The following is a 57,671-nucleotide window of genomic DNA, read 5'->3' on the forward strand; positions in this document are numbered from 1 at the left end:
AAGCAATTAGACTGCTAACCCCACCTTATATTAATAACTGTGTCATCATGCTGAAAGAGTCAGCCATCGTATCCATTGTTACCGTGCCGGATTTAATGCTTGGCGCACAACGAGCTTATAACAGTACATACAGTGTCATGGAGACGCTGGGTGTGGCAGGAGTAATCTACTTAACCATGACCAGTTCGATCATGTTGCTGCAATTCTTCATCGAAAAGAAGCTGCGTATTGCGAAAAGGTAGGAGGCATGAGATATGATTCATATTCGTGGACTAAATAAACAATTTCATGAGAAAAAGGTACTGGATCAAATCAATCTCGAAATTCGAGAGGGTGAGGTTGTCTCGATTATTGGACCGAGCGGTGCGGGGAAAAGCACATTGCTACGCTGTATGAACCTGCTGGAGGTACCGACCTCAGGGGAGATTTACGTGGATACGCGTAAAGCCGAATATAAGACGAACGCTCGCGGACGCTTAACGCTGCAATCGTACATGAAATTGACCTGGCTTCGATCGGAGGTCAGCATGGTCTTTCAGCAATTTAATCTATGGCCGAATAAAACCGTACTGGATAACGTAACCGAGGGACCGCGTATTGTGAAAAAGGTTCCACGTAAAGAAGCAGAAGCCAAAGCGATTAAGCTGCTTGAAAAGGTTGGCTTACAAGAGAAAATAAATGAGTATCCCGCTAATTTATCGGGTGGTCAACAACAGCGTGTGGCGATAGCAAGAGCTTTGGCCATGGAACCGAAGGTTATTTTGTTCGACGAGCCGACGTCCGCACTTGACCCTGAATTAGTCCATGAAGTGCTCGATATCATGGTCAAGCTTGCGAAAGAGGGCATGACGATGGTCGTCGTGACACATGAGATGAATTTTGCTCGCAACGTATCTGATCGCGTTCTTTTTATGGAGGATGGTCAAATTACGATGAGCGGGAAGCCAGATGAAGTCTTTCATATGAAAAATGCAAGGATGAACCAATTCATGCGCAAGATCACCCATGAGGTCGAACTGAGAGGAGTTAACTAAGATGAAGATTGCCAGCAGCCAGTTTCGGGCCAAGAAGCTAAGATCAATGAAAGACTTTGAGGATCATGTTCGTTGGCACGTTGAATCAGCCGTAGCACAAGGGGCGGAGCTGCTCTTATTGCCTGAGTTTTTCGCGATTGAGCTGCTCACGCTGCACCATTTTGACATCAAGAGTACGGAGGATGTCACGAAAATCTTCGAGTGGTTTGGCAAGGAATACACAGCAGCGATCAAGCAATTATGTGCCAATTTGGCCAAAGAGTATCAAATCACACTCGCTGCGGGGACACATTTCGCCTATCAGCCGGATCGTAAATGCTATTACAATACAGCGTATGTCTTCACAGCTAGCGGCGCTGTCTTTGAACAGAACAAGATTCATCCTTCCTATGAAATGGTGTATAACAAAGAATTGACCACACCTGGCGATAAGCTGGATGTTTTCGAAATAAATGGTGTGACCTATGGTATCTCCATCTGCTACGATAACTCGTTTCCCGAAGTGGCGCGTATCCTTAGTCAAATGGGGGCTGATATTATCCTCGCACCGACTTGTTGTCTCGATGAGTGGGGGCAAAGCCGCAATATTCTATTCGCTCAGGCAAGAGCTTCGGAGAATCAGGTGTATGTGGTGAATAGTCATATGATCGGATCGATTCCGTTCCCAACGCATATTCCTTATGGATTTACATTCACGGGTAAAAGCGGCATATACTCACCGATTCAACCGATGATTGGCACACCGAATGCGATTGTCAGCCAAGGGGAAGCGAATGTGGAGATGGTTGTCGTCGGAGATATTAATCTAGATTACTTGAAATACATTCGAGAAAATGGACATAATCGGAATCGTACTGATATGCGGCCTTCTTTCTATCAACAATATGCCTTTCAAACAACCTGAATGAGAAAGTAGTTGGCGAATGTGGACATTCTATTAACCATGCTTCTGATGGGGATGATCTTAGGCTTTGCAGGGACGGGGGGCTCTGGCTTTATTATTGGGATTCTTCTAGCCGTGTTCCATGTCCCTGTTCATACAGCGCTTGGTACTTCAATTGCAGCGATGGTTTTTACAACTTTATCGGGTTCAATCAGTCATTTCCGAGAAGGGAATGCTAGGCTTCGCTCAGGCCTCATTATCGGGGCCTTCGGAGCGGGTGGTGCGTATGCCGGAACCTTTGTGGCTCGCATGATTGCAGCCGATCAGCTGATCTGGCTAACGAGTGGTATGTTGTTCGTCTCTGGACTTCTTATTTGGCTTCGAACAAGTAAGATATTTTCTGCCAAAGAGCGGATGCTTGCTGAGGAATCTGTTGAAGTAAAGCAAGTAAAGTTCTGGGTATTAGCGGCGTTGACGGGTATAGTAACGGGTTCACTCTCTGGGGTTTTTGGGATTGGATCTACACCATTCATCCAGCTGGCACTGCTTATTTTATTCGGGTTTCCACTCCGACAAGCGGTGGGGACGACAATGGTCGTTATTCTACCCATCGCTTTGTTCGGGTCGATTGGTTTTTTCCAAGCTGGATTCTTGGACTTTGTATTGCTCGCACAAGTTGTTGCGGGGACGATGATCGGTTCTTATATTGGGGCAAAATTTACGAAGAGAGCTCCGAAGCTGCTGCTTCGCTCGGCGATGATTATGACGCCGATAGCGGGGGCGTTATTGATGCTGGTGAAAACATAGGATGCATGAGGATTTCACTCGTTTGAAACTGTCATATTGGCTAGGAGGGACCACACTTGATCTTAGGAGATTTCCACAAGTGGTCAGAGGATAAATGGTTATTCTCTGAGCGGCTTGCGCAGAAGCTGGACTACCTGTCTACGTGTTCATTCGATGAAATCGAGGATGGGGTATATCCTGTGGGAGAAGACGGTACTTATCTGGTCGTGAAAACGACAGCAACGATCCCCTTCTCAGAGGCATTGCCAGAGCGACATCAACGATATATGGATATTCACTATATCCTTGCCGGATCAGAGACCATTGGCTTTGCTCGGGATTGCGAGGAGAATCACCCGGTTGAGGTGAGTCCAGCCATTGACGATCATACCTTTTTCCATGGTGCGGAAAATGAGATGGAGTTGACGCTATGTCCAGGGCAGTTCGCCATTTTTATGCCATCAGATATTCACAGGCCTTGGTGCAAGGGGACTAAGTCCGAATATGTTAGAAAGGCCTTGTTGAAGGTGATAGTCCATAATTAATGCTATAGTACCGGAAAAGTTCATAACGAAGCCCAGTAAATTAGATTGTTAATTTACTGGGCTTTTTTGTGCGATACAACGGAATGAAGTGAATAGCTAAATCATTACGATGACAGCAAAGAATGATTACTTGAAGGTTACACATCCGCTAAACGCCCGTCATGTAAGGGTTTTCAAGGTTGAGAAAAAGAAGTTAAATGAGTACGATAGCCTGATATTCATTTCATAACTTATGATACGAGGGAAGCCAAACACATACCAGTCAGGAGGAAGTCGAGTGCCGCAACCCTTGGAAGCACAAATGCAAAGAGCTCGATTAAGCTCATTTAAACGATCACAGCTAGTGCGAGATCTCATAAGAGATCGATGGATGTATCTACTATTGTTTCCCGGGATCTTATATTTTGTCGTATTCAAATATGTTCCGATGCTTGGTCTGGTCATGGCGTTTCAGGACTACAAGCCTTTTACCGGATTTATAAACAGTCCATGGGTTGGCTTTAAACATTTTGAACGATTTTTTATGGAGCCCCAATTCTGGTCACTGTTTCGAAATACTTTGTTGTTAGCCATCTATAATTTAGTCTTCTTTTTTCCGCTTCCGATCCTATTAGCTCTTATGATTAATGAAGCGCGAAGAGAGATGTTCAAACGAATCGTCCAAACATTGCTCTATTTGCCGCATTTCATTTCTTGGGTAGTTGCTGTAGGTATATTTTATGTGTTATTTACGACTGAAGGTGGCGTCGTTAATGAATTGCTAGCACAATTCGGGTTTGAGAAAATCCCATTTATGCTAAGTGAAGAATGGTTTAGACCCATGATTATTGCGCAATCGATTTGGAAAGAAGCTGGTTGGGGGACGATTATCTTCTTAGCTGCTTTGTCTGGCGTCGACTTGCAATTGTATGAGGCTGCTCGGATGGATGGGGCTGGTCGCTGGCGCCAACTCTGGCATATAACGATACCTGCGATCCGAAGTACGATTGTGATTCTGTTTATTCTAAGATTGGGCAGCTTCTTGGATACGGGCTTTGAGCATATCTTCCTTATGCTGAACTCGATGAACCGTGAAGTAGGCGAAGTGTTCGATACCTATGTGTATATGAAGGGTTTGACACAGGCGCAATATAGTTACAGTGCCGCAGTTGGTTTGTTCAAATCAGTAGTGGGGTTGGTACTTGTACTTGGGGCGAACAAACTTGCGAAGAAATTTGGCGAAGAAGGCGTTTACTAGGAGGTGGAGATATACAATGCCAACGAATGATAAGACATTAAGCAATAAAGTATTCGATTGGGTTAACTATGCGTTATTAACACTTGTTTCCTTGATCACGATTATACCGTTTGTCTATATTGTTTCGGTATCTTTTGCAGCTCCTTCAGAGGTTGTCAAAGGTGGATTGCTTTTGATACCTACTAAATTTACGCTTAGTGCGTATAAATACATTTTTTCAACGGACACCATGATTAGAAGCATCGGAGTATCGATTTATGTAACCGTTTTAGGAACATTGATCAATCTTATACTCACTTCGTTTACAGCCTATCCATTGGCTCGAGCCACGTTGCGTGGGCGTAAAACCTTCATGTTACTAATCCTGATTACGATGCTTTTCAGTGGCGGTATGATCCCGACCTACTTCGTCGTCAAATCGGTTGGCCTGATTAGTTCGTATTGGTCTCTTATGATTCCAACAGCCATTAGTGCATTTAACTTAATCGTTCTAAAAAACTTTTTTCAGCAAATTCCAGATGGATTGGAAGATGCTGCGAGAATTGATGGCTGCAATGATATCGGGACTTTATTCAGAATCGTGCTACCCTTGTCCATGCCAGCTATGGCGACTTTCGGACTGTTTTACGCAGTGGGACATTGGAATACGTTCTTCCATGCTGTTATTTATATCAACGATTCTGAGAAATGGCCCGTACAGGTTGTGCTTAGGCAAATTGTGCTCATGTCTCAAGATAAAATTGGCGATTCGACCTCGCAGTCCGATCCGACAGATTATTTGCCACAAACGATTCGGATGGCTTCAATTGTGGTCGCGACAATACCCATTGTTCTCGTCTACCCATTCTTACAGAAGCATTTTGCGAAAGGCGTTTTATTAGGTTCGGTAAAGGGATAACCTATTATGGTTCATCTTTGCATATGTACCATATTATTCATAATCATGGAGGGGTAAGAATGATGAAAAAAAGGTATATGGCTTTACTTTGCTCCATCGCGTTGACAACAGGTACACTTGCAGGTTGTGGAAACAGCACAGATCCGAAGAAAGAAGAAAAAACGGTGGATAACACACCACTAGAGGTAACCATTGCTACGCCGCAGGTAGGGGAAGCGCCTAAAAAGGGCAGCGATATCGAGCTGGCGATAGAGAAATATACGAATGCCAAAATCGATATTCAATGGATTCCAGATGCTGCTTTTGAAGACAAGAAGAACATCATGATTGCTTCTAGCGAAATGCCGAAAGCTTTTAAAGTGAAAGCTAACGCTTCGACCCTAAATGCCATCCAGTCCGGCTTGTTCTGGGAAATTGGCCCTTTATTAAAGGATTACAAAAATTTATCGGAGCTTAGTCCGATGTATTACGACAACATTAAAGTGGATGGCAAGCTATACGGGCTGCCGTTATACCGTGACATAGGACGTGCAGGTATCATCTACCGTAAAGACTGGTTTAGTGGGCTCGGCTTAAAGCCTCCAGTTACACTAGACGATTGGTACAACATGGCCAAAACAGTGGCAGAAAAAGATCCTGATAAGAATGGCCAAGCGGATACGTACGGCTTCTTCTTGGATAAAAACTATAACGATCCAGTTCTTAGCAGCAGCTTTTTAACTCGTCTATCTGTTCCGAATGGGGCGCCTAATAAATGGGGGGTTGAAAATGGTAAAATCGTAGCTGAATTTATGACGAAGCCGTATATGGACTCTTTGAAGTTATTGAAACGTTTGTATACTGAGAAATTAATTAACCAGGATTTCTCCATCGTGCAAACAGCGGATTCCGATAATAAATGGAATGCTGGTAAAGTTGGTATTCGTGTTAACACGGTAGCAACAGCTGCTGCACTTTCTTTTGATAATGTTTCGAAATCAACGCCAAGCGCTGTAGTAGATGTCGTACCATTTGAAGGTCCATCTGGACTTAAAGTTCCGGCAGAGTCTGGAAACAACGGTTTCTTCCTTTTTCCTAAATCGAGCGTGAAGACGGAAGCGGAACTGAAACGCCTGTTAGGCTTCTTCGATAAGCTGCTAGATGCTGAAATGTCAACGCTTCTGACAAGAGGGGTTGAAGGCAAGCACTTTACCAAAACCGAGGATGGCAAAGGACAAATTAAAGATTTGACATTGTTCAACCTTGAAGTTAAACCGTACCGTGATAGCTTGCCGTCATTCGAAACAGCAGGAAAAGGACTTCCGTTGAAGCAAAACGAGTTACAAGCAAAAGGTTCGAAGATCGCTCAGGATAATCTGAAAAGTGTCGTTCCGAATGTGGCCCTGACATTTAATTCGAAGACCTACGCTGAAAAAGGCGTTGAGCTCGATAACATGATTCGTGACGCTCAAACCAAATACATTATGGGTAAAATCGATGACGCTGGCTGGCAGGCTGAACTTGATAAATGGATGAAAGCAGGCGGCGAGAAGGTCATTGCTGAGTACACGGCAGAATACGCTAAGCAGAAAAAATAGAGTGATCCATAAATATAGAGTCTGAGAGACGGAGTGAGTACATGCTTACAAATGTAAATGTCATCGATAAAACCGCTTATATCAATGGCTGCTGGGTAGAACCCGGCAGCCGCCCTTCTAAAGATCATTTCAGTCCCCTGAATGCTGAGTTGTTAGTTGGACGCAGCCTTCAATTGAGTAAGGAAGATGTTGACCAAGCGGTTCAAGGCGCTAAAGAAGCACTACCGAATTGGTCCAGCTTGTCAGGAACGCAACGAGCTAATTTTTTATTTAAAGCAGCTCAGAAGCTAGAAGATCATCTAGAAGAGTTGGCACAACTTCTCACAGTAGAGATGGGTAAACCGATCGGCGAGGCAAGAGGTGAAGTTAACCGCGCTGTCGTGCTGTTCCGCTATTACGCAGGTGAAGGTCTCCGCAGCATTGGCGAGGTATTGCCTTCCACAGACGGGGGATCACACTTATATACGACTCGGGTACCACTTGGGGTCGTTGGTCTTATTACACCTTGGAATTTTCCTGTCGCTATTCCAGTTTGGAAGATGGCGCCAGCTCTAATATTTGGTAATACAGTCGTATGGAAGCCTGCAGAGCATTCGACGATTACAGCTTCAAAGCTCATGCAGCTATTGGAAGAGAGCGGCCTGCCGAAAGGCGTCGTCCAGCTTGTAAGCGGCTCAGGATCCGTTGTCGGACAGAGCATTCTGGATCATCCTGATGTGACAGGAATTTCATTCACGGGCTCGGATAGCGTAGGCAAGCAAGTTTCGCAAGCCGCATCGTCCCGTCATGCGAAGTATCAATTGGAAATGGGCGGGAAAAACGCGACAATTGTACTTGCGGATGCCGATTTGGAAAGAGCGGCAGATGTCATCATTAGCGCTGCTATGCGATCTGCGGGTCAGAAGTGTACGGCTACTAGCCGCGTGATTGTTGAGAAGTCGGTGAAGGAACAATTGACCTCATTGTTAATTGAGCGGGCGAACCGTATTAAGTTGTCTAATCCGCTGAAAAACGATTGTTATCTTGGACCTGTAGTATCTAAGCGTCAATATGAGTCGATTCTTAACTTTATCCAAATCGGTATCCGGGAAGGAGCTCAAGTTCTTGCTGGTGGTAAAGCGAAGACGGAAGGCGAATTTGCCAATGGGTACTATATTGAGCCTACGATTCTAGATCATGTCGACCCGCAATCCACGCTCGCACAAGAGGAAATTTTTGGGCCAGTCTTAGTGATTAACGAGGCCGATCATCTCGATCATGCAATCGATTTAGCTAATAGCGTACGTTATGGTTTGGCTGCGGCAGTTTTCACACAAAATCAAAAGCATATTCATCACTTTGTGAATCGAATTGAGGCTGGCTTGATTAAGGTGAACGGTGAAACCGCTGGTGTGGAACCGCAGGCTCCTTTTGGTGGTATGAAGCTTTCAAGTTCGTATTCTCGAGAACAAGGAAGAGCGGCAATCGAGTTTTTCACACAGGTCAAAACGGTAGTGATTACACCATAGTAGTTGGAGTGAAACGAAAGGAAGAGAACCCAGATGGATTATGCTGCATTCAGTAAAAGGCTGGAAACGATTTCGGCTATTAACATTACACCTTTTGATGAAGAGACGCGCCGCATTGACTGGGAAGGACTGGAAGCGAATATTGAGTTCTTACTGGCGAATGGTACTGAAGTGATTGTGCCTTGCGGAAACACGGGCGAATTCTATGCGTTAACGCTGGAAGAAGCGAAGGAAGTAACCAAACGGGTCGTAGAAATCGTAAATCATCGTGCCATTGTTATGGCTGGTATCGGATATTCCGTTGAAACCGCCGTAGAGCTTGGTAAGCATGCTCAGCAGGTTGGTGCAGATTGTGTGATGATCCATCAACCCATTCATCCTTACATCACGACGCCAGGTGCGGTGTCCTATTACCGTAATGTGATTGAAAGCTTGGATATTCCGTCCATCCTTTATTTGAAAGATGCTCATGTTTCGGACGATATCTTGTTTAGCTTAGCACCGTTGGATAAATGCGTGGGTGTGAAGTATGCGATCAACGATCTTCCGCGTTTTACCGAAACGGTGCGCAAGATCAGCGCAGACTACAACATCGCTTGGATCTGCGGGACAGCTGAAAAGTGGGCACCTTACTTCTACAATGCAGGCGCAAAAGGATTTACATCGGGCTTAATCAATGTAAATCCCAGTATCTCGCAAGGGATGCTGCAAGCGTTACGAGATCAAGATTGGCCTACTGTATGGAGACTGTGGGAAGATGTTCTGCCTTTTGAGAACTTGCGTGCCAAATATAATGCCGGTAACAATGTGGTTGCTGTAAAGGAAGCGATGGAACAGTTGGGACTTCGTGCCGGCGTCACGCGCGAACCTGTAGAACCTTTGAATGAAGCGGATAAGAAGGAAGTAACGAATTTACTAAACGCATGGGGGCTGCTAACAACATGAAAATTTCAGATCTTAGACTTACGGTTATCGCAATGCCGCGTAATACAGGGTTTGTCTGCAAGCATGTCATCGTGGAGATTGATGCGGATAACGGATTAACAGGTATTGGTGAAATGTCGGACTTCTCTCATCTTCCTCATTATTCATTAGACATTCAGGACATGGCTGTGGTGCTCAAGTCCATCCTATTAGGCCAGAGCCCATTTGATATTTCACTGCTCAATAAGGAGCTGCTCAGCAATTTTCCAGAAACGATGTTTTATTACGAGAAGGGTAATTTTATCCGTAATGGGATTGATGCAGCTTTACACGATCTTTGTGCGAAATCGCTAGGTATTTCCGTAGCTGAATTTATTGGCGGAAGAATCAAAGAGAAAATTAAAGTCTGTTACCCAATTTTCAGACATCGCTTCATGGAAGAGGTAGAAGAAAATTTGGCGATTGTTCGCGAGAGACTTAGTAAAGGGTTTGATACATTCCGACTCTATGTTGGAAAAAACTTAGATGCCGATGAAGCATTTTTGGCTGGCGTAAAGCAGGAATTTGGATCGAAAGTGACGATTAAATCGCTGGACTTCAGCCATTTATTGGACTGGAAATCGGCGTTGAAGGCCACGAAGCGATTGTCGCAATATGATTTCCAGATGGTGGAGAGCCCAGCTGTTCAGAATGATTTCGAGGGACTTCATCATTACCGAATGAACACGGAGTACCCAGTAAGCGAGCATGTATGGAGCTTCCGTCAGCAGTCCGAAATGATTAAGCACGATTCTATCGATATTTTTAATATTTCGCCTATTTTTATCGGTGGAATTACTGCTGCTAGGAAAGCAGCAGCAGCAGCGGAAGTCGCCGGGAAATCGTGCTTGATTGGTACAACGCAGGAGCTGTCTGTAGGAACAGCTGCTATGGCACATCTGGGAAGCTCGCTTGTGAATTTGAACTATACATCAGATCCGACTGGACCTGAATTGTATATTGGCGATATTGTTAAAAGTCCAGTTCAATACGAGAACGGATATCTTCTTGTTCCGGGACGTGACTTGCCTGGTCTAGGTATGGAGCTAGACTGGGATCAAATCAACAAATACCGCGTGGATGACCTAAGCTGGGGGAACGTATCCGTTCATCAACTTCAGGATCGTACCTCGCAAACCAAGAAGTAAACATGCAAGCAGCCGTCCGCACATTCACACCGGACGGCTGGTTTTGATATAATAAGGGTCATTGAAACGAAAGTAAACAGAAGTGAGGAATAACATTGCCCACCTATTTATATCGCATGATCCTATTCGCTATGCTGCTGGTTGCCATTCCAGTCACGACAATCGGAATGATTTCTTATCATATTTCCTCCCAAGATATAGAGAAAAAGGTTAAAGAAAGCAATTCCCAAATTTTGCTGCAGAACGAGATGAGAATTGAGCAAGTATTGAAAAATGTAGAAATGGGTGCCGTGCAATATTTAAATTCACCGCTTGTAACAGACAACCTCTACAATGCGTTGACACAGGATGATTTCCAAACGATTACAAGCCTTGCCAAGGGTTTATATAACTTGCACTCTTTATCGGGCGTAGCTGACACCCACCTCATTAACCTGGAAAAGGACTGGATGATCAGCAATTTAGGATTCACCCATACGGCGGATTATTCCGATAAAAACCTTTTGCAAGATTACGCAAAAAATCCCAAAAATTTATTCTGGTTAGCAGACGAATATGGGATTCGGATGATTGTAAAGCTCCCCATGATTGCTCCGTCAGCAGCTCCGAAAGCATTACTGATCATAGAAATGTCGAAGACGGAATTGGAAAAAGGGTTAGCCCAAACGAAGCAGTTGGGAGACATCTACGTACTGAACCGCGAGCACATCCCATTCTTAAGTAACGCGGGAGCAGATTACATTTCCGATTCGATCCTGGAGCCTTTGAAAAAAGTGACAGATGCTAACGGCTATTATGAAGGCAAAAATACAGCTGTGAATTACAGAGTATCGTCCAATAGTTGGATTTATGCTTCCGTCGTTTCCATTGATCAAGTGACGATGGAATCCAAGAAGATTGCACTCGTTACAATTAATGTCTGCTTGATCGTCTTCCTTGTGATTGCATCTGCCGCATTCTACGTGAGTAGACGGATGTATTCTCCGATCCGACGTTTATTTCAGACGATGGAACAGTTCGGCGGCGAAACGACAGAGTCTCGCAGGAAAGATGAGTTTGCTTATATCGAGGATAGATTTAATGCGTTATTCCGGACACGGAAGCAGTTTCAACAGCAGCTTCAAGGTCAAACGGGACAGATGAAAGAGTTCTTCCTGTTGAAACTGTTCATGGGACAGGTGACGGAGAGCGAATTTGCTTTCAAGTGTGAAACCTATGGCTTCGCGGAAAAAGGGAAGCCCATGGGTGTGATTGCGCTGCAGATCGATTCTCTTCAGGATACAAGATACATGGAAAGCGATAAGGAATTGCTGTTATTTGCTATTCATAACATCGTCAGTGAGCTTTTGCCAGCTAATCGTTTGCTTGGTTCCTTATTGCTGGATCAGTCTCAGGTATCCCTGCTTACTGGGGATGTTGAAGATCTGCAGGAACTGCAAGTGAGTTTTCACCAAGCGGCGGAGGAAATTAAAGATAAGGTGCACGAGCTGCTTCAGCTGAAAGTGAGCATCGGTATCAGTCGCGTATTTTCCCGATACACGGATGCCATGAATGCACATGCAGAGGCTTTGGAAGCGCTGAAGCGAAGGATTCGTCTGGGGAGTGACATCATCATTCATTATGATGATATTGAAACGGTTCATGAGAACAGCAAACATCTCGCAGCATCGCTGAATTATTTGGAAGATTATCTCGTAAACGCATTAAAAACAGGTGATTCAACATCTACGTTTGAACATTTTGATAAATACGTTGCGTTGATCATGGAAAGAGAGATCCGGTTTAACGATTTTCAATTTGTGATGATTGAACTGATTACTGAGATTCATGGCTTAGTCCAGCAGCAAGGCGGTAAATTGGAAGGCTTAATTGATACGAAATCCGTGCTCCATTCTTTTATGAAGTTGAACACTGTACAAGATATTACGTCCTGGTTTAAGACCGATTTGCTGCCACCAGCACTCGCCTTCTTCAAAGGACGGGCAGATTCGCAATATATCAACCTCGCGCATCAAATGCTTACAATGATTCATGAAGGATTCGAGCAGGATATTTCACTTGAATCGTGTGCCGCGAAGCTTAAATATCATCCTGTTTATGTAAGTCGTGTTTTTAAGAAGGAGACAGGCGTTACTTTTATTGATTATTTAACCAACTATCGGGTAAACATGGCGAAGAAATGGCTGAAAGAGACAGATATGAAGATTTCGGAAATAGCCGAGCGACTTAATTATGCTAATTCCACTGGCTTTATCCGGACATTTCGAAAGCTTACAGGGATGACACCTGGTCAATATCGTGACACCTAAGTTAACCATGTTAACCATTTGGGAGATGAAACGTATGACGTATCAAATGATGGATCAACTAAGAGATCACTATATGGAAAGTGAAGAAACTTGGTTTTCTTTGAGATGGCATTATATTGAGAGCTGCATTCTCAAATCCTATTTAGACAGCTACAAGCAATCGGGTAAAGAAGACTATTACCTGTTCGTCAAAAGTTTCATTGATCGTCTATATGATGAAAATGGTAGAATCCCGGCCATTGATGTGTGTTATTATAGTATTGATCAAATCAGACCAGCGACTATTCTTTTTGACTTCTACAAAAGAGAGAATGATCCCAAATATAAGCATGTGCTTGATTTGATCTATGAGCAGCTGAAAACCTATCCAAGAACAGCGTCAGGAAGCTTCTGGCATAAAGAAAATTATCCAAACCAAATTTGGTTGGATGGACTTTACATGGGACAACCATTTTTGGTTCGTTACATCAAGGAATTTGAGGAAAAGAAGGACTATTCCGATACCATAAATCAATTTTTAAACGTGAAAAAGTTTATTTTTAATGAAGAAAATCGTCTATACTACCATGCTTATGACGAGAGTAGAGAGATGTTTTGGTGTGATAAAACGACGGGAATGTCTCCAAATGTCTGGGGACGCGCTGTGGGCTGGTTGGTGATGGCCTTGGTGGACGTGCTTGAACTTCTGGAAGATGAACAGGTGGACAGCGAGCCTCTGAAAATGATGTTGCAGGAAACGCTAGACGGTATGTTACCTTACCAGCATAGCGGGGGTATGTGGTATCAGATTGTTGATATGGGAGATCGACCAGGGAATTATTTGGAATCTAGCGGGACCTTGATGCTGGCTTATGCGATGTTGAAAGGTTCGCGTCTTGGCTATCTTACTAGCGAATACGCTGAGCGCGGGAAGTCTGCCTTTGACGGTACTATCCGGCAATATCTCCATGAGGAGAATGGAGAAGTGCTGCTTGGTGGAATCTGTAGAAGTGCAGGACTTGGCACAAATCCTGATACGGGCAAGGTTCGTGATGGGACCTTTAAGTACTATACCGAAAACGAAATCATCGTGAGTAATAATGGACATGGCGTAGCACCGCTGTTTATGGCGTATACCGAGGTTAAGCTTTCAGAGCTTTAAAGTCATGTTAGGAGAGAAGCCAATGCTGAATAAATTAAACAAGAGCCTGGAGAAATGGCTTCCGCTGATTACTCCTACGAGTGTTATTCTAGGAATTATTTTGACAGTATGGTTAAAGTCTTTTACTTACTTAGTACCATGGATCTTCGGCTTTATGACGTTTACAGGCAGTTTAAGTATGAACTTTAAAGATTTAAAAAGGGTATTAATTCAGCCTTTCCCGATTTTCGTCTCGCTGCTTGCTCTGCATGTGTTGATGCCTGCTATGGCATGGATCATCGGTAATGTGTTTTTTCATGATGATGTGTATCTGAGAACTGGTCTAATTCTAATGGTCGTCATTCCTACTGGTGTCGTAAGTTTCATGTGGGTTTCCATCTTTAAGGGGAATATTGCGCTAACGTTGTCGGTTATTTTGATTGATACCCTATTATCGCCGTTTCTCGTGCCTTTTACGATGGATGCGTTTCTCGGCGTACAAGTGAAGATGGATGTGTTTGGTATGATGAAAGGCCTTTTCTTTATGATCGTCCTTCCTTCCTTATTGGGTATGCTGCTAAATCAACTTTCGCAAGGAAAGGTGAAGGAGAAATGGGGGCGCCCCTTATCGCCATTCTCCAAAATAGGGTTGGCCTTCACCATTGCGATTAACAGCGCTGTGGTGGCACCATATTTCACAAAAATTGACAGTAAATTGGTCCTGACAGCTTGTGTGATTGTCGTCATGGCTTCATCTGGCTATCTGATTGGTTGGCTGATCGCCAGATGGCTAAAGTGGGACCGCGATATCATGGTTACCATGGTGTTTAATACCGGGATGAGAAATAATAGCGCTGGTGCTGTGCTGGCCATTTCGTTTTTTCCGCCACCTGTCGCCATGCCTGTTATTATGTGTATGCTTTTTCAACAACTGCTCGCTTCCTTGTTCGGGCAATTATTATGTAAAACCCCCGATGCGATAAAATTGAAGCCTGTAACACAAAAAACGGTATAAGGGGAAGCCAGGTGTTCGCATTAACGAACCAAGATCTTTGGGTTTTCGGTGAAAAAGCACTCTTTCTGGAACTGAATCGTACGATTTAACCTGCACATCTCGTGCAGGTTTTTTTGGATTCAGGAGGTCACATCACGACTCCCGTTTGCGATACACTCTCTCAGGGCGACCCACGACGCCATAAGTCAGATCGGCGAAAACTTCGCCCGAGGAGACTAGATGCTCCAAATACCGGCGTCCAGTCGAACGACTGACGCCTATTTCTTTGGCGATTTGATCCGCAGTCATCCCGTCTGCCGCGGTAGAAATCGCCTGAACGATTTTGACTAGCGTTAATTTGTCGATGCCTTTAGGGAGATAAGAAATCTCAGCGCGGGAATCCTTTTTACTCGTTCCCAAAATGAGGCGATCGACATCGCTTTGATTAATAGAGCCAGTATGATTTAGCCGATTCAACTCGCTATGGAAGTCTAGATAACGCAGGAGCGTTTCCTGCAGCCGATTGAAAATAAGTGGTTTCATAATATAATCAAACGCTCCGCTGCGAACGGCTTCCCGTATAGCCTCGACTTCTTTGGCAGCCGTGATCATAATGACGTCGGTATCTCGGAAATGTTGACGAATATAGGAGAGCAACTCCAAGCCATTGGAACCAGGAATGTAAATATCCAACAGAACTAAATTTGGCCGTAAAATGTCTAGCTGTTCCTTGGCTTGAACATCGTCTGTAGCGATACCGACAACGTGAAAGCCGTCTACTTTTTCAATAAACCTTCGGTTAATTTCGGCGATCTTCACATCATCTTCGATGATCAAAACTTCAATGTTCGGTTGTTGGTGTTCCATCATCAGAGGTTGAACTCCTTTCTGTGGACATCGGATGTTTCGGTATAGCGACGGTGAAGAGTGTGCCGCATTCCGGGTTTTTATGGAAAGTGATATACCCGTTAAGCTTATGGACAGCGTGCTGGACTAAGGCTAAACCGATACCGCGATGTTCACCTGCTTTAGTTGAGAATCCTTTCTCAAATACGGCATTACCTAACTCATCGGGAATGCCGACGCCGCAGTCCTCGCATTCGATAATCAAATCCTCGCCCAGATCGGTTAAAAATAATTTTACATAGGGCGTTTGTTGTACCTCAACTGCCAGAACTGCTTCCATGGCATTGTCAATCAAGTTGCCGATGATGGTGACGAGTAAATTTCGGTCGATTTCCGGAGGAATATCTCGAAATGAGCTTTCACGGTCAATTTCAAAAGTTAGCTTCAACTCCTGTGCATGATTGAATTTGCCAATCAACAGCCCCCCGATCATAGGATCTGGAATTTCGGTCATGATGAACTGCACCCAATTCTGGTGCACGTCCGATTCCTTGGAGATGAGATCGACAGCTTCTTGATACGATTCCAATTGGATGAGTCCAGAGATGACATACAGCTTATTGGAGAATTCATGCGTCTGAGCGCGCAGTGCTTCAGCGAAGCGTTTCACTTGAGACAGCTCCTCGGCCAACCGGTAGAGTTCGGATTTACTTCGAAAGCTTGAAACGGCACCAGTAACACCGTGTTTTCGGCTCACAATCGGCACACGATTGACGATGACATCATGATCGCCGATCAGCATTTCATGGTCAAATTCGGCTTCGCCCGTACGTACCACTTCATGCAATCGCGTGTTCGGGATCACATCTTCAATGTGTCTGCCTGTGATTTTCGCACTGAGGGGCAGCTGCATAAGCTGCAAAGCATAACGGTTTGCCATTGTGATGATGCCATCTCGGTTTACCGCGATAATTCCCTCACGAATCGTTTGCAGAATGGCTTGTTTCTCGGTATACAGCTCACCGATTTCCTTAGGCTCAAGTCCATGTATGGAGCTTCGAACATTACGTGCGATAAGGACGGAGCCGATCAGGCCAACGACTAGGACGATGAGAGAAATGAGCTCGATTCGTGACTGATAAGTATAGGTAATCGAATTGATATCTTTCGTAAGAAATCCAACGGATACAATGCCGATGACATTGCCATGATCATCAAACAGAGGTGCTTTACCGCGAAGTGAAGGGCCAAGTGAGCCGATGGCCTTGGAGATGATCGATTGTCCTGCAAGAACAGGACCGTTGTCCCCGCCGACCATTTCTTGCCCAATTCGTTCAGGGAGCGGGTGTGAGTAGCGAATGCCTTCGCGATTCCCGACAACGATATACTCGGCATCGATTTGATCTCTTACCTTTTCGACGAGAGGCTGGATGATCTTGGAAGGGTCCGAAGTTTGGAAAGCCATACGAATATCAGACATATTAGCAACGGTTTCAGCCACCTTTAAGGCACGAGTCCCGATTTGATCCTCTAGTGCTGTGGTCATCATGTAATAAAATATACTGCCCAAACTGATGATGACGATGGAAAGGAATGAACAAATAATGAGGATAAGCTTGGTATGAAGCCTCATTTTCCACGCAGGCCTCCCATTTTTGGTTAATTTAGAAGAATGTATGTGTTTGGTATTGTAACATAAAGCGTTCTCATTTTGATGATTATAGGGTCTCCAGATCCGTGAACAATATGAACAAAATGGTCAAAACGCCGTTATTACAACTAATCGCCATAAACTTCCCAATAGGCACAGGGGGTGTTATTCTGAAAGCGCTTCAAAGAAAGCGGATACATGATAAATTAAAACCAAATATGGAGGGGTTTCATTTGATAAAACAACTTTTTTCAGCATCTTGGAAAGTATCAGCTATTAGCTTGCTTGCAGTTAGTTTGGCCGCTTGCGGGAGCAATTCAGCGAAACCATCATCGTCATCATCGTCATCAGCTCCAGCAGCTGCGAAATCCAATTATCCAGAAAAAGCACTTAGCATTATCGCTCCATCTGGTGCTGGCGGCGGTTGGGATATGACTGCACGTACCATCGCTAAAGTATTAACGGAAACAAAAGCAGTCGATAAGCCCGTTTCAGTTGAAAATAAACCAGGCGGCGGCGGTACTGTATTCATGGCGGAATACGCGACTAAAGATATCAAAGATAACTACAAGCTGTTCGTGAGTTCGCCTCCAATCCTCATTAATCATTTGAAAAAAGAAGGAAACACACCTTACGGCTACAATGATACGACGCCGTTAGCACAACTGACCAAAGATTACGGCGCTGTCGCGGTAGCAGCCAATTCGAAATACAAAGATCTGAAGTCCTTGCTAGCTGATATGAAAGCAGATCCTACGAAGCTAACGGTTGCGGGCGGTTCGGCACCTGGTTCCATGGATCACTTGGTATCGATTCTACCAGCCTTCAAATATGGGATTGACCCGAAAAAAGTGAAATACGTGTCCTATGACGGTGGCGGTGAAGCCGTAACTGCCTTGCTTGGCGGTAATGCTGATGTCTTAGGTACAGATGCTTCTTCCTTAGATCAATACGTAAAAGCTGGAAAAATCCGCATACTTGCTGTTGCAGCACCTGCCCGTCTTGGAGGCAGCCTGAAAGATGTTCCGACTATGAAGGAACAAGGCGTTGATGCAGAATTCCTGATTTGGCGCGGTTTCTTCGGACCGAAGGACATGTCAGCAGATGCAAAAAAATACTGGGAAGATACGATTAAGAAAATGGTAGATTCCGATGCTTGGAAAAAAGAAATGCAAGCGAACAGCTGGGAGTCGGATTATAAGAAAGCAGATGATTTCAAAGCTTTCTTGGGCCAGCAAGAAATACAATTGAAAGATATGCTGACAGCGCTTGGTATGCAGAAATAAAACCTAACGAGACAAGGGAGAAGATGACCTCTTCTCCCTTGCCCTTAGGGTAGGAGGCAGAGAAATGAATACAACGTTTGATCGTTATGCAGGCATCGCCTTTTTCGCGATTGGTCTTGCCTTTGTGATTGGTTCCTTAGGTATTTCAACTAGTGCTTATGGTAGTAATGTAGGTGCTAATATCTTTCCGATGATTTTGGGCTCGTTCTTGTCTTTGATGAGTTTGCGTCTTATTTATGAGACGTTCCGTAAGCAGCGTGCTGAGAAGGGCAAAGAAAATTTGGATTACAAACGATTTCTCATTATTTTCATCTCGGCTGTCTTATATGCCTATTTCCTTGAAGATATCGGGTTCGTGATCTCCACGTTCCTGTTCCTTATGATTGGTTTTCAAACGATGCAAAAGGGGAGAGTATGGGTTTCCTTGCTGATTGCAGCTTGCTTCTCTTATGGTGTGTATTACTTATATGTGAATCTGCTGGATGGTTCGCTTCCCGGATTTCCAACATGGTTAGGGGGGGCATAAGATGAGCACTTTGGATTATGTGTTGCACGGTTTGGGCACAGCGATGCAGTGGCATAATGTTATTTTTGTATTTTTAGGCGTATTGATTGGCACGGTGGTTGGCGTTCTACCTGGAATTGGCCCGATGAGCGGTGTAGCTCTCTTGATTCCGATCACGGCAACAATGACAGCTGGCTTAGGCCCAGAAGAGGCCGCTACGAGTTCCATCATTTTGCTGGCAGGCGTGTATTATGGGGCGATGTATGGAGGTTCGACGACGTCGATTCTATTAAACACACCTGGAGAATCGTCTTCTGTCGTCACAACACTTGACGGTTATCAAATGGCCAAACAGGGTAGAGCAGGAGCCGCGCTCGCGATTTCAGCAATCGGTTCCTTCGCTGCGGGCATTATTTCACTGATCGGTCTTATCTTCTTGGCTCGTCCTTTGTCGGCAGTCGCAATCAAGTTCGGACCTGCTGAATATTTCTCCTTGATGGTGCTCGGCTTGCTCGCGATCAGCGGACTGGCTGGGAAATCGATGGTGAAGGCGCTTATGATGACGGCATTTGGTCTGTTGTTAGCGACGATCGGTATCGATAACGTGTCGGGCGTGGAACGATTCACATTCGGCATTCCTGAGCTATATCAAGGCTTGGAATTCCTGACTGTGGCCGTGGGGACATTTGCTGTCGGCGAAGTATTCAAAACCATTCTTCAGCGCGAAGGAAACGATGGCGAGATTGCTAAGATCAATCGCATTCTGCCGACAAAACAAGATATGAAAGACAGCGCGGCACCGATTGCGCGCGGTTCTGTGCTTGGCTTTTTCATCGGCTTACTTCCTGGCGCTGGTGCTATTCTTGCTTCTTTCTTCGCTTATATCGTGGAGAAAAAGATTAGCAAAAATCCAGAGAAATTCGGTAAGGGTGCCATTGAAGGGGTGGCTTCACCAGAGGCTGCGAATAACGCTGCATCGGGTGGCGCGATGATTCCGCTTCTGACATTGGGGATCCCATCCTCAGGAACGACGGCTATTCTGATGGGTGCTTTCATTATGTACAACGTTCAGCCAGGTCCATTGCTATTCCAAGATCACCCACAGTTAGCATGGGGTGTTATTGCAAGTATGTTCGTCGGCAATCTCATGCTGCTGATTCTTAATATGCCGTTGGTCAAAGTGTTTGCCAAAGTCATCGAAACACCTGCTAAGTATTTAATTCCATTAATTATCGTCTTTTCCGTATTCGGGGTTTATGCCGTACAGTATTCGACGTTTGATTTAATGCTCATTATGGGCTGTGGTCTTGTGGGATACTTCTTGTCTAAGAACGACTATCCGCTAGCACCACTCGTGCTTGGTCTTATTCTGGGGCCAATGATGGAAAACAACATGCGCAGAGCACTTACCATTTCCAATGGTGATTTCATGATCTTCCTGCAAAAACCGGTTTCGCTTGTATTTCTCATCATCGGTCTGATCTGGATTACCATTCCGCTGATCATGAAACTTAGAGGTAAAAATGTACTTGTGAATGAGGAAGGGTAACTAATATGAAAAATACGATGGCTGGCAAAAGTATTATTTTGCGTCTGGAATTGTTAACAGAGCAAATCCATTTCGGTCAATTAATTACGGTAATTACCGAAAATGGCGGGGATGTTATCGCGATTGACGTTATTCAAACCGGTGCGAATTGGACGGTTCGAGACATTACCGTATCCGCTTCCGAACAGTCCCAGCTGGACAGTATTGTCGCTAGGATGAAGGATCTCGCTGGTGTACGACTTGTTCACGTGTCGGATCGCACATTCCTGCTTCATCTCGGTGGCAAAATTGAAATGAAGCCCAAATCACCAATTCAGAACAGGGATGATCTTTCCCGCGTGTACACGCCGGATGTAGCCAGGGTCTGTATGGCTATCCATGAAGATGAGACTAACGCCTATAAGCTGACAATCAAGCGAAATACGGTCGCTGTTGTTTCCGACGGCAGTGCCGTGCTCGGACTTGGAAACATCGGACCCTATGCGGCGATGCCTGTCATGGAAGGCAAGGCGATGTTGTTTAAACAGTTTGCTGATGTCGATGCTTTTCCAATTTGTTTAAGCACGCAAAGTACCGAAGAAATCATCGCGACCATCAAGCATTTGGCACCAGGTTTCGGCGGTATTAATCTGGAGGATATTTCTTCTCCACGATGCTTTGAGATTGAAGCGAGGCTGCGTGAGGAACTGGACATCCCTGTGTTTCACGATGATCAGCATGGTACGGCTGTTGTATTGTATGCAGGGCTCATTAATGCATTGAAAGTAGTTGGCAAGCAGATTAATGAAGCTAAAGTTGTCGTCTGCGGTATTGGCGCAGCGGGAATGGCTTGCTCCAACATTTTGCTTGCGGCAGGCGTGAAGGAACTGATCGGGGTTGACCGGGAAGGTGCGTTGGTACGTACGAAAGAGTACGCAAACCCGCATTGGACGGAATACGCGGAGCGGACGAACCCTAACCTGCGGACGGGCTCCCTGCATGACGTCATCGAAGGAGCAGACGTGTTCATCGGCCTCTCCGCAGGAGGCTTGCTGAAGCGGGGGGATGTTGAGCGAATGGCGGCTAAACCCGTGGTGTTCGTGATGGCGAACCCAACGCCAGAAATTCATCCCGATGAAATCGAAGATATCGTGGGTGTCGTTGCTACGGGGCGTTCGGATTTCCCGAATCAGATTAACAATGTGCTGTGCTTCCCAGGTATATTCCGTGCGGCCTTGGACTGCCAAGCCTCTACGATTAACGAAGAAATGAAGCTGGCCGCTTCCGCCGCGATTGCGTCGGTTGTCACACAGCAGGAATTGAACAAGTTATATATCATTCCAAGTGTATTTAATCAAGAAGTAGTTAGACGGATTCGTGAAGCCGTCATCCGTGCGGCTATTCAAACAGGGACAGCGCGACGGATACCGCGTGAGTTTCGACAGGTCGATTAATCTGACTGTAGCGGAGTCATCGGAGGAACAATAATGGAGGGATTTGTATGGGTGGTTTAGAAACAAAAGCCATTGTAGAAATCAATCAAGCGGCGAATCAGTTTCAATCCAGTATTGTCATTCAGGTGGGCACGAGGTTTATTGATGTGAAAAGCATTCTGGGTTTGAGCGTTACGCTCTTCAACAATCAAGCGTACAAGCTTGATATTCATGGACCTGATGAAAAGGAAGCCATTGAGGTCATGAAGAGGATTTTTAACAAACATGGTCTTAATTTAAATTTTAAATGAAGACAGAAAGAAGCGAAGGGCCAATTGCCTTTCGTTTCTTTTTTATTTCTTAAAGTAAGCGTACCTTATCTATGGAATTGACAATCGTGACGTTAAAAAAGTTTAATCTATGAAACTAGCCCTCGCATCTATGAATCATGGGAATATCATATATTAACTCAATTGAAAGGAGTTGATATATGATGCTTTTGGTCAACCAGTTTTATGGCATAGTTTATAGAAATGCTAATGGAACAACCACCGTTTTTAATGCGCGCGTCGTGGCAAGAGGGTTAAATAGAATAAGAATTAAATTCATGAACGCGAGAGGTTTTATCGTTTTTAGATTTCTTTTCATTCGCCAAATTCTTAGATTTGTCTTAATTTAATAGCAATAGTAAAACACTCCAATTCCATGTTTACATGGATTGGAGTGTTTTACTTTACTTACGTCGCAGACGTAAGTACCGTCCGTTTGCTCGCGCGTAATGCAGAGCTTTGAAGAACATCTTTTTATCATGTAATTGGTTGAAAATATAGGGATCCGGTGATGTATTAACTTCTAGTACCCATGGTTTCAATTTTTTATCGATGCCAATGTCGATACCAATCTCTTTGAATCCCGGATAACTCGTCTGATAATGTTTAGCAATTCGATACCCTAATTTTCGCAGGCTATGGATATAATCCTTTTTCTTCTGTCCATTTACATAGGAACTAAGCAGCAATTCTAAGGGTAACGGCTTCCCGCTATTATGAAAGTTCGTCACTATTTTTTTGGGATGCGCGACACGACCGATATAACCAGTAGTTTCCCAAGTTTTCATCTGGTTTTTTTGCACCATAATACGTATATCGAATATTCGCTTGTGATGGGTTAGAAGATGAATACCTTGTTGAACGAGGTAAGATCGTTTTAACTTGGCTTTGTTCAGAGCAGCGAATAAGCTTTGAAACGTTCCCAATGACTTAGCAACTTTACCGCCTTGAAAGTGGTATTTATCACTTTTCACCACTCGGATAATGCCATTCCCGGCAGTACCATGGTCGGGCTTCACATAAACCATCTTATATTTGATTAACATCTGGAGTAGGTTGTTCCGACTGTAGATCCTTGTTTCCGGAACAAATTTGCGAAGTTCTTTATTGCGTAAAAGAACTTTCGTTTTTACCCATTTACTGCCTACTGTTCTAGCACGACTCATTGTCAACACAGCACCTTTACTTGGGAATTGGCTTGGATCATACCCGTTATCATATTCAAATAAGGTTGAGTGACTTGGAGTGGCGTCTAGTAGCAAAATTATTTTTTTGTAATAATTCAACGTGATGACCTATGTGTTAGTTGTCTATGCTTCGCATTCTTTTCTCATTATTTTCTCATCTTTATCATGTAATGTTTATAACAGATTATGAGGAGGCGTTTGTTCTTCATGGCACTGAAATATTTGAAAGAGGGGACGGAACAGAAATTGAAGACATTATGGACAAAAGATAAAAAGTGGGTGTTATTAAGTTGCGCAATTACACTTGTCTTTGTTATTTACGGCTTATGGAACATGTTTCATTTATCATCTACACAATGGCACGATCGCGCATTCAAGGGTCTATATAAAAATTATGGATCTCAAGCAAGAATCATTTTGTTTGCTGTATTGGCTTATTATATGTTAAAAACATTGCTCCAAAAACGATGGATGAAGCATGGCTCACGCTTAAAAGAAGTTGCGATTTTCCTGTCTGGAATCACGAGAAAATGGCATTCGCCGCTCGCTATTCTTGCAATCGGACTTATCGTACTTCATATTATTGGAGCTTTTCTGTATGAGTTCAAGTTAGACTTTGCCCATATTAGCGGTCTTGCAGCTGGAGTTGTTTTACTGCCTGTACCTATCGCGGGGGTGTTTCGTTACCGAGGACTTGATCGGAAATGGCATATGCGGTTTGGACTTATCTTTGCTATTTTATTTTTGATTCATGCATTTCTTTGAATCGTTAGCAACGCTTAGAGTCAAGAAAGATTTAAGAAATGGTTCATAAGCACTTCATTTCTCTTGTCTATCCTTTAGGCGTAAGCCCATCATACAAACTATTAGGAGGATAAAATGAAAAAGAAGTGGATATTGTTAGATAAGGAAACCGTTCATGCCAGGTAACATAATATCAAGAATAATATCCGGCATGTAGGTGTTCTAACTGAAGAAGCCTTGCTATTCGCTATTCGCTCTTCATCTTCGATGACGAGTATTTTGCATGTCATGGGATACCACTCTTTTTTACATATCGCTATAAACGCATAGACCATGCATGTTATGCTTCGTGAAGGTGGTAGGTTCGTTTTCTTTTTCTCATAAGATTCTCATGATTTATCCTTATAGTAAGGGCAGTAGAACGGAAAGGGAAAAAGATCTCATATAAATCGCCTATAGTAAGAAGAATAGCACGTGGAGGGAGATGCCGCTTATGAAGCGCATTTTATTAATAGAAGATGAAAAAAATCTTGTCCGATTCATCCAATTGGAACTCGAACACGAAGCTTTCATTGTAAAAGCTTCTTACGATGGGAAAACGGGCTTAGAACTAGCTCTTCAAGAAGATTGGGATCTCATTCTCTTGGACATCATGCTACCTGAAATAAACGGAATTGAGGTCTGTCGACGCATCCGTGCTGCGAAAAAAACGCCAATCCTGATGCTGACAGCAAGGGATAGTCTAGAGGATCGTGTTTCTGGTTTAGACAGCGGTGCGGATGATTATATTCCGAAGCCTTTTGCCATTGAAGAGTTGTTAGCACGTATTAGGGCTATTTTTCGCCGCATGGAGCTTGAGGGAAATGTGCAGCATGCACAGCTTACTTTTCAACATATAACGGTGGATTTGGATGCGAGGCTGGTTTATAAAGATAAGCAGCTCGTTGAACTGACGAAGCGGGAGTTCGATTTATTAGTCATGTTTATGAAAAATCATCATCTAGTTCTTACACGAGATATGCTGCTGGACCAAGTATGGGGATTTGATTCCCTGGTGGAAACGAATGTGGTTGATGTGTATGTGAGATACTTACGCAACAAATTAGATCTAGAGGGCGAAAATAGCTGTATTCAAACTGTTCGGGGAATAGGATACGTGATGAGATGAGAGGACGTTTAAGTAGGTCAATTCAAAGTCTTCCTATCAAATGGAAGCTCATGCTGGGAGCTGCTTTGCTGATCTTCATGCTATTTGCCTCTTATAATTTTGCGCAATATTTAGTACTGAAACAGTGGATGATGAAACAAGAGGAAGATAAAATCCAAGTCAATATGGTACAGTTCCAAGACTATTTCCAGGATAAATTAGCTGCAAGTAGCGACTTTCCAATAGCGGATAGCCAGCTTTATATCGAGAAAATGTCGGGTAAAAACCAATTGGTGCGTATCCTCGACAAGGAGGGGAAGCCGCTAGTAGCCGTTGCGAACCATTTTGTAACGAACTGGGTTATACCCAAGTCAGTGGTTATTCCAGAGCTTTACGACACGACGACGCACAAAGAGGATCATATTCTCATTTACCGCAGTCCGTTAGTTGCTGGGAGTTTCGTTGGAACTATAGAGCTGGCGAGTAACTTGGAAACTTTCGATCACTTCAGTGAAACCTTGTTATGGGTGATGCTGATCGGTGGTATTTTAGCGGTGTTTATCAGCGCGATCAGTGGTTTGGCCATTTCTAGGCAGTTTATGCGTCCTATACGAGCACTGGCGTCAACGATTCGCAGCGTAAAAGAGAAAGGACTTTCCGAACGTGTTACCGATATTCAAAATGGTGACGAGTTATCTAGCTTAGCCAAGCTATTTAATGAATTGATGAATCAACTTGAATATTCTTTTCTTCAGCAAAAACAATTTGTAGAAGATGCTTCACATGAGCTGAGGACACCGATTACGATCGTGGAAGGCCATTTATCATTATTAAATCGCTGGGGGAAATCAGACCCTGCTGTTCTTGATGAATCCTTGGAAGCTTCACTTCAAGAAGTTAGGCGTTTGAAAAAGTTGGTACAAGAGCTATTAACTTTAACGAAAGTAGAAGCCAACTTGGTAAGCGATAGCATCATACCAATCCAATTGGAGCCGCTCATTGAGGAGACGTTGAAACGCTTTGAAGTTATGCATGCTGAATTCGAATTTATTGCGAACACGGAAACCATTAGAGACGTTATGCTACTGATGAATCCGTTGCATGTGGAGCAAATGCTGATGATCATTTTGGATAACGCAGTAAAATACACGAGTTTGAAGAAACAGATTGTTATTGAAGGGGTCCGCCTGAAAAATGAGGTGCAAATTATTGTACAAGATCATGGTATGGGGATTCCTGAAGCTGATTTACCCTTCGTATTTGATCGCTTCTACAGGGTCGATAAAGCGAGAAATCGTGAGATTGCAGGTACGGGACTTGGTCTCGCGATAGCGAAGCAACTTGTTCTCAATTACCAAGGAAGCCTGGCGATATCGAGTGTGGAAGGTGAAGGTACTCGTGTACAACTTACTTTCCCTCTCCACCAAATCGTGGATGCTTAATTTCTCATTTTCCTCTCATGTTCATCAAGTAAAGTTACTGAAAGTCAACATGAGGCTTCATTAACGAAAGAGGATGATGATTGTGCGTATCTCAGATTTGGATTATCAATGGTTTCAACAGATTAATGAGCTTGGGCATACCTTGTCCGCTCTTAATCCCATTATGCGTATTTTTGCCTCTTATGCCGAATATGTTTTTTATGTAGGCGTTATTGTGTATTGGTTTACGAGGCATGTGATCCAACGGCAGATGGTTGCAGAATCACTATTATCTGCTTCCATTGCATTGAGCTGCAGTGGCTTGATCGGGCATTATTTCTACCGAGATCGTCCTTTCGTGACACATACCGTGTTGCAATTGATTGAACACCCAGCGAATGCCTCATTTCCAAGTGATCATGCCATTGGGGCGTTTACGATTGCAATGTCGATTTGGTTATTTCGACGAAAAGAAGGAACCGTGTGGCTGCTTTTAGCTGCCTGTATCGCGTTTTCACGCGTATGGACAGGTGTTCATTATCCATTAGATGTACTAGCTGGTGGCGGAATTGGCATCCTTGCCGCGGTTGCTGTTCATCAGCTTTTTATGCGCTCAACAGGGGCAAAGAAGTGTTTGGAAGCAATTATTCACTTATATGAAGCGATAGAATCTAAAGTGTGGAGTCGTAAAGACTTACGCGAAACTTTGACGAAATAAGGAGTGCTCTCCTGAGAAGTTGTTGATGAAAGGTGGTCTCCATTTGCATGAACGCTAATCCTCGTGTACTAATTCTTACGGCTAGCTACGGGAATGGTCATCTACAGGCTTCCAAGGCCTTGTATCAGCAATTCATAGAGCAAGGAATAGAGCATGTGAAGATTGTTAACCTCATGAAAGAGGGGCATCCGTTCATCAATTTAATTACAACTACACTGATTAACACCAGTGTTAGAAGTTCACGTTTTGGTCTTGATTACTATGGCTGGTGTTATTACTTAACCCGTGAAACGAAGCAGACCGCGCTCTTTCAGAAATCGATGACCTATTTAGGTCAAAAGAAATTAAAAGAGCTCATTCAGCAAGAGCAACCTGATGTAGTCGTTAATACATTTCCCTTTGGGGCAGCCCCAGAAGTATGCAGCTCGATGGGAATTCCAAATTTCACCGTACTTACAGATTACGCGTTGCATGCGAGTTGGCTGCATCCGAATGTCGATAAATATTATGTGGCTACAGAGGAATTAAAGCAGCAAATTGTTTTTCATGGCGTTAATAAGGAACGCGTAGGGGTAAGTGGCATTCCAATTCGTCAAGAATTTGCTATGGAAAGTTCAATAGCTCAAGGTCGCAAAGGAAATCTCATTCTCATCATGGCAACGGATAACAGCGTAAATGGCTATATGGAGGACATGATTAGCGCCCTAGCCATGTTTACTCAATTTCGTTTGGTTGTCATTTGTGGTCACAATGAGAAGTTACGTCAGAGATTACATGAAATATTTGCAACGAACCCTAGTATTCGCATATTAGGATATGTGGACAATGTCCACGAATGGATGTCACAAGCTGCCTGTATCATAACGAAAGCGGGAGGATTGACAATCACCGAGGCTATTGTCCTCCGGTTGCCACTTTTCATTTATAAGCCCCATGCAGGACAGGAAAAAGAGAATGCTTTATACCTCTCGAGTCGGGGAATGGCCTCGATTTCGAATACCCTAGAGGAATTAGTCTCGAATATGGATTATTTATTTCGACGTCCAAGCCTATATGAAGAGGTAAGAAAACGTATGTCAGATATGAAACGAAGTCAAGCAGCTGCTCATATCGTCAGTGATATTACACATAGATTGGCTAGGGAATCGATCCCATTGTCGATCTAGAAGTTACGTAGGAGGGCCCAGATGAGGATACATTTACACGACAGCCATTATGGATCGCATATCATATGGTCGATACTTATCGGACTTCTAGTCTATACGATTATACCGACAGCCATTGTTCGATTAGGTAGTTCTAGCGCTTTTCGTAAAGGGAAGAGAGTAGCCGGGATTGCGCTGACGTTTGATGATGGGCCAGATCCGGCATTCACACCTCAACTTTTAGATCTATTAAAATTACATGGTATTCAAGCGACTTTTTTTATTCTTGGTGCGAAAGCAGAGAAATATCCGGAAATCATCAGAAGGATGCATGCAGAAGGACATTTGATTGGCATTCATAATCTTAGGCATTGGATCAATGCTGTACTGACCCCGAAAAAGGTAAGAAAGCAATTGCAAGATACCGTAACGGTGATCGACAACATACTGGGATTCAAACCAATCTACTATCGACCGCCGTGGGGGATTATTAACCTATTTGATTTTCTGCACATGAAACAATTTCAACTCGTATTATGGTCCTTAATGGTTGGCGATTGGCGATGCAGCGGGGGAACAGATAGGATCAAGAAAAAGCTGTTTGCGAGGCTGCAAAATAACGACATCATCGTGCTGCACGATAGTGGACAGACATTGGGGGCGAAACCATACGCACCGATGTACATGATGGAAGCATTGAAGGATTTCGTGGAAGAATGCAGAAAGCAAGGTATTCCTTTTATGCGAATTGATCAAAGAATGCAGTTGGATGATCAAACGACGATTCACCCAATAGATCTATCTAGTCTAAAAGCTTGAATATCCCTACAAATTATGTATTAAAAAAACGGCAGACTAGACCTAGTAAAGGTCTTAGACTGCCGTTTTCATTTTTGCTAAGTTAAGTCTCGAATAAAATGCGTCCTGTCTGCGATAAATCATATCCTTGGATAGGACGCAGCTCTTTATGGAAGGATTCCGATTGCAAGATTTGCTTTACGCGTTCAATCCAAGCAAGATTTTGTGGTTTTTTTAGCATGACAAGATCATAACGCTCTTGAATAAGCGGAATGAATTCAACGCCGTTAACCATAGAGGCTACTTTCTCTATACCCACACCGAAATCAACTTCACCTGTAGCAACTTTACCAGCCACACCTAAGTGATTCGATTCTTCCTGCTCATAACCATGTAGCAGTTGTTTTGGAATTCCATGAAGTCGGAGTTGTTCATCTAACAGAACACGTGCACCTGAACCTTTTTCACGATTAACCAATCGAAGTCCAGGCTTTTTGAGATCAGCCCAACCATGTAATTGTTTAGGATTTCCCGGTTGAACATATAGACCGGCCGATCGTGACAAGAGATTCACAACAATGTACGAAGAACCAATCAGTAATTTTCGGATATAAGGAAGGTTATACTCACCGGTATCTCCATCCAGCAGATGCGTGCTGACAATATCGGACTCGCCTTTGTACATAGAGATTAGACTATCCATACTACCAACATACGAACGAAGCGGTCTGTAATGGGCTACATTTCTTTCGATATGTTTAGCTAAAATGTCCAAGCTAACATCTTGTCCAGTTATCACAAGTGAGTGATTGGAAGATGAAACGGCTTGGAAAGAATGATGAGTAACTGGTTCGACATACTCACTTTTAATCGTAGAAACCATACCATCTTTTGCACGTGTTTTATAGGCTTCAAGATCTGATGCATCCACACGCATCTGCTTGCCAACACGATAAGCGGGTAGATCGCCTTTTTTTATTAAATCATAAACAGTTAGTTTAGATATTTTCAAAAGTTTAGATATTTCTTCCGTTGTATAGGACATGTCAGCTGTCATTGTAAACCTCCATAAGCTTGTCTTCTAAAAAAGTAGCGTAGATTTACTCCTGCATCCTTACGGAACCACCATCATCTATCATAAGCTGATAAATAGGGTATTTCAATCCTGTTGTTTACTAATTAATTCTGTTTTTATATAATGATCAGATATTGTATTATTCTATTTATAATCAAATAGATATAAATTTAACCTTGGAGGAGACGTAATGTTAAGTTTAAGAAGGTTTAGTTATGTTCTATCTTGTTTTGTTGTCGTAGCCATGATCATCACAGGCTGCTCCAGCGAAAAGGAACAACCCGCTGTAAGCACAACACCAAAACAGGCAACTGTGGCACCTGCAGTAACACCAATGGCGACCGAGAAAGTAGAGTTAACTATTTCGGCAGCTGCAAGCTTAACTGATGCATTTAAAGAAATTCAAACCAACTATGAGAGCAAAAACAAACAAATTAAACTCAACTTTAACTTCGGAGCTTCAGGGGCACTGCAACAGCAAATCGAACAAGGGGCACCTGCGGACTTATTCTTCTCGGCAGCAACCAAAAATATGAAGACGCTAGTCGACAAGCAATTGATCGATACGGCACAGCAAAAAAACTTGCTAATCAATGAATTAGTCGTTGTGGTTCCAGTGGATGGCAAGGTTGCTATTCAAAAAGCAGAAGATTTAACGAATGAAAATATTAAACATTTAGCAGTTGGGGAACCACAAACCGTTCCAGCTGGCAGCTACGCCAAAGAGGCATTGACTAATGCGAAACTTTGGGACTCGCTTCAAGCTAAAATCGTACAGGGCAAAGATGTTCGCCAAGTACTTACCTACGTTGAGTCTGGCAATGCAGAAGCTGGTTTTGTTTATAAAACGGATGCGCTGACTTCCAAAAGTGTCAAAGTTGTATTCAGTGTTGATCCAAAATCGTACACACCGATTGAATACCCTGCTGGTATTGTAAAAGCAACAAAACACAGTAAAGAAACGGCTGACTTTTACGCTTATCTACAAAGTAAAGAAGCACAAGATGTATTCGTCAAATTTGGATTTTCTAAATGAGGGTAGATCAGATTAGTTGGACAGAGTTTGCTTCTCCTATCCTACTTTCGTTAAAGGTATCCGTTGTATCCAGCATCTTTGTTTTACTACTAGGAGGAATAGCAGCTTGGGGAATGTCGCGTCGTAAGTTTCGTGGGAAAACGTTGCTAGAAACTGCTATTCTTCTGCCTTTAGTGCTCCCTCCTACGGTCGTAGGCTTTATCTTATTAGTCCTACTGGGCAAAAAGAGTTGGATTGGATACCTAATGGAGAGATTTTTCGATCAGTCTATTATATTTACATGGGGGGCTGCGGTGATCGCATCGATCGTGGTGGCTTTTCCATTAGTTTATCAAACGATGAAAACAGGGTTCTCACTAGTCAGCAAAGATTTGGAGGACTCGGGGAGATCAATTGGTGCAAATGAGTGGCAAGTTCTACGTTATATAACCTTGCCTTTGGCGTGGCGTTCTGTCACGGCAGCTTACATTCTTGGATTTGCTAGAGGACTGGGAGAATTCGGTGCCACACTTATGATTGCGGGCAACATCCCTCACAAAACCCAAACTTTGCCTACCGCCATCTATATCGCTGTTGAATCTGGTAATCAAACTCTTGCATGGTGCTGGGCAGCAGCCATCATAGTCATCTCATTCGGACTCATGTTTATCGCAAACCACAGAGCTAGGAATTAATAATTAAGGAAGTTGGGTTTGCCTCGCATATCCTATGGGAAATTTATTATGAAGTAATTCGACGTTCACTCAATTGAGTGAACTTTTTTTTGCAGACAACTACTGATATGTATCGTGTTCAGATTTCGCATATGCGCGGAAGGAAACCGCCGATTTACACGCGGGTAGGCGCTGTTCTACACTTTCTTATGAGTCACTTTGACAGATTAGGTGTAGAAGAGGGGGAAAGACGAATGACTATTTTCAGTTTTGAAAGCGGTATCCCAGCTTGTTTTACCTGTGACAGGCATTCTCGCTTGTCCATTACGAATCAATACTACAAGGATGGCAACTCTAGCTTGCAGTGGGATTATACAGAAAATTCAACCGTGATCGTCACAGAGTCGATAGGATATCGTCCGTTTCAGGAAGGAACGAAGGATCAGGCGCGCGACTCGTTTGCGATCTGGATCTATAACGCTGCTGCGGTAGAGGGCGAACTTGTATTCGAGTTCGGGCGCAGTGGACAAGCCGTGGATTGCTCCTTTCAATTTGGGTTGAATTTCCGTGGTTGGCGAACCGCTTGGGTTGCTTATGAACGGGATATGACGGGGTGCCCTCATCCAGATATGGATACGGTTACAATCCGTATGCCAATGGGCATACAGCCAGGTACGTTGTTCATCGATCAGATGATGCTGAACACGCCGATCGATCCTAGGTTTCATACTAGGGATCTTCAGGTACCGTTGGTAAACCTTCGCGCCGATGTATCTGCAAACGCACACTGGCTTTCGTTATATGCGTTTGAACAGTTAGCTCCGAAGCATGCGAGCCCTTCAGTGGTTATACAGGAAGAGCAAGATGCCTTTGGGCTGATGAACGAGCGGTTCGAGGCGCTCTTCTTCAAGAAACGGCGTGTGTCGAAGGAAGAGATCACATTGCTTCAGCAGCGTTTCGCCGAGTATGGGATAGCGCGTAAAGGTGGAATTCTCACAGGCCGTCCGATCGAGCTGTTCTTCGATCATTATCCGCCTCTGCTAAAGGAGGAGCTGAAACGCCTTTCCAACGGTGTACAGCTGAGCGAGATTACACATTTCCTGCTGAAAACGGCGATCTGTTTCCAGTCTTGCGAGGAAGCGGAACAACAAGCTGATCTGCAGGCAATGTTTATAACCGTATTGGACTATATGGAGGATCAAGGCTGGACGTACGGCAGCTCTCAAGGAACCGTCCATCATTTTGGCTATAACTTCCGAGATTACTATCCTGCCGTATTTCTTATGAGAGCTGATCTTAAAGAGGCGGGAATCCTGGAACGGACACAGCGGACGATGCGTTGGTTCAGCGGCGTGGGCCGCACGCATACGCCACTTGCAGAAGTAGAAGGCAACATCGACATCTACAACACGACGCTGCACGGGATGCTCGCTTCCTTGCTGATCATGGACGACACACCTGAAAAAGTACGGGACCTGAAAGCATTCAGCGATTGGCTCTCCCAGTCGTTGTTGCCTGCTCCGGGTTTGCGTGCAGCGTATAAAATCGACGGGTCCGCTTATCACCATGTCAATCATTACCCAGCGTATGCAGTAGGCGGCTTTCAAGGCGTGACGCCGATGATGTACGTATTGAAAGGTACCCCGTTCCGTGTCAGCCGAGAAGCACATGAGACGATACGAAAGGCCCTACTTTCTATGCGGTTGTACAGCAACAAGCGTGAATGGCTGATCTCGCTATCTGCCCGTCATCCGACAGGCAAGTGGGCGCTAGATCCGGAGCCTTTTGTTTTTCTGGCTGACAGTGGCACACCTGAAGGTCGCAGCGAGGTAGATGCAGAGGTTGCTGCAGCTTACCTGAGGCTGCTAGAACAAGGTGATCGAACGGAAGCGGCACGTCGCTTTGAAGCAATGGGCATCATAGCGGAACCAGAACCGAACGGTCACTGGACGATGAACTACGCCGCGTTGGCCATACATCGGCGTGGTTCTTGGCTTGCTGGCATGCGCGGGCATAGCCGCTATTTGTGGGCGAACGAAACGTATGTGAACGCGAATCTGTACGGCCGCTACATATCTCACGGCCATCTTCAGATAATGAGCCGTGGTGAGCCGGTTAATCATCATGCCAGCGGTTATCAGCACGACGGTTGGGATTGGAACCGATGGCCGGGGACAACCACGGTGCATAAGCCCTTTGAGGAGCTGCGGGCTAACGTTTGCAATGTAGATACGTTTAGCGGATTTGAGGAAATGCTCCTTTCGGATGAAACCTTTGCAGGCGGACTTCATTTGGAAGGGCACAACGGAATGTTTGCCATGAAGCTTCATGAGCATCCCAAATATGAGGGGAGTCATCGAGCGCGCAAGTCGGCATTTTTCTTTGATAATCGCATTATTTGCTTGGGTTCTGGTATCGAAAACGACAATGTAGCAAACAGGACAGAAACGACCCTGTTTCAGAATCATTTGCCTGTCAGGGAAGATCCGCTCTGGATTGACGAAGCGGGACCGATTTATGATTTTCCTTATTTCCAAAAAAAGCAATTGGACAATCCCACATGGATATTGGACAATAAAGGGAACGGGTATTATATTCCAGCCGGGCAGACGGTTTCTGTCTCGAAAGACACACAACATTCCAAGCATCAATCGACAGATGTCGATACGCAAGGGGAGTTTGCTGCAGCATGGTTGGATCATGGGACTTCACCGACTGAGGGCAGCTACGCGTACGCAATTCTGGTTGATACGGACTGCGGACAAGTTAAGCGCTTTTATAAGCAGATGGAGCATCCGGATACAGCGCCTTATAAGGTGCTGCGTCAGAATCGATCAGCACATGTGGTGTTTGATGCAGAGAGCTGTACAACCGCATACGCGCTGTTCGAAGCGGACGATTGTCTCGGAATCGGGTACGTGACGGCAGTTGATACGCCAGCAATGGTCATGATTCGCGAGGAAAGCGGAACCTTGACGATGAGTGCGGTCGATCCGGATCTTCGTTTATATGAGGAAATCGAAAAGGATCAATATGATAGGAACGGGATTCAGAAAGAAGTCAGTGTCTATTCACGCAAGTGGGTTCATGCGGAAAGCATTGCACATCCGATGCGAATTACGCTCAAAGGACAGTGGATGCTTTCGTCGCCTGAACAGGGAGTTCAAGTTTTTGCAGGTGAGGGGGATTGCAGTGTCGTTGAGCTAATCTGCCAAGATGGGATGCCAAAGGAGCTTGTTTTGGTTCCAATCGTGTAATCACTTAGAAATGCTCAAATACAAATCGAAATGGAGGCGAAAAGATGAAAGCGGCGATTAACCAACTACCGGTCTTTTATCGTTATCTTTTTTCCTACATGGCGTTATTTTTGCTCCCGCTGCTTGTATTAGGGGTGACCGGTTACCATCAGTTGGTTCATATCGTCGGGGATGATGTGGAACGCAACAATCAGGCGCTTCTTCAAGATCTGCAGGATGAGATGGATCAGAAGATGATCCTATTGAATCGGATTGCAGGTCAACTAGAGAGTGTTTCCGAGCTATCGCCTTATGTGCTGACGCATGATTACTACAATGTCTATCAGGGGAAAAAGGTGCTGGAAAGCAAGGTTGTTGACGAAAGCATTCGGGAAGTTGCTTTGCATATTCGGGGGACTGATTTTCTGCTTTCATCGACAAGTATCTATAAGGTCAATTCCTTCATTGATGAATTTTATCAGTATAAACAGTGGACCTCAGCGCAGTTTAACGATGACTTGAACCGTTTGACAACCCCGCAGCTAAGGCCAGCGGAGGACGTTAGCTTTTCAGGGCTGCCTAATCAGCGGCTAGTTACCTACATTGTGCCGATTCCGATTAACAGCCTGCATCCTTACGGCACAGTTTTGTTCATCTTGAAGGAAAACGAATTGCTCAAAAGCTTGCCGGTGGCAGGGGGCAATGCTATTGTGTTCGACAGGGAAGGGCGCGTCTTAGCGGCTCAAACGCCTACTGACTACTTGCACGATCCCGGCTTCTTCGGCAAAATTGTGAACGGCAAAGCCAAATATCAGGATGTTACAATTCAGCATATTACCTATGCAGCCTCTTACAAGAAATCGGACAAGAGTGGGTTTACTTACGTCACGATGCTTCCTAAGTCTACCCTGCTGGCCCCCATTAACAGAGCGATTTGGCAATGGGGGAGCTGGATGGCTGTTATTTTCCTTGCAGGCTGCGTGCTCGTCTATGTGCTCATGATTTTTAACTATAATCCGGTTAAAAGACTTGCTGCACTTGTGGAGACGATACGGGGCCAGTCACTCCGCAGAGCGAACGTATTTGAGATGATCGGTAACGTTATTCATGATATGGCGGATTCGAACCGAAGCCTGGGGCTGAAGCTGGAAGCCAACCGTTCCGCTGTTATGGAGCACCTGCTTGCCAGTATACTGAAGGGTGAGTTTACTTCAGTCGAAGCGTTAAATGAACAGGGGAAAGAGATTGGCTTCCTACTCCCTTACTCGGAAACATCGGTGTTAATGTTGGAATTTCCTGCTTCTTTTGTGCCTATGAAAGGTAGACTGTATGAAGAGGTGGAAGCGTGGTTCGGAGGGCAAATCGTCGGGTATCGCAAAGAAAGTTTAGAAGATCGCCGGATGCTGTTTATTGTATCATCAGGCTGTTCGCCAGAGGATTGGAGGGAATGGCTGGATCGGATGCACGAACATCTGACAGCCGTTTTCCAAGCGCCCATCACGATGGGGGTGGGCAACCGTTATGCTGAGTTGGTGCAAGCGGGCCGTTCTTATCTGGAAGCTTCAACAGCGATCGATTATAAACTGATTAAAGGCAATCAACGGGTCATTTTCTTCGATGAACTGCTCGTGCACGACCATGCCGACCTTTTAAGCCCCAGAAGAGTGCTGGAGGATTTGGAAATCGTGCTGCAGCACGGAAATGCAGGCCGAGTCACCGAAACTGTCCACCAAATCGGCATGCGGATGAAGCAGAGTGGACTTACGTTGTTTGTTGCTAGAGAGCTTTGTTACGATATGATTCGTAAGTTTATTGCCTACGCGAATAAGCGCAATTCAGGCGGGGCTACAGCCAGCTTTCCCGACGTGTTGACTCTTACTGAGTATATGACATTGGATGAAATCGTGGATCTTCTGACGACCGCCTGTGCAACCTACTGTGATTTGCTTGAATCGAAGAAGCCGGCAATTCCATCCGCATTGATCCAGCAAATCACGCAGTACATATCACGGCACTGTGGGGAATATGACTTTTCTGTGCAGAGGATCGCCGAGCATTTCTCGTTATCCTTATCGTATTTGAGCAGATATTTCAAGGAACAGACGGGCAGGACCATCATGGACTATATGAACGAAGTTCGAATTGATCATGCCAAACGACTACTTAAGGCAGAGGATTACTCCGTAAAAGATATTGTTCAGCAAATTGGTTATAGTGATGTCTCCAGCTTTATTCGCAAGTTTAAACAGACAGTTGGTGTCACACCGGGTGAGTATCGGAAACAGCATCGATGATGACATGTTCATCAAGCGCCCCTTCTTAGAAGAGGCGTTTTTTTGCTATTCCGCATTGAAATTAGCATATAGACAAGTTAAAAATGACTTATTCTTGGCCAAATCAGGCCAATATCAAGAATGGCATAGTCCATGTAGCGATCTCACTTATATACGGATGGTCTAAAAGGGTGGTACAAATGAGACATGAAGAGCTGATAGCTAGCGGAGGTGAAAGAACAACATGACACAACAACAAATGTTTAAGCGTATTATCCGTAACTATGACTTATATCTACTGCTTTTGCCCACGCTGGCCTATTTCATTATTTTCCACTATCTCCCGATGTACGGGCTTCAAATTGCTTTCAAAAATTTCAACCCAGTGAAAGGCATCATGGGAAGTGCGTGGGTAGGATTCGATAACTTCGAGCGATTTTTTGAGTCGTACCAGCTTGTTACCATTATTCGGAATACGCTAGGCATTTCTATTTATGAACTGCTGGTCGCGTTTCCGGCACCAATCATTCTGGCCTTGATGATCAATCAGCTAACGAGCGAAAGATTCAAACGTTTTGTGCAAACGGTTACGTATGCTCCCCATTTCATTTCTACGGTAGTCGTTGTCGGCATCGTATATCTGCTGCTTTCACCGAAAACAGGAGCGGTCAACAGTCTCCTCGGTATGGTAGGCATCAAGCCAATTTTCTTCATGGGCAGTGCTGAATGGTTTAAGACCGTTTTCGTCTTCTCAGGCGTATGGCAAAGCGTTGGATGGGGGACGATTATTTACTTGGCAGCCTTGACTGCCGTCAACCCAGATCTGCATGAAGCAGCAACCGTTGATGGTGCATCCAAGCTGCAGCGTGTCTACCACGTGGATATTCCATCCATCATGCCGACGGTTATCATTATGCTAATCATGAATATGGGCCATATGATGAGCGTTGGGTTCGAGAAAGTGTATCTGATGCAAAACCAGCTCAACATTGACTCGTCGGAGACTATTCAGACGTATGTCTATAAAGCCGGACTTGTGCAGGGGCAGTATAGCTACTCCGCAGCGATAGGGCTGTTCAATACCGTGATTAACTTTATTCTGCTGATCAGCGTGAACAAAATGGCAAAATCGTTAAAACAAACTAGCTTGTGGTAAGGGGGAGAACCGATGAAACTAGCGAGAACAAGAGCGGATCTCCTGTTTGATATTTGCAACTATACGCTCATCTCTATTCTGGTGCTGTTAGTTTTGTATCCGCTTTATTTTGTGTTGACCGCGTCTGTTACAGATCCTGACCTGGTTTATTCCGGGAAGTTGTTATTCTTTCCTGAACATATAACCTGGGACGGCTACAAACGGCTGCTTGCCGAGTCCTCCATCTGGCTTGGCTTCAGTAATTCGCTCTGGTATACACTCACGGGAACGGCGATTAACGTCGTGCTCACGATCACTGCAGGGTACGTGCTATCCCGCTCGGATCTAATTGGTAGAAATGTGTTTATGTTCTTGCTTGTATTTACGATGTTCTTTGGCGGCGGACTTATTCCCAGTTATTTGCTTGTCAAAGAGCTGCACATGCTGGATACGACTTGGGCGATGATCATTCCGAATGCAGTTTCGGTCTTCAATGTGATTATTGTAAGGACGTTTTTTCAAACCAATATACCGGGGGAATTGCTCGAGTCAGCTCAAATGGACGGGTGTTCTAATCTCAAATTTTTCTGGAAAATTGCCATTCCACTTGCACTGCCGATCGTAGCGGTGATCGTTCTCTTCTACGCCGTAGGGCACTGGAATTCGTACTTCCAAGCGCTTATTTATTTGAAAAGCAACGCCAAGCAGCCGCTGCAAATCATATTACGGAATATCTTGATTATGAATGAGGGCTCCGATATGCAGGGGATGCTCGATGGTTCGCAGGAGCAGCAGAAACGGATGGAGCTGATGAAATACGGTATTATTATCATATCCAGCTTGCCCGTTATGATTTTGTACCCGTTCCTGCAGCGGTATTTCGTCAAAGGCACATTGGTCGGTTCAGTCAAAGGGTAATCGCGTTTTCTTCGCTTACTATAGGCAGAGTAATCTCTTAATCAGAAAGGGGAAAAAAAGATGAAAAACAAATGGTCAAAAGCTTCACTAGGATTAGTGCTAGGCATGTCAGTTGCACTTGTAGGCTGCAGTTCAGACAAAGGCGCACCAGAGGTGAGCGGCAAGTCGGAAGGATCTGTTCCATCCGATATGAACGTGAGCGGCTTCCCGATCGCCAAAGAGAAGCTGACGCTAAATATAGCGGGGTTTAAGCCGCCTTCAGGTAAGGATTTGAACGACTACAAGCTTTTCCAGGATATAGAGGCCACGACAAACCTTCATATTAATTGGAATTTGACCCCGGGCAGCAGTTGGACAGAGAAGAAGAACCTCTTGTTTGCCGGCGGCGAGCTGCCCGACGCTTTCTATGCGCACGGTATTCTCAGCGAAGACACAGATATTGTGAAGTATGGTTCTCAAGGTATTCTCATCCCGCTTGAGAATTTGATCGAGAAATATGCCCCTAATGTGAAGAAATTGCTGCAAGATAATCCGACCTATAAAAAGCAATTAACCGCGCCGGATGGGCACATTTATTCGCTGCCTACGATCGACGAAAGCTATTCGCGGACGAAATCGACGATGTTTATCAATAAAAAGTGGCTTGACCAGTTAAAGTTACCTATGCCGACAACGACCGACGAGCTCTATAAAACGCTAAAGGCCTTTAAAGAGAACGATTTAGGCGGTAACAGCAAGAAGGATCAAATCCCGCTATCGTTCCTACAAAACTGGAACAGTGATGTAAATTCCTTCTTCGGTGCTTTCGGACGAATTGATCGCGATGTACATAAAGCGGGCAACAATCACCTAGCTGTTGAAAATGATAAAGTTATTTACACAGCGGTACAGCCAGAGTACAGAGCGGCAATTGAATATTTCAACAAGCTTTTCGCCGAAGGCTTGGCAGATCCAGAAAGCTTTACTCAGGATAGCAAGGTGCTCACGGCCAAAGAAAGCAAAGGAATTGTAGGCGTTGTGTTCGATTGGAATCCAGCCAACCAGGACTATGTATCGCTTCCGCCGCTGAAAGGGCCTAACGGTAAAGATCCGGTTTGGGCGGAATATGCAAACGGTATTTTGTTACGAGGATCATTCGCCATTACGAACAAGAATCAACATCCGGAAGCGACGATTCGCTGGATTGACTACACGTATGATCCGAAAATTTCCATGCAAATGAGCAGAGGGGTTATCGGAGGCGATAGCTTAAAAGAGCGATCGGATGGTAAATACGATGCGATTGCACTGCCGCAAGGAGCCAACTCGGAAGACTTCATGAAGGTGCCGCCAACCGCCTATTCAGTCTGGGCGCTGACCAAAGCTGTCACTGATATGGTCGTGCCGCCTTCACCGTCGCAAATCCGCTCCAAGGTAGATGTAGATAACCTATACGGCAAGTATCTGGTTGACAATGCGTTCCCGAAAACTTATTTCACGGCGGAAGAGAGCGATCAGATTTCCCGCTACTTGACGGATATCGATGCCTATGTAAGTAAAATGTATGCGAAGTGGATGCTTACAGGTGGTATCGACAAAGAATGGGACGATTATGTGAAAAAGCTGAATGACATGGGAATGGATAAAATGGTAAAAATTTACCAACAGGTTTACGATCGGTATAAAACAACGAAATGAGTGGGAAACCGAACATCATTGTGATACTGGCCGATGACATGGGGAGTTGGGCACTTGGCTGTGCAGGTAATCACGAAATCCACACCCCGAATCTCGATCGGCTTGCAGCCGAAGGGATGCGTTTCGATCATTTCTTCTGCACGTCGCCGGTATGTTCCCCGGCGCGTGCTTCTATATTGACTGGACGTATGCCGTCTCAGCACGGCGTTCATGACTGGATTTGCTCCGGCAATGTGACTCGGAGCGCATTGCGGGAAGAGGTGCAGAGTCAGCCGATTTTTGCTGACGAGCGTACAGCTACTGAATATTTGGCTGGTCAGCTGACGTATACGGAGCTTATGGCCGAAGCTGGATATGCTTGCGCTTTGAGCGGGAAATGGCATCTTGGTTCCAGCACGGTCCCACAGAAAGGCTTCGAACGCTGGTATTCCATCGCCAGGGGCGGATGCTCGTATATGAAGCCTGATATTGTGGAAAATGGCGAGGTTACACTAGTGGATGGCTATGTGACAGATTTGATTACGGATCGGGCACTCGACTTTCTGAATGAGCTCTCGCAGCAGGACAATCCTTTTTACTTGAGCGTTCATTACACAGCGCCGCATTCACCTTGGGAGTGCTCTGAGCACCCAGAGACCTTTGTGTCCATGTATAAGGACTGCCCGTTCGAATCTGTTCCTGAGCTGCCACTGCATGTGAATCAAATCACATCTGCACCGCATGGCGAAGGTGAACGCCGTAAGGAGTTGCTTCGAGGCTATTATGCATCTGTTACTGCTATGGATGACGGCATCGGCAGAATAATTGCAAGGCTGGATGAACAGGGATTAAGGGAGCAGACACTCCTCATCTTTACGGGCGATAACGGTATGAATATGGGGCATCACGGCATTTGGGGCAAAGGAAACGGGACATTCCCTCTGAATATGTTCGATACTTCCGTTAAGGTTCCCGCAATCTTCAGCCATCCAGGTGTCATCCCTGCTGGTCATGTTTGTAGTGAACTGGTTAGCCAATATGATATGTTTCCAACACTACTGGCTTATGCGGGATTGTCCAATCCGGATCCATATCCGCTGCCAGGTCGCAGTTTTCTTCCGCTATTACGGGGAGAAGAGGACGACGGTCATGAGGATATTGTTATTTATGACGAATACGGACCGGTTCGCATGATCCGCACCCAAGCTTGGAAATATGTACATCGTTATCCTTACGGTCCACACGAGTTATATGACTTGCATAATGATCCGAACGAAGATGTAAATCAGATTCATGATGCTGCATGCCAAGAGGTGCTGGAAGACATGCGACGAAGACTCGGCGAATGGTTCGTGAAATATACAGATCCAAGTAAGGATGGCCGGGTTGCACCTGTTACGGGAAATGGTCAGCTAGCTCCGCTTAAGGCGGGGATCACCGAAGGCGGCGCCTTTAAGTAACACGAGTGGGAGAGATACAGCAATGAAAAGACCCAATTAGGTCAATGTGTTTCCGGATCAACTGAGGCAGCAATCACTGAGCTTCATGCATGCTGACCCGGTCATCACGCCGAATCTGGATACTTTCATCCAAGAAAGCTTGGTGCTCGATAATGCACAAGATGGGCTTTTTCTATGGGCGCGAACAGTCCATCTAGGCACGCGTCTGATCCATTTCGTTACCCAAGGAGGAAAGTTGGATGTTAGCTACTCAAATGTTACCCTCGCCACGATCTGGCGGTTTTCGAATGGATGGCTACTGGGTGTGGTGCGGTTCTGTTGTGAAGGGCGAGGATGAGCGCTATCATATGTTCGCTTCCAGATGGCCTAAATACCTGCCGATGCATCCTGGCTGGCTAGTCGCATCCGAGGTGGTGCGAGCCGTTTCGGACGCTCCCGAGGGACCTTATCAATTTGAAGAAGTTGTTCTTCCTTTCAGAGGAGCGGAATACTGGGATGGAAGAAGTACGCATAACCCGCATATCGTGAAGCATAAGGACACGTATATTTTATACTATATGGGGTCCACGCACCCATTTATGGATGTATCGCCTGAAGAGGCAGAGTCCTATGATCTTCATGATCCAAGATGTATCGTAGCGCGAGCTAATAAGCGGATTGGCATTGCTGTTTCCAAGAGTGTATACGGGCCGTGGGAACGAATGGATTCTCCCATCTTACAGCCAAGACCGGATAAGTTCGATAATTTCTTCACTTCTAATCCTGCGCCGTGCATGCATGAAGATGGATCCGTACTTCTGGTGTATAAGACTAGAACCTACAAATCCAGGCCGTATCCTACCTTTTTGCACAGTCAAACCATGTCGTTCGGGGTTGCAAAGGCCGATCATTACAGGGGACCCTATACGGCTTTAGCGGATGAGACTGTGTTTCCAACAGATAAATTCTGCTTAGAGGATCCTTTTATTTATCAGGTACCTGGCGGCTATGAAATGATCGCGAAGGATATGATTGGCAACATTTGTGGTGAATATCATGGCGGGATTCTGGCAAGTTCGCAGGATGGGATACACTGGGAAGCTCTTGAGGGAGAAAAGTCATACACCCGGAGTATCAAATGGGATGATGGCACGGAACAGGTCATGGGGAGCCTGGAGAGGCCGTTTATTTTATTTGAAAATAACGAACCCACCCATATGTTTTTTGCTACAGCTGACGGCCCTGGTGAATTTACAAAAGCAGCGAATACCTGGAATATGGTCATTCCATTGAAACGGGATAACAAAGGTTAGGGCATAAAATGATACAAATAAACCACATAAGATTGATGAAACGGCAGCCGGCATGGCTGCCGTTTTTTTACATAAGCATTGGAATATTTCTATACAGGTGGAGTTTCAAATCTTTTATCGTCAGCCGACCGTGATTTGGCTTGATTTCGCAAGGATGTGCAAACCCGACAAGATAGTTGCAGGCGAAAGTGCATGCTGTCAAAATAGTGCGATTGTTAGGGCAAAGTGACTTCCTATATAGTGCTTATATAGAAGGAAGCAGTTATTCACTTATCGAGGAGATGTGCTTACATGGCCCAGTTTACGATGCAATCTTTTGCGCATCCGGAAGCGACTTACCGGATCCATCCTTTTTGGTTTTGGAATGGAGATATGAATGATGAACAGATTCGTTACCAGATCGATGAGATGGCGGACAAGGGGTTGGGGGGATTCTTCGTCTGTGCGAGACAAGGGCTTGAGGTACCTTACTTATCCGATGCCTGGTTTCAAAAAGTACGCGTAGCGGTTGAAGCGGCAGAGCGCCGCAACTTGCAGGTGTGGCTCTATGATGAGTACCCATATCCGAGCGGGATCGCGGGCGGCGAGGTGACGCTGGAGCACCCAGAGGCCAAACACTATACACTCGAGCATCGAGCAGAGCGTGTGCAAGGTGGAGAGCACTTGTCCATGGAGCTGCCGTGGGCGCGCATTTTATATGCCAAAGCGATTCCTCTCAGTCCGGAGGGAGTTAAGCTGTGGAATGAGGCGATAGACGTCCGTTCGTCGATCGGTAACTTCCAGGCGGAGCCGATTTTTCAGAAAGCGGGCTTGACGGCTTACAACCAAAAGCGGTTCTTTACGTACCGTACCGTTCAGAAAATGGAATGGACGGCTCCCGCAGGCGATTGGGAAGTGCTGATTATGCAGGAGAAGGAAATCGAAGATTTCAAATACTACGGAACGTTCGTCGATCCCTGCAATCATGAAGCAATGGCGACGTTTATTCGATTGACCCACGATAAGTATGCGCAGCACTTGGGCGAATACTTCGGCGGTACGATTAAAGGCATGTTTACCGACGAGATCGGGCTGTTAGGCAAGCTGCCCTGGTCTCCACGGCTGCCGCAATTTTTCCTGAAACGAAACGGCTATGATTTGCGTGAGCACCTTCATGCGCTGCTGTATGAAGAAGGGGAGCAGTCGGCTCGTATTCGTTATGATTACTATCAAGCTATTCATGAGCTGCTTCTTAGCGCTTACCATGAGCAGGTGCACGATTGGTGCGAACGGTATGGTTTGCAGTACGTGACCGAGGTGCCTTCCGTACGGCATACGACACAGCGGTACAGCCATGTGCCGGGAGGCGATACCGCTCATGAGAAGCTCGGACGTTCACTGGATTGGATTTTGAATAATCAGGCGGAAAGCTTTCGGTCGAGTGCCAAAATGGTTAGCTCCATTGCCCGCCAATTCGGCCGTGAGCGCAACTTGATTGAGTGCTTCCATAGTGTGGGATGGTCGATGACGATTCAGGATGCCAAGTGGATGATCGACCGTATGGCTGCTCAAGGCACGAATTTCTTTAACTTCCATGCTTTTTTCTATACGCTCGATGCGTTGATGAAGCATGACGCGCCGCCGTCGCAGTTCCTGCAAAATCCATATTGGCCGTATTTCAGACAACTCGGCGATTATGTCGGACGGATCAGCTACGTCATGAGTTGCGGCGAAGCAGATATTCGAACAGCGGTACTTCAACCGACAACCTCGCTGTGGGCACACATGGGCAATCCCTTCCACCATTTTGATTACGGTGGCAACAACGCCGAAGAGAAGCGTAAGCTTGGTGACTTGAAAGCGTGGTGGACACGCATTTGCAACGAGCTGACCTACAGTGGCAGGGATTACGACCATCTGGATACGGAACTGCTCGCGGAAGCTGTGGTAGAGAACGGTCAGATTCTGCTTGGCAATGCCAGCTATTCAATCGTGATCATGCCGCCGATGACGAATTTGGAGAGCGGCGCGTGGGCGAAGCTGGATGCGTTCTTGGCGCAAGGCGGAACGGTGATCAGCTTGGGGCAATTGCCGTACCAGACAATTGAAGTGAGCGGCTGGGACGCGGCTTCTTCAGCGAGCACCTTCGGTTTGCCGCAGCCTGTCGCCGAGCATTTCTGGGACGAAGACGCCGAAGCGCTCTTGTCGTGGTCCAAAGGCACAAAGAGTGCGTATCACTTGCCGTTCGCGGCGTCGGCTGACGAAGCTACGACGCTGGGCAGCATGACATCACTACTCGAGGAGCTACAGCCGCTGGCTGTGAAACTGAACCCGGCTTACGGCGGGCGTAGTATTCTTATGCAGACTCGCCGGATTGACATGGACAGTTTCCTTGTTTTCGTAAGCAATCAGGAAGAGGCGGAACGTGATTTGTCATTACAAATATCAACCGCTCTTTGGGATGAAAATGATGTGAATGCCGCTCTGTTTACAGAGCTGTCCTTGGATCGAGGCGATGAGACACCTGTTGAGACTGAGATCTTTGTCAATGGCTGGACATTGCCGGTTCTGCTCGGCGCGTACGAATCCAGACTGTTCCGCATCACACGTAGCCATACTGACGCGGCTATAGTCGTGCAGAACAAACCATGGACGTTGAAAATCGACGCGTCCGACTCAACCTTATGGACGATGCAGACCGATGAGGATAATGCGGTACGCTTGGATACGTTCCACCTATCCGTGCAAGGTGTGAACAGTTCGGCAGAAGGTGCACAGGACGCAGCTCCACAGGTACAAGTGAAGACGTTCATTGATCAGTGTGCCGATCTTGCTGCATCGACGAAGCTGCCCGTATACATGAGCCAGTTGTTTGGGACGCCAATGCGCATCCAGCTAGCGTATCCACTGCAGGCGAACTATACGACAACCTTTGTTATGGAGAAGCATCTCGACCGGGTTCACCTCGTGATGGATCAAGGTGCGATCTCCGGTGAGGGAGCGGTAGTGATAAACGGCCATCGTCTCCAAAAGTCGGATTTTACGCGACACAATGTGTATGACTTTATGAATGTGGGCTGCGAGATTACAGCTTATTTGAAGCCTGAAGTCAATGAAATTGAGGTAGAAGTTACGATTGAACAGGATTGGAACGGACTGATCGATGCGCTGTATGTAACAGGGAGTTTCCAAACCGGTTTTGATGCGGAGCAGCGTCCTATCTTGAATCGTCCGGTTGTTCAAGCGCAGCCGCTCGCTGCCAGTCCATACGCGGGTTATCCGTATTTTGCTGGAACGATGACATTCAGCCGTGAGATCGAGCTTGACCGATTGCCAGTGGAAGATAGCTTCGAGGTTACGTTCGAGGGACTGGACAGTGAATTCCACGACGTGGCGGAAGTACTGGTGAACGGTGTTTCCCTTGGTGCGCGCACATGGATGCCCTACCACTTCCGCGGCCAGACATCTATGTTGAGGGAAGGTATGAATCGTATGGAAGTGCGCGTGACCAATACCTTAATCGGCTTGCTGGAAGGGAAGTATTTCGATTATGCAAAGCACGAACTGAAGTCGGTGCACGCTGCTGAGCGCGTGCAATCCTACCAGAACCGGGAAGGGAAGTGAGACTTCTATGCCACACAACACGGAACATGGATCGCCTAAACCTAACATTATTTTTTTCATGACGGATCAGCAGCGCTGGGATTGTATCGGTACATACAACCCACATATCCATACACCGAACATCGACAAGCTGACTGCCCAGGGCATCACTTATAGCCAGGCGGTATGCCAGGCGCCGATGTGTGTGCCGAGTCGCACTTCGATGATGTTTGGTTACTATCCATCGCAGCTCGGGGTACGAACCAATCACGGCGGTTTGTATGATGAGGATAAGCTGCCAAGCGATCCGCTCCCGGAATTGATGCGGCAAGCGGGGTATCAGACCGCAGGGTTCGGGAAAACGCATTGGAATCACGGCGTGAAAACCGCGGTTCCGTCCACGAGAGGCTTCGAGGTGAGGGCCGTCGGTCTGTCCCGTGGCAGTGGACATTACGAAGACGGCGCCGTCATGATGGGGGATGTCGAGCCGGAGGGGCTCGCTGCTTATTATGAAGAAACGAAAGACTACGGCGGCGGCGAAGAAAATTCGAAAGGCTACATCGGCTGCACGAGTCAAGTGCCGACGTCTTGGCACCGTGACGGTTGGGTGGCGGAGCAATGTATGAATTTCATCGACGAGGGGCTGGATGAGTCGCGCCCGCTGTTTCTCTATCTTTCCTTTTTAAAGCCGCATGCCGGCTTCAATGTGCCGAAGGAATTCGAGGATCTCTATGATATTAACGAGATCCCCGATATTCCGCAGCCGCCATGGGAGCTTGAGCAGGATACGCATCTGGCTGCGACGGACGCTGTCAATGAGAGCAGCCAGATCAACTATTGGGAGAAGCGTCATGTCTGGGAAGCGATGACACCGGAGGAACGTAAGCGGACGACGCTTCGCTATTGGGCGAATTGCTCCTGGCTTGACGATTACTTAGGCAAGGCGCTGGAGAAGCTGGAGCGGCAAGGGCGGCTGAACAATGCCTTGATCGTCTTCGTCTCCGACCATGGCGAGATGATGGGCGAACGGCAGCACCGCTTCAGCAAATACTGTTTGTACGAGAGCAGCGTCCGTGTGCCGATGATCTTGGCCGGCAGTTATTTGCCGCAAGTGGCCCACGGGACGGTGGACGATCGTCCGGCTGAGCTGGTGGATCTCGTGCCGACCTTGTCGAAGGTAGCGGGCTTGCTGCGCAATCCGCAGTTGCCCGGACTCGATTTACTGGGCGAGACCAAGCGAATTGGGACTTTCTGCGAATTTCATGGCAAAGGAGCGGAACCACATCATTCGGCTCCTGCCTTGATGTGGAGAAAGCAGGACTACAAGCTGATCGTGTATTTGCCAGGTACACTTGGAGAGGCGATCGGCCGAATCGGCGAGTATCAAGGGGAGTTGTACGATCTAGCAGCGGATCCGAATGAATGGCACAATGTGTATGGCGATGAGAAGTATGCGGGGATCCGTGAACGGATGACCGGTGAGCTGCTTATGCATTTGGCCTGCGTTTGGTCGCGCGGTCCGGTCTTTTATGACAGGCACGGGCTTGCGGCGTTGGCGTAATCGAGTTTTCTTGAACGTTTTAAATGAAAGAAGGGGCTATCCCAAGCGTCGATGACGAGGGGGATGCCCCTTTTCATTTGGACGGGAGCCCATGTAAAAGAGTGGCAGTCTCCAGCAGTGAGGCCGTCTTAGCACACCATTTTTCCCGTCGTGACGCCATTCTTAGGCCACTGCACAATATTGTCTCAATCGGCAAAATAGTCGCAATCCCCGTTCCACTTGCGACAAAATTGCCATGTACCCAAACAATATTGTCTGATTGTAAACGGTACGAAACTAGTCTAAGTTGATATCATTCGATAACATAACTGGAAAGGGGAATGAGAGGATGGCAATGGTACAACCAGAATCGGAGTCTTTCGGCAATTCTGCGAAATCCCGAACTTGGCGCAGGGGAGGCCTTCTGCGGGATTTAAAACGTGACAAATACTTATATCTACTGGCACTGCCAGGTGTGTTGTTTTTTCTGATCTTCAAATTTGTCCCGATGTGGGGCGTCGTCATTTCATTTCAGAACTTTTCTCCGTTTGCCGGCATTACCGGCAGTGAATGGGTGGGATTCGAGCACTTCGAACGGTTTTTTACCAATCCGGACTTTATGCTGCTCTTCCGCAATACGATGGCGATTAATCTGATGAATCTCGTGCTCTTTTTTCCGCTGCCGATCGTACTCTCGCTTCTCTTGAATGAGTTGCGAAGCGTATTGTATCAACGGGTGATTCAATCGATCGTGTATATGCCGCATTTCTTGTCGTGGGTCATCATCTCTGGCTTAACGTTCCTGTTGTTTGCCAAGGGGGAAGGTTTGGTCAACAAAATGCTGGAAGGGTTAGGCTTTGCTAGAATCGACTTTTTAACGAATCCCGATACATTCTGGGCTATGCTTACTGTTCAATCCATCTGGAAAGAATGCGGTTGGGGGACGATTCTGTTCCTGGCAGCGATGGCCAGCATTGATCCTGGGGTTTATGAAGCGGCTAAAATTGATGGAGCAGGACGGTTTCGCCAAATGTGGCACATTACGCTTCCAGCGATTCGCACGGTCATCATCACGCTGCTTATATTGCGCCTTGGACATATGTTGGATGTTGGCTTTGAACAGGTATTCCTGATGTACAATGGCGCTGTCTCCCAAGTGGCGGAAGTGTTCGATACGTATGTATACCGGGTCGGTATTCAGCAAGGCGAGTTTAGCTACAGTACCGCTGCTGGTTTGTTTAAATCGATAGTCGGCTTGATCTTGGTTGTAATTGCGAATTGGATTTCTAAAAAGATGGGCGAAGAAGGCGTATATTAAACGTCACTTCTTATCGATAAGACGTAGCTATAGCAATGTCCTTAGGAGGGAATTATATGAAAGTAGGGCTGAGCAACCGGTTGTTTAACATAGCAAATATTGCTGTGCTGGGGCTGGTCGGTGTCATCACCTTTTTTCCACTGTATTATGTGTTTGTCGTTTCTTTTACCGATCCGACGGAATATCTGAAAGAAAGCTTCGTGCTCTTCCCGAAGACGTGGTCGTTGGAATCGTATAAATTTCTAATGGCGACGGGCGCCTTTCCGAGATCGATCGGTGTGAGCGTCTACGTAACCCTTGTTGGTACGGCACTGAGCTTGGTCGTTACCGCTTCATTGGCGTATACTTTGTCTAGAAAAAGGCTTCGCGGAAGACGATTCGCTCTGCTTGCGATTCTCATCACCATTTTGTTTAATCCCGGTATGATCCCGAACTACATGTTGGTTCGCGAGCTGCACCTGATTGACAGCTTATGGTCGTTGATTTTACCGGCGCTTGCCAGCGGCTGGAATGTGATCTTGATGAAGGGCTTTTTCGACAGCATCCCCGCTGAGCTGGAAGAGTCCGCTTCGATGGACGGGTGCAATGATCTGTCGACGTTTTTCCGGATCATTTTGCCGCTGTCGCTTCCTTCGTTGGCTGCATTCGGATTATTTTACGCTGTCGCGTATTGGAACCAGTTCTTTAATGCACTGATTTATATTAATGATGCAAGCAAATGGCCGCTTCAGGTTATGCTGCAAAATATTTTACTCAATGCCAATAATGCGGATCTCCGGATGGATGTTTCTAGTGTTCCTCCTCCGTCTGAAACGTTAAAAATGGCCGCAGTGATCGTCGCGACGGTTCCGATATTGCTGGTTTATCCTTTCTTGCAAAAGCATTTTGCTAAAGGGGCCATGGTAGGCTCGGTTAAGGGGTAGCAGCCTGAGGGGAGGGATTCCAGCCCAAGATGTCGAAGCGTGTAGAATATTAGTGATGGGAAGGTGAACATCTTGGCTGGAATCTTCAATAACGTACTCGGCTATATTCAGAAATATAAATATAACAAGCGGTTTTTCCGGAAGAGCCTTGTCATGATTCTGATTATGGCAAGTATTCCTGGGTTGATTATCGGTCTGAGCATTTATTGGATCGCAACGAATAACGTGGAAAAAGAGCTGCAAGGGCTCCACCAGAATCAAATTTCTAACCGGGCAGCCAATATTGACGATCAGCTTGCATTTCTGGAAATGACCGTATCGCACTGGGCGTTCGATTCCAAGTTCGACGAGAAGTTGAAAACGATTAATTTTGCTTATAATTACGATACGGTTCAGGATATGTACCGGACCCTCTTGTCGCTGGAGAGCGCGCATCCTTTTCTGCAAAAGGTGGAGTTGTTTCTGGACAAGCCGCGTCCGCTTATGTTCTCAACAGAACGTTACACATTTCTCAGCAATCAGTCCGACGTCAATAACTATGAGACCTTACTCCAGCATGATAAGTCGATGTTCTGGATGTTACGGAAGCCGCAAGGAACAGGTAAACAAGGACTTGCCATAATAAATAAAATCCCAGGCGACAGCACCGAACCCTTCGGTGCTCTTATTGCCACTTTGAATCAGGATAATCTGCTGAAGGTGCTGAAAACCTTGACTCCCTATGATGAGGGGGTCACGATGCTGTTCAACGAGAAGGACGAATGGAATTTATCAAGCAGCGGAGCCAGAGGATCGGAATTGGATCTCGCGCTCAAAGAGGCCTACGCGAAGCATCAAATGGAGCTTGGCGAAGCGGCAGTGAAAGATGCGAAACCGGAATCGTTTTTATTTGATTACAACAAGGTTTCGTATTCAGTTTCTTACGGTCATTTTAATCGACTAGGTCAAAAATGGGTGTATATCTCCGCTGCACCGCTTTCGTCCATTACTGCGCCAGTCATTGCCATTTCCAAATGGATCTTGGTGATTAGCGTCTCAGGTTTGCTTTTTGCGCTGCTGCTTTCGTGGTTCGTATCCCGCCGGATCTATCATCCCGTACAGCGTCTGATGACTTTGCTGTCTGGTGAAAAGAACGATGAAGTGAAAGACGAATTCGCCATGATTGAGAAGCATTGGCAGCATATGTCCAAGGAAACGGAAACGATGCGCCATAAGCTTGAGGAGCAAATGCCGCTTTTACGCGAAGGCTTCTTCCTGCAACTAGCACAGGGTTACTTGATTTCACTGCAAGAGAACGACATGAAGGAACGGATGAAGCGATATGGTTGGGAAACGGAGGATCGTCAATTTGTTGCGTTGATGTTTCAGTTGACGGGTTTCGCAAACCTCGAGGGAAGGTTCTCTCAAGGGGATGAGAGCCTCGTAACTTTCGCCGCTTCTAACATTATCGATGAGTTAATCAGGAGCCAATATGAGCAGGCAGAGATTATTAATTTCCATAACTTTTCAATTGGGGTTCTGCTGTCCTTTCCGTTATCCCATCCGCCGACATGGCTCGAGGACGATTTGGAGCAGGTGTGCCAAGAGATCATTCGAGCCATTAACCGTATTCTGAAAATGCAGGTTACCATATCGGTCAGTAAATGGGTCCACAACGTGAAACAAATTCCACATTTGTTCGAGGAAGTGAAGCAAGCGTTGGTCTATCGGGATCTACTCGACGAGAATCAGATTATTAAAACGGAGCAGCTTTCCAAGTTGAACGTCTATAAGGAAACGGGCTATCCCTTCACCTTAGATAAAGAAATTATTAATGCAATCCGTAACGGCCAGGAGTCGGGTGCCATCGATCTCATCGCTCAGTTCATGAAGGAGTTGGCTGCCAATGGTTCTACGGAATTCATGCTGCAACAAGGCATGCTTCAGCTTCTAGGAAGCATTCGATACGCATCCCTGCAGTCCGGGATGAATCCGGTGCAGTTGTTCGGCAGCGTGAACTTGTTCGAGCAGTTGGCGCAGATTAAAGAGCCAGAAGAAATGCTCAAGTGGTTCCAGCACAAAGTGATCGGTGTTTTCGTGCAGGAGATGATCTCTAGGCAGGATTATCACTTCAAACAAATCATTGAACAGGTCATCGTTCATTTGCGCGAGCAGTACATGACGCCACTGTCGTTGGAATCGTGCGCAGATTTATTTGGCACCAGTCCATATACATTAAGCCGGGCGTTCAAGCAGATTACAGGCATTAATTTCATCGATTTCTTGACGAACATTCGAATTAGCAACGCCAAGTCGCTGCTCATTGAGACGGATATGAAAATCAATGAAGTCGCCGATGCCATCGGATATCAGCACAGTTATTTTAACCGGCTATTTAAAAAGTACGAAGGCATTACCCCAAGTCAGTTTCGCGAGCTAAACCGCACGGAATAAGGGTTTTCTGGCTTTATGCATCGATGTGCAAGTTGCAAGATAGTCCTAAACCTGCTGAAATGGCCGTACAAAAAAGTCCGATTGTCGATCAAAGTGGAATGTACTAATGTCTTCCTTGTGCTCTGTTGGAGCGATGGATACGAAGAAGTTCAGAAGTTCATAACAAGGGAGGATCACTCATGAAAGTAAGAAAAAACAAAAAAGTTGTCCTAGGTTCTATGGTTCTTATGTTGGCACTTTCTAGTCTCGTTGCAGCATGCGGAAATAAGAGCACGACAGGAAGCAGCGCAGCAGGTGGAAATGAAGCACCGCTAGATGTTAGCATCATGACGATCTTGCTTACGCCATCTCCGGCAGCAGATGACAACAAGATTAAGCAGGAGATTGAGAAAGCCACGAACTCCAAAATGAAAATTCAATGGGTGTCTGGCAACAACTATACAGATAAACTGAACGTGACACTGGCTTCCGGCGATATTCCGGATTTGATTACGATTAACGATCCGTTCACTCCAGTGTTTCGCAACGCGGTAACGCAAGGTGCTTTCTGGGATTTGACGCCTTATATTAAGGACTATCCGAACTTGAGTTCCAAAGTTTCCAAAACGGCTTGGGATTTGACTAAAATGCAGGATGGCAAAAATTACGGCATTCCGCGTCCTCGTCCAGCTGAAGCTGATTCCTTCTTCATTATTCGCAAGGACTGGCTCGACAATCTGGGCCTTAAGGTGCCAACAACAACCGATGAGCTGTACGACGTTATGAAAGCCTTTGCGGAGAAAGACCCGGATAAGAACGGCAAAAACGATACGACTCCGCTCGCAGCCTTTATGACACCTCCCGCTGATATGGGAACGCTGGCAACAATCGAGAACAGCTTTACCGGCGCGAATGTGAAAAACGACAAGTGGAAACTGGTTGACGGCAAAATTGTAAATACCGCGCTGCTACCGGAAACTCGTAAGTCCATTGAATATTTGACTAAAATGTACAAAGACAAGCTGCTTCCGGAAGACTTCGCATCATTGAAGCTTTCCCAGGCCTCCGATCTGTTTAACGGTGGTAAAGCAGGCATCATCATGGATAAAGCTGGTACGATGAATGATCACTATGAACTGCTCAAAAAAATCGATCCGAATATGAAGCCGACTGACTTCTATCCATTGACCAACATGAATGGGTACAATCCGAAAGGTCCTGGTTTTTCCGGGATGGTTTCTATTCCGAAATCCGTGCCTGAAGCCAAAATGAAACGCATCTTGAAAATGGTAGATACGTGGATGAATGACGATGTATTCGCGATTCAGCAATATGGAATCGAAGGTGTGGATCACACGGTCAAGGATGGTCAGAAAGTGATCAACACTGAGCAGTTGGCGAAGGATAACGGTCCTGATTTTAACCAAATCGTCTATGTCGCGGATCCGTATGCGAGCTCTACGAAGGTATATTTCCCGAAAGATGCCAACGATTTGTTCATGAAAATTCAAGACGAACGTGCCAAAACAAGTGTCGCCGATATCAGTATCGGTCTCTACTCGCCAACGGCGCAAAAGCTGCTGCCTGAATTTGAGAAAAAAGTCCAAGATTTGAAAACGAAGATTATTCTAGGCCGTGAGCCGATTACTGCGTGGGACGATTTCGTTACCAAAGCGAAAACAGATGCAGATTTGGCGAAAATGAGCCAAGAAATGACGGAAACTTATCAAAAACGCAGCGGCGGCGCTGCAAAATAAGAATTTATTGTGTGAAAAGCATGATGGCAAGGGGCGGGGAGACTCCGCCCCTTTATTTATTGAATGGGAGAGGATGCAACCATGACGGAGCGTTACATCGACATCAACGAAAGCATTTTTACGAAATGCGGAGATCGCGTAAGTGAAATTTTAGCTACAGTAGCTGACCGATATGTAGGAAACAACCCGGCTCATCCGATGGCATACCGGGCTTTTTGTGCCAATGGGATTAGGAAGAATCACGATTACAGTTATGATTTTAATTTCGTAAAACGTTTCCCCGAGCTTCAGAACGGACAGATCGTCTATGCGTGGTCGCAATATTGGAGTGATGTGGATACACCGCTCAATTTCATCTTGCATTGCTATGGTCCGCTCATGTTATATGCGAACGGGAAACTCATTTATAAAGCGAATATCGCAGATGAACTGAATCCGAAACGAAGAACAGTCGTTACTATTCCAATGCATAAGGGCTGGAATCACTTGGTTTTCCAGTTTACCAAAACAGAAGCGGGCAGCGGAGGCTCTCTTGGGCCAGGTTCGTATAAGAGTAATCCCGTGCATTTCCTGGCACCTTCACCCGAGCGATTCGGTCACGAAGGTTGGATCTACTCTGCGCCGCAGGATCATGTGTGGAGCGAGCTCCCCGGCGAGGGAAGTACGGAAGCTGATCGTGTTTGGTATCCGGAGCTGGTGTGGAACGATGACGAGAAGGCGAGGACCTCTGTTGCACGCATCTTCGGAGAACTGAACGGCAGGTATGCAATCGCTTGGACGAAGCTGCGTTCATTCTCGCCTGAACTGCGAAAGGTTGAATTAAGCGGTCATGCGGAAGGAAGCATTGTGATTTATGTGGATGGGGAACTGCAAGCCCGTATCGATCAAGCAGGCGCTTTCCGTGCTAATCTGCAGTTAGCGTACGGCGAGCATAACCTTGTCATACAATGCTTTGGTGCGAACGGGAGCGCAGGCTTTCGTCTGGATAAGATGTCTGCCGGTGTGCAACTCGTCAAGCCTTATCCTGTACATGGAGCGAAGGACGAATGGCTGTATGTGGGGCCTTTCGCTTTGGAGGAAGCCATCCCTGATGTTGAGGATTCGCTCCTTGCCTTGGTAGAGACGCAGGAGGGTGGAACGTTCTGGCGGCTGGATCAGCCAAACACGTGGGTACGACCGTTCACAGAGAATGCCTTATTCGGCAAGTGGAACTATCCGCTTGGCGTAACGCTGTATGGGATGCTCCAGACCGGAAAATTGCTTGGTCGTGACGATTTGCTACAGTATGTGTATAAGCATATTGAAACATGTACTCGGCTCTACACATATGCCAATTGGGACAAAGTCCAATATGGCGCCTCCGGTGTGCTGAACACACTGGCTACGTTGGATAGCCTGGATGACTGCGGCTCTTTCGGTGCAACGATGCTGCTTGCGCTGCAAAATCAGCAGCTTCAAGGCGCTGAGCGAATTGCTGATGTAATTGCAGATTATATTAGTAACAGACAGGATCGGCTGCCTGACGGCTCCCTATACCGGAAGCCAAAGCATGTCGATTTCCCGAATGCGACGCTGTGGTGCGATGACTTGTACATGAGCGTGCCATACTTGTGCCGCTGCTACCAGCGGACTGGTGAAATTAGTTATCTAGAGGATGCAGCCAAC

The 57,671-nt window shown here is 45.8% G+C and carries 45 protein-coding genes (2 of these 45 cut by a window edge); 41 read left to right on the forward strand and 4 right to left on the reverse strand.

Going from position 1 to position 57,671, the window contains the following annotated elements:
* The 14 genes from ACSQ8O_RS11045 to ACSQ8O_RS11110 form a co-directional block, all read left to right on the forward strand.
* Positions 1-242: the 3' portion of an amino acid ABC transporter permease gene (locus ACSQ8O_RS11045; protein WP_056623832.1), read on the forward strand. Its footprint begins 409 nt before the window's first position; 242 of the gene's 651 nt are visible here — the last part of the coding sequence; its start codon lies beyond the left edge, outside the window; it ends in the stop codon at positions 240-242.
* Between the two features lie 12 nt (positions 243-254).
* The gene (locus tag ACSQ8O_RS11050; RefSeq protein ID WP_056623829.1) at positions 255-1,034 is read left to right on the forward strand and encodes an amino acid ABC transporter ATP-binding protein; all 780 of its coding nucleotides are present in this window, start codon (positions 255-257) and stop codon (positions 1,032-1,034) included.
* Between the two features lies 1 nt (position 1,035).
* Positions 1,036-1,938, forward strand: coding sequence for a nitrilase-related carbon-nitrogen hydrolase (locus tag ACSQ8O_RS11055; RefSeq protein WP_171628543.1), 903 nt, complete (start codon positions 1,036-1,038; stop codon positions 1,936-1,938).
* Positions 1,939-1,977: 39 nt separating this feature from the next.
* The gene (locus ACSQ8O_RS11060) at positions 1,978-2,724 is read left to right on the forward strand and encodes a sulfite exporter TauE/SafE family protein (protein ID WP_436241992.1); all 747 of its coding nucleotides are present in this window, start codon (positions 1,978-1,980) and stop codon (positions 2,722-2,724) included.
* Between the two features lie 56 nt (positions 2,725-2,780).
* A complete protein-coding gene (locus ACSQ8O_RS11065; protein ID WP_436241598.1) occupies positions 2,781-3,248 on the forward strand; it encodes a YhcH/YjgK/YiaL family protein in 468 nt (155 codons plus the stop codon).
* A gap of 301 nt (positions 3,249-3,549) precedes the next feature.
* Entirely contained in the window at positions 3,550-4,485 is a 936-nt protein-coding gene (locus ACSQ8O_RS11070) for an ABC transporter permease (protein ID WP_436241993.1), read from the forward strand.
* A 16-nt stretch (positions 4,486-4,501) separates the two neighbouring features.
* On the forward strand, positions 4,502-5,383 hold the full coding sequence (locus tag ACSQ8O_RS11075) for a carbohydrate ABC transporter permease (RefSeq protein ID WP_436241599.1): 882 nt from the start codon (positions 4,502-4,504) through the stop codon (positions 5,381-5,383).
* Positions 5,384-5,442: 59 nt separating this feature from the next.
* Complete coding sequence (locus ACSQ8O_RS11080; RefSeq protein WP_436241600.1) at positions 5,443-6,960, forward strand: extracellular solute-binding protein; 1,518 nt, start codon at positions 5,443-5,445, stop codon at positions 6,958-6,960.
* 41 nt (positions 6,961-7,001) lie between these two features.
* Entirely contained in the window at positions 7,002-8,468 is a 1,467-nt protein-coding gene (locus ACSQ8O_RS11085; RefSeq protein ID WP_436241601.1) for an aldehyde dehydrogenase family protein, read from the forward strand.
* 33 nt (positions 8,469-8,501) lie between these two features.
* The gene (locus tag ACSQ8O_RS11090) at positions 8,502-9,413 is read left to right on the forward strand and encodes a dihydrodipicolinate synthase family protein (RefSeq protein WP_436241602.1); all 912 of its coding nucleotides are present in this window, start codon (positions 8,502-8,504) and stop codon (positions 9,411-9,413) included.
* On the forward strand, positions 9,410-10,579 hold the full coding sequence (locus tag ACSQ8O_RS11095) for a mandelate racemase/muconate lactonizing enzyme family protein (protein ID WP_436241603.1): 1,170 nt from the start codon (positions 9,410-9,412) through the stop codon (positions 10,577-10,579). Before ACSQ8O_RS11090 ends, ACSQ8O_RS11095 begins: the two co-directional genes overlap by 4 nt.
* A gap of 116 nt (positions 10,580-10,695) precedes the next feature.
* Positions 10,696-12,888 carry a helix-turn-helix domain-containing protein gene (locus tag ACSQ8O_RS11100; RefSeq protein ID WP_436241604.1) on the forward strand — a complete coding sequence of 731 codons (2,193 nt, stop codon included), beginning with the start codon at positions 10,696-10,698 and terminating at the stop codon, positions 12,886-12,888.
* Positions 12,889-12,922: 34 nt separating this feature from the next.
* Positions 12,923-14,029 carry a glycoside hydrolase family 88/105 protein gene (locus ACSQ8O_RS11105; RefSeq protein WP_436241605.1) on the forward strand — a complete coding sequence of 369 codons (1,107 nt, stop codon included), beginning with the start codon at positions 12,923-12,925 and terminating at the stop codon, positions 14,027-14,029.
* A 22-nt stretch (positions 14,030-14,051) separates the two neighbouring features.
* A complete protein-coding gene (locus ACSQ8O_RS11110) occupies positions 14,052-15,023 on the forward strand; it encodes a bile acid:sodium symporter family protein (protein WP_436241606.1) in 972 nt (323 codons plus the stop codon).
* Between the two features lie 132 nt (positions 15,024-15,155).
* Here the strand turns inward: ACSQ8O_RS11110 and ACSQ8O_RS11115 are convergent, their stop codons facing one another.
* Together ACSQ8O_RS11115 and ACSQ8O_RS11120 are read right to left on the reverse strand one after the other, a co-directional pair.
* Positions 15,156-15,872 (reverse strand): response regulator, encoded by a 717-nt coding sequence (locus ACSQ8O_RS11115; protein WP_436241607.1) that lies wholly within the window; start codon positions 15,870-15,872, stop codon positions 15,156-15,158.
* On the reverse strand, positions 15,844-17,481 hold the full coding sequence (locus tag ACSQ8O_RS11120) for an ATP-binding protein (protein WP_436241608.1): 1,638 nt from the start codon (positions 17,479-17,481) through the stop codon (positions 15,844-15,846). The genes ACSQ8O_RS11115 and ACSQ8O_RS11120 overlap by 29 nt, the downstream gene beginning before the upstream one ends.
* A 236-nt stretch (positions 17,482-17,717) precedes the next feature.
* On the opposite strand from ACSQ8O_RS11120, the gene ACSQ8O_RS11125 reads away from it, so the two are divergent.
* The 5 genes from ACSQ8O_RS11125 to ACSQ8O_RS11145 all read left to right on the forward strand — a co-directional run bounded on the left by ACSQ8O_RS11125 (position 17,718) and on the right by ACSQ8O_RS11145 (position 22,562).
* Positions 17,718-18,785 (forward strand): tripartite tricarboxylate transporter substrate binding protein, encoded by a 1,068-nt coding sequence (locus ACSQ8O_RS11125; RefSeq protein ID WP_436241994.1) that lies wholly within the window; start codon positions 17,718-17,720, stop codon positions 18,783-18,785.
* A 64-nt stretch (positions 18,786-18,849) separates the two neighbouring features.
* Positions 18,850-19,311 (forward strand): tripartite tricarboxylate transporter TctB family protein, encoded by a 462-nt coding sequence (locus tag ACSQ8O_RS11130; protein WP_056623789.1) that lies wholly within the window; start codon positions 18,850-18,852, stop codon positions 19,309-19,311.
* Between the two features lies 1 nt (position 19,312).
* Complete coding sequence (locus ACSQ8O_RS11135) at positions 19,313-20,839, forward strand: tripartite tricarboxylate transporter permease (RefSeq protein ID WP_056623786.1); 1,527 nt, start codon at positions 19,313-19,315, stop codon at positions 20,837-20,839.
* Positions 20,840-20,844: 5 nt separating this feature from the next.
* Positions 20,845-22,272 (forward strand): NAD-dependent malic enzyme, encoded by a 1,428-nt coding sequence (locus ACSQ8O_RS11140; RefSeq protein WP_436241609.1) that lies wholly within the window; start codon positions 20,845-20,847, stop codon positions 22,270-22,272.
* Positions 22,273-22,319: 47 nt separating this feature from the next.
* Positions 22,320-22,562: an HPr family phosphocarrier protein gene (locus tag ACSQ8O_RS11145; RefSeq protein ID WP_436241610.1), complete on the forward strand. Its 243-nt coding sequence runs from the start codon at positions 22,320-22,322 to the stop codon at positions 22,560-22,562.
* A 422-nt stretch (positions 22,563-22,984) separates the two neighbouring features.
* Here ACSQ8O_RS11145 and ACSQ8O_RS11150 read toward each other — a convergent pair whose 3' ends face one another.
* Complete coding sequence (locus tag ACSQ8O_RS11150; RefSeq protein WP_436241611.1) at positions 22,985-23,746, reverse strand: YheC/YheD family protein; 762 nt, start codon at positions 23,744-23,746, stop codon at positions 22,985-22,987.
* A gap of 228 nt (positions 23,747-23,974) precedes the next feature.
* On the opposite strand from ACSQ8O_RS11150, the gene ACSQ8O_RS11155 reads away from it, so the two are divergent.
* The 6 genes from ACSQ8O_RS11155 (at position 23,975) to ACSQ8O_RS11180 (ending at position 29,761) form a co-directional block, all read left to right on the forward strand.
* The gene (locus ACSQ8O_RS11155; protein WP_436241612.1) at positions 23,975-24,532 is read left to right on the forward strand and encodes a hypothetical protein; all 558 of its coding nucleotides are present in this window, start codon (positions 23,975-23,977) and stop codon (positions 24,530-24,532) included.
* 472 nt (positions 24,533-25,004) lie between these two features.
* Positions 25,005-25,679, forward strand: a complete 675-nt coding sequence (locus tag ACSQ8O_RS11160; RefSeq protein WP_436241613.1) for a response regulator transcription factor — start codon at positions 25,005-25,007, stop codon at positions 25,677-25,679.
* A complete protein-coding gene (locus ACSQ8O_RS11165) occupies positions 25,676-27,100 on the forward strand; it encodes a sensor histidine kinase (RefSeq protein ID WP_436241614.1) in 1,425 nt (474 codons plus the stop codon). Before ACSQ8O_RS11160 ends, ACSQ8O_RS11165 begins: the two co-directional genes overlap by 4 nt.
* Positions 27,101-27,182: 82 nt before the next feature.
* The gene (locus tag ACSQ8O_RS11170; RefSeq protein WP_436241615.1) at positions 27,183-27,797 is read left to right on the forward strand and encodes an undecaprenyl-diphosphatase; all 615 of its coding nucleotides are present in this window, start codon (positions 27,183-27,185) and stop codon (positions 27,795-27,797) included.
* A 47-nt stretch (positions 27,798-27,844) separates the two neighbouring features.
* A complete protein-coding gene (locus tag ACSQ8O_RS11175; protein ID WP_436241616.1) occupies positions 27,845-28,963 on the forward strand; it encodes an MGDG synthase family glycosyltransferase in 1,119 nt (372 codons plus the stop codon).
* A 21-nt stretch (positions 28,964-28,984) separates the two neighbouring features.
* Positions 28,985-29,761, forward strand: coding sequence for a polysaccharide deacetylase family protein (locus ACSQ8O_RS11180; RefSeq protein ID WP_436241617.1), 777 nt, complete (start codon positions 28,985-28,987; stop codon positions 29,759-29,761).
* 82 nt (positions 29,762-29,843) lie between these two features.
* On the opposite strand, the gene ACSQ8O_RS11185 is transcribed toward ACSQ8O_RS11180, so the two are convergent.
* Positions 29,844-30,797, reverse strand: coding sequence for a substrate-binding domain-containing protein (locus ACSQ8O_RS11185; RefSeq protein WP_436241618.1), 954 nt, complete (start codon positions 30,795-30,797; stop codon positions 29,844-29,846).
* 208 nt (positions 30,798-31,005) lie between these two features.
* On the opposite strand from ACSQ8O_RS11185, the gene modA reads away from it, so the two are divergent.
* The 16 genes from modA to ACSQ8O_RS11265 all read left to right on the forward strand — a co-directional run.
* Positions 31,006-31,851 (forward strand): molybdate ABC transporter substrate-binding protein, encoded by an 846-nt coding sequence (gene modA / locus ACSQ8O_RS11190; RefSeq protein ID WP_436241619.1) that lies wholly within the window; start codon positions 31,006-31,008, stop codon positions 31,849-31,851.
* A complete protein-coding gene (gene modB, locus ACSQ8O_RS11195; protein ID WP_436241620.1) occupies positions 31,848-32,525 on the forward strand; it encodes a molybdate ABC transporter permease subunit in 678 nt (225 codons plus the stop codon). Before modA ends, modB begins: the two co-directional genes overlap by 4 nt.
* 233 nt (positions 32,526-32,758) lie before the next feature.
* Complete coding sequence (locus tag ACSQ8O_RS11200) at positions 32,759-35,761, forward strand: chondroitinase family polysaccharide lyase (protein ID WP_436241621.1); 3,003 nt, start codon at positions 32,759-32,761, stop codon at positions 35,759-35,761.
* Between the two features lie 44 nt (positions 35,762-35,805).
* A complete protein-coding gene (locus ACSQ8O_RS11205) occupies positions 35,806-38,034 on the forward strand; it encodes a helix-turn-helix domain-containing protein (protein ID WP_436241622.1) in 2,229 nt (742 codons plus the stop codon).
* A gap of 223 nt (positions 38,035-38,257) precedes the next feature.
* Positions 38,258-39,169: an ABC transporter permease gene (locus tag ACSQ8O_RS11210; protein WP_436241623.1), complete on the forward strand. Its 912-nt coding sequence runs from the start codon at positions 38,258-38,260 to the stop codon at positions 39,167-39,169.
* 12 nt (positions 39,170-39,181) lie between these two features.
* Positions 39,182-40,066 carry a carbohydrate ABC transporter permease gene (locus tag ACSQ8O_RS11215; RefSeq protein WP_056623732.1) on the forward strand — a complete coding sequence of 295 codons (885 nt, stop codon included), beginning with the start codon at positions 39,182-39,184 and terminating at the stop codon, positions 40,064-40,066.
* Positions 40,067-40,126: 60 nt separating this feature from the next.
* A complete protein-coding gene (locus tag ACSQ8O_RS11220; protein ID WP_436241624.1) occupies positions 40,127-41,743 on the forward strand; it encodes a hypothetical protein in 1,617 nt (538 codons plus the stop codon).
* Entirely contained in the window at positions 41,740-43,182 is a 1,443-nt protein-coding gene (locus ACSQ8O_RS11225) for a sulfatase-like hydrolase/transferase (RefSeq protein WP_436241625.1), read from the forward strand. The genes ACSQ8O_RS11220 and ACSQ8O_RS11225 overlap by 4 nt, the downstream gene beginning before the upstream one ends.
* A gap of 239 nt (positions 43,183-43,421) precedes the next feature.
* Positions 43,422-44,474 carry a glycoside hydrolase family protein gene (locus ACSQ8O_RS11230; RefSeq protein ID WP_436241626.1) on the forward strand — a complete coding sequence of 351 codons (1,053 nt, stop codon included), beginning with the start codon at positions 43,422-43,424 and terminating at the stop codon, positions 44,472-44,474.
* Between the two features lie 291 nt (positions 44,475-44,765).
* On the forward strand, positions 44,766-48,077 hold the full coding sequence (locus ACSQ8O_RS11235) for a glycosyl hydrolase (protein ID WP_436241627.1): 3,312 nt from the start codon (positions 44,766-44,768) through the stop codon (positions 48,075-48,077).
* Positions 48,078-48,084: 7 nt separating this feature from the next.
* Positions 48,085-49,617 (forward strand): sulfatase family protein, encoded by a 1,533-nt coding sequence (locus tag ACSQ8O_RS11240; protein ID WP_436241628.1) that lies wholly within the window; start codon positions 48,085-48,087, stop codon positions 49,615-49,617.
* Between the two features lie 328 nt (positions 49,618-49,945).
* Entirely contained in the window at positions 49,946-50,914 is a 969-nt protein-coding gene (locus ACSQ8O_RS11245; protein WP_436241629.1) for an ABC transporter permease, read from the forward strand.
* A gap of 56 nt (positions 50,915-50,970) precedes the next feature.
* Complete coding sequence (locus ACSQ8O_RS11250; RefSeq protein WP_436241630.1) at positions 50,971-51,837, forward strand: carbohydrate ABC transporter permease; 867 nt, start codon at positions 50,971-50,973, stop codon at positions 51,835-51,837.
* A 72-nt stretch (positions 51,838-51,909) separates the two neighbouring features.
* The gene (locus tag ACSQ8O_RS11255) at positions 51,910-54,270 is read left to right on the forward strand and encodes a helix-turn-helix domain-containing protein (protein WP_436241631.1); all 2,361 of its coding nucleotides are present in this window, start codon (positions 51,910-51,912) and stop codon (positions 54,268-54,270) included.
* Positions 54,271-54,449: 179 nt separating this feature from the next.
* Complete coding sequence (locus ACSQ8O_RS11260) at positions 54,450-56,006, forward strand: extracellular solute-binding protein (protein WP_436241632.1); 1,557 nt, start codon at positions 54,450-54,452, stop codon at positions 56,004-56,006.
* Positions 56,007-56,087: 81 nt separating this feature from the next.
* Positions 56,088-57,671, forward strand: the 5' portion of a protein-coding gene (locus ACSQ8O_RS11265; protein ID WP_436241633.1) for a glycoside hydrolase family 88/105 protein. 585 nt of this gene lie beyond the right edge of the window; 1,584 of the gene's 2,169 nt are visible here — the first part of the coding sequence; its start codon is at positions 56,088-56,090; its stop codon lies off the right edge, out of view.

This window comes from Paenibacillus sp. LjRoot56 (genome assembly GCF_964253335.1).
Classification (GTDB): domain Bacteria; phylum Bacillota; class Bacilli; order Paenibacillales; family NBRC-103111; genus Paenibacillus_E; species Paenibacillus_E allorhizoplanae.

Coding starts and splice junctions, on each gene's coding strand:
- ACSQ8O_RS11050 (WP_056623829.1), top strand. CDS start 255: ATGATTCATATTCGTGGACTAAATAAACAATTTCATGAGAAAAAGGTA.
- ACSQ8O_RS11055 (WP_171628543.1), top strand. CDS start 1,036: ATGAAGATTGCCAGCAGCCAGTTTCGGGCCAAGAAGCTAAGATCAATG.
- ACSQ8O_RS11060 (WP_436241992.1), top strand. CDS start 1,978: ATGCTTCTGATGGGGATGATCTTAGGCTTTGCAGGGACGGGGGGCTCT.
- ACSQ8O_RS11070 (WP_436241993.1), top strand. CDS start 3,550: ATGCAAAGAGCTCGATTAAGCTCATTTAAACGATCACAGCTAGTGCGA.
- ACSQ8O_RS11075 (WP_436241599.1), top strand. CDS start 4,502: ATGCCAACGAATGATAAGACATTAAGCAATAAAGTATTCGATTGGGTT.
- ACSQ8O_RS11080 (WP_436241600.1), top strand. CDS start 5,443: ATGATGAAAAAAAGGTATATGGCTTTACTTTGCTCCATCGCGTTGACA.
- ACSQ8O_RS11085 (WP_436241601.1), top strand. CDS start 7,002: ATGCTTACAAATGTAAATGTCATCGATAAAACCGCTTATATCAATGGC.
- ACSQ8O_RS11090 (WP_436241602.1), top strand. CDS start 8,502: ATGGATTATGCTGCATTCAGTAAAAGGCTGGAAACGATTTCGGCTATT.
- ACSQ8O_RS11095 (WP_436241603.1), top strand. CDS start 9,410: ATGAAAATTTCAGATCTTAGACTTACGGTTATCGCAATGCCGCGTAAT.
- ACSQ8O_RS11100 (WP_436241604.1), top strand. CDS start 10,696: ATGATCCTATTCGCTATGCTGCTGGTTGCCATTCCAGTCACGACAATC.
- ACSQ8O_RS11105 (WP_436241605.1), top strand. CDS start 12,923: ATGACGTATCAAATGATGGATCAACTAAGAGATCACTATATGGAAAGT.
- ACSQ8O_RS11110 (WP_436241606.1), top strand. CDS start 14,052: ATGCTGAATAAATTAAACAAGAGCCTGGAGAAATGGCTTCCGCTGATT.
- ACSQ8O_RS11115 (WP_436241607.1), bottom strand. CDS start 15,872: ATGATGGAACACCAACAACCGAACATTGAAGTTTTGATCATCGAAGAT.
- ACSQ8O_RS11120 (WP_436241608.1), bottom strand. CDS start 17,481: ATGAGGCTTCATACCAAGCTTATCCTCATTATTTGTTCATTCCTTTCC.
- ACSQ8O_RS11125 (WP_436241994.1), top strand. CDS start 17,718: ATGGAGGGGTTTCATTTGATAAAACAACTTTTTTCAGCATCTTGGAAA.
- ACSQ8O_RS11130 (WP_056623789.1), top strand. CDS start 18,850: ATGAATACAACGTTTGATCGTTATGCAGGCATCGCCTTTTTCGCGATT.
- ACSQ8O_RS11135 (WP_056623786.1), top strand. CDS start 19,313: ATGAGCACTTTGGATTATGTGTTGCACGGTTTGGGCACAGCGATGCAG.
- ACSQ8O_RS11140 (WP_436241609.1), top strand. CDS start 20,845: ATGAAAAATACGATGGCTGGCAAAAGTATTATTTTGCGTCTGGAATTG.
- ACSQ8O_RS11145 (WP_436241610.1), top strand. CDS start 22,320: ATGGGTGGTTTAGAAACAAAAGCCATTGTAGAAATCAATCAAGCGGCG.
- ACSQ8O_RS11150 (WP_436241611.1), bottom strand. CDS start 23,746: ATGAGTCGTGCTAGAACAGTAGGCAGTAAATGGGTAAAAACGAAAGTT.
- ACSQ8O_RS11155 (WP_436241612.1), top strand. CDS start 23,975: ATGGCACTGAAATATTTGAAAGAGGGGACGGAACAGAAATTGAAGACA.
- ACSQ8O_RS11160 (WP_436241613.1), top strand. CDS start 25,005: ATGAAGCGCATTTTATTAATAGAAGATGAAAAAAATCTTGTCCGATTC.
- ACSQ8O_RS11165 (WP_436241614.1), top strand. CDS start 25,676: ATGAGAGGACGTTTAAGTAGGTCAATTCAAAGTCTTCCTATCAAATGG.
- ACSQ8O_RS11175 (WP_436241616.1), top strand. CDS start 27,845: ATGAACGCTAATCCTCGTGTACTAATTCTTACGGCTAGCTACGGGAAT.
- ACSQ8O_RS11180 (WP_436241617.1), top strand. CDS start 28,985: ATGAGGATACATTTACACGACAGCCATTATGGATCGCATATCATATGG.
- ACSQ8O_RS11185 (WP_436241618.1), bottom strand. CDS start 30,797: ATGACAGCTGACATGTCCTATACAACGGAAGAAATATCTAAACTTTTG.
- modA (WP_436241619.1), top strand. CDS start 31,006: ATGTTAAGTTTAAGAAGGTTTAGTTATGTTCTATCTTGTTTTGTTGTC.
- modB (WP_436241620.1), top strand. CDS start 31,848: ATGAGGGTAGATCAGATTAGTTGGACAGAGTTTGCTTCTCCTATCCTA.
- ACSQ8O_RS11200 (WP_436241621.1), top strand. CDS start 32,759: ATGACTATTTTCAGTTTTGAAAGCGGTATCCCAGCTTGTTTTACCTGT.
- ACSQ8O_RS11205 (WP_436241622.1), top strand. CDS start 35,806: ATGAAAGCGGCGATTAACCAACTACCGGTCTTTTATCGTTATCTTTTT.
- ACSQ8O_RS11210 (WP_436241623.1), top strand. CDS start 38,258: ATGACACAACAACAAATGTTTAAGCGTATTATCCGTAACTATGACTTA.
- ACSQ8O_RS11215 (WP_056623732.1), top strand. CDS start 39,182: ATGAAACTAGCGAGAACAAGAGCGGATCTCCTGTTTGATATTTGCAAC.
- ACSQ8O_RS11220 (WP_436241624.1), top strand. CDS start 40,127: ATGAAAAACAAATGGTCAAAAGCTTCACTAGGATTAGTGCTAGGCATG.
- ACSQ8O_RS11225 (WP_436241625.1), top strand. CDS start 41,740: ATGAGTGGGAAACCGAACATCATTGTGATACTGGCCGATGACATGGGG.
- ACSQ8O_RS11230 (WP_436241626.1), top strand. CDS start 43,422: ATGTTAGCTACTCAAATGTTACCCTCGCCACGATCTGGCGGTTTTCGA.
- ACSQ8O_RS11235 (WP_436241627.1), top strand. CDS start 44,766: ATGGCCCAGTTTACGATGCAATCTTTTGCGCATCCGGAAGCGACTTAC.
- ACSQ8O_RS11240 (WP_436241628.1), top strand. CDS start 48,085: ATGCCACACAACACGGAACATGGATCGCCTAAACCTAACATTATTTTT.
- ACSQ8O_RS11245 (WP_436241629.1), top strand. CDS start 49,946: ATGGCAATGGTACAACCAGAATCGGAGTCTTTCGGCAATTCTGCGAAA.
- ACSQ8O_RS11250 (WP_436241630.1), top strand. CDS start 50,971: ATGAAAGTAGGGCTGAGCAACCGGTTGTTTAACATAGCAAATATTGCT.
- ACSQ8O_RS11260 (WP_436241632.1), top strand. CDS start 54,450: ATGAAAGTAAGAAAAAACAAAAAAGTTGTCCTAGGTTCTATGGTTCTT.